This is a genomic window from Streptomyces sp. NPDC079141 (assembly GCF_040686775.1).
Classification (GTDB): domain Bacteria; phylum Actinomycetota; class Actinomycetes; order Streptomycetales; family Streptomycetaceae; genus Streptomyces.
The window spans coordinates 1-44958 of the sequence record NZ_JBFBLP010000029.1; the positions used below are offsets into that span (position 1 = coordinate 1).

Sequence of the window (44958 nt, forward strand, 5' to 3'; positions counted from 1 at the left end):
CACAAACGTTCATGATCATGGTGGCCGTACCCATGCCCGCCCCCGCCCCCATAGCCGCTGACCAGCATGGACGCCAGAACTACAGCTGCCGTGTCTGACGACATAGTCTCGGATGTCCCTCCGTCAGCTTGTGCCACAGCAGGAATGTCAATTCCCTTACGAAACAAGGGGGGTTACGATCATCCGGCTCACGCGGCGAGAAATACTGGCGCGCCGCTCCATCCGTGTCTGACCAACACAGGAGTTCTGCCATGCGTTTGAGCCGAACGTTCGCTTCCCTCGGTGTGACCGCCACCGCCACGGCGGGGCTGGTGCTCGGAGTCGCCCCTCAGTCGAATGCCGACGCGGGGCTCACTTGTCCCGATTCCCAGACGTACTGCATGCGCTTCCACTACAACACCGGCTATGCCGGTTCCCGCACCGTATTCCGGGGCTTCGACCACTACAGCCTGAACGGCTACACGTTCCTCTCCGACGGTGCCGGAAAGGGCCAGCCCGTCAAGAACAATGCCGCCTCCGCGGTCAACATGGCCCCCTACAACCTGGTGATCTACTTCAACAGCAGCCTCCAGGGCGCCTGTGACGCCCTCCCGGAGTTCGGCTCGGCGTACCAGCTGAAGAACACGTACAACGAGAACGCCTCCTTCGGGTACGGCCGTTACGACGGCGACTGCTACAAGTTCTGATCCGCGTGCGACGCCTGGCACCCGCGTGCCTGGCCCTGGCCGCCGCCCTGCTCGGCTGCTCCTCCGGGAGCGGTTCGGGCGAGGGCGGCGGCCCGGCCGAGGCCGCCAAGACTCCCGCCCCATCGGGCAGCACCGCGGCAAAGCCGCAGGTCACCTTTGTCGACCGGCTGCCCATCGCCCGCTACAGCTACACCGCCGACGAGGCCGCCGCGATCGAGTCCGCGCAGCAGGTCCTGACCAAGCGCTGTCTGCGCACGTTCGGGATCGCGTACGAGCCCCCGAAGCAGGAGACCGAGACCTCCCTGCCCGCCGACCGCCGCTACGGGCTGTCGAGCGCGAGCGAGGCGGCACGCCTCGGCTACCACCCCGACATCGGCCCTCTGCCGGCCGGACCCGACCTGCCCGAGGACGCCTTGCGGGTGTTCTACGGAAACCGGGGCGCGGAGCCGGGCAGTACCGAAAAGGTCGTCTACAAAGGCAAAGAGGTGCCGGAGAACGGCTGCTTCGGCCAGTCGGTCGCGCAACTGGAGAAGAAGTACGACGCCCCGGAGGCGGCGCAGATCGCCCGCACCATCTCCACCCGGAGCTATGAGGATTCACTGACCGATCCGTCGGTCAAGGAAGGGTTCCGGAAATGGTCCGCCTGCATGCGGAGTTCCGGATTCCCTTACGCGTCTCCGCTCGAACCGGCGAACAACAAGGCATTCCAGGGCGAGGAGATCTCCGCGAAGGAGAAGGAGATCGCACGCACGGATGTGCGCTGCAAGGAGAAGACCGACCTGCTCGACATCTGGTTCAAGGCCGAATCCGCCCTCCAGAAAGCGGATATCGAAAAGAACTCCGACTCTCTGGAAAAGCTGCTCACGGCCCACCGGAAGAAGGTGGAGGCGGCTCGCCGTATCGTCGCCGAGGGCTAGGCCCTCCCCGCCGTCGTGGTGATGATCACACACACCCCCACCTCTGGACAAGCGCTGAGGTTAGGCTAACCTACCTTCGAATTGCCCGGCGGACGCTCCGCCCTGTTCGAAAGCAGCCACGCCATGTCCAACGCCAGCGCCACCCACCTCACCCGCCGCGGCGTGCTTGCCGCGGGCGGCGCCCTCGGCCTCGGTGCCGTGCTCGCAGCCTGCGGAGACGACGAAGCGAAAAGCGGTGGCTCGGGCGAGGAGACTGCCGCCGCGAAGTCCGGCCCGTGGACGTTCAAGGACGACCGCGGCACGACCGTGAAGCTCGACAAGGCGCCCGCGAACATCGTCGCGTTCACCGGCGTCGCGGCCGCCCTGTACGACTACGGCATCTCGGTCAAGGGCGTTTTCGGCCCGACCAAGACCACCGACGGCAAGGCCGACGTCCAGGCCGGCGACATGGACATCAGCAAGGTCACCATCCTCGGCAACGTGTGGGACCAGTTCAACGTCGAGAAGTACGCGGCCCTCGCGCCCGACGTCCTGCTCACCACCACCTTCGACGACGCCGGCACCCTCTGGTACGTCCCCGAGGCGTCCAAGGACAAGATCGCCAAGCTCGCCCCGAGCGCCGCGATCTCCGTCTTCGACCGCCAGATGGCCGAGCCGCTGCAGCGCATGTGGGAGCTGGCCGAGTCGCTCGGCGCCGACATGAAGGCCGACAAGGTCGTCCAGGCCAAGAAGAAGTTCGAGGAGGCCGCGGCCCGGCTGCGCGCCGCCGCCAAGGCCAAGCCCGAGATCAAGGTGATGGCCGGCTCCGCCAGCGCCGAGCTCTTCTACGTCTCCGGCACCAACTTCTCCATCGACCTTGAGTACTTCAAGGCCCTCGGCGTGAACTTCGTCGAGCCCTCGGAGAAGGCCAAGGAAGCGACCGGCGGCTGGTTCGAGAGCCTGAGCTGGGAGAACGTCGACAAGTACGACGCGGACATCATCATCATGGACGACCGCTCCTCGACCATCCAGCCGGCCGACATCACCGAGGCCACCTGGAAGAAGCTCCCCGCGGTGAAGGCCGGCCAGGTCATCGCCCGCTCGCCCGAGCCGATCCTGTCGTACGACAAGTGCACGCCGCTGCTGGAGAACCTGGCCGAGGCGATCGAGAACGCCAAGAAGGTCGGCTGACCCCCTGACCCCGGTCCCCTGAAGCTCACTCAGGAGCACTCATGACTACCGCCGTAGCCGTCGCGTTCCGTTTCTTCTCTCTCCAGGTCGTACGGACGAGGCGGCTCGGTCCGTCTCTGGTGCGGGTCACCTTCGGCGGGGACGAGCTGCGCGACTTCCACTCCGACGGGTGCGACCAGTCGCTGTCGCTGTTCCTGCCGCACCCGGGGCAGGAAGCGCCGGTCGTTCCGATCGAGCTCGGTGACGGCTGGTGGCAGGGCTGGCGGGATCTCCCGGAGGACGTACGGGCGGTGATGCGCTCGTACACCCTGCGTGCGCTGCGGCGCGACCCCGACGAGATCGACATCGACTTCGTCCTGCACGGGGTCGAGCCGGGTGCCGCCGTTCCGGCCGGTCCCGCCTCCCGGTGGGCGGCGGACGCCGCCGCCGGTGACCGGGTCCTGCTGATCGGGCCGGCCGTGGCGGACAACCGGGCGATCCGGTTCCGGCCGCCCGCGGACACCGATCTCGTGGTCGTCTGGGGCGACGAGACGGCCGTACCCGCGGCCTCCGCGATCGTCGAGCAGCTGCCGGCCGGCACCCGCGCCCGGGTGTGGCTGGAAGTGCACCACGCCGGGGACATCCAGGACCTGGTGACCGAGGCCGACGCCCAGATCAACTGGCTGGTCCGTGAGGACCGGGGCGACGAGGGGTCCCCCATGGCCCTCGAAGCCCTGCGCACGGCGGAACTGCCGCCCGCCGAGCGGCCGTACGTCTGGATCGCGGGCGAGTCCGGCTGTGTGAAGGAGCTGCGCCGTCACTTCGTGAACGAGCGCGGCATCGACCGCCGTCGGGTCACCTTCGTCGGCTACTGGCGCCAGGGGCTCACCGAGGAGCAACTGCGCGAGCAGGAGTAGCGCCCGCCCGCCGAAACCGCCGTCGTATGCACGGTCAACACCCGTGTGTACGGCGGCGATTGCTGTGCCGTCCGTGACAACTGCGGCCGGAGTGACGGTAGTCACGGTTGATGCCGCGTTTCACCCGCGTTACTTAGGTTAGGCTAACCTAAGTAACGGACGCGGCCCCCTCTCCCGTCCCTCACGGACCGTCCCCACCGGAGGACCCCCCATGCGCTCGCACCTGCTCAATGACACGACCGCGGAGCAGTACCGCCGCTCCGTGACCGAAGGAATAGAGCGGGTGGCCGCCAAACTCGCCACCACCGACAGCCCGTTCACCGGCGTCACGGTCGACGCCCTCGCCCCCACCATCGACGCGATCGACCTCGACAAGCCGCTGTACGACACCGCCGCGGTCCTCGACGAGCTGGAGGACGTCTACCTCCGGGACGCGATCTACTTCCACCACCCCCGCTACCTCGCCCACCTCAACTGCCCGGTCGTCATCCCGGCCGTGCTCGGCGAGGCGATCCTCTCCGCCGTCAACTCCTCCCTGGACACCTGGGACCAGTCGGCCGGCGGCACCCTCATCGAGCGCAAGCTCATCGACTGGACGACCGCGCGCATCGGCCTCGGCCCGGCCGCCGACGGTGTGTTCACCTCCGGGGGCAGCCAGTCCAACCTCCAGGCGCTGCTGCTGGCCCGTGAGGAGGCGAAGACCGACGACCTCGCCAAACTGCGTATCTTCGCCTCCGAGGTCAGCCACTTCAGCGTCAAGAAGTCCGCGAAACTGCTCGGTCTGAGCGCCGACGCCGTGGTCTCCCTCCCCGTCGACCACGACAAGCGCATGCAGACCGTCGCGCTCGCCCACGAGCTGGAGCGCTGCAAGCAGGACGGCCTCGTCCCCATGGCCGTCGTCGCCACCGCGGGCACCACCGACTTCGGCTCCATCGACCCGCTGCCCGAAATCGCCGAGCTGTGCGAGCAGTTCGGCGCCTGGATGCACGTGGACGCCGCCTACGGCTGCGGCCTGCTCGCCTCCGTGAAGTACCGCGGCCGGATCGACGGCATCGAGCGCGCCGACTCGGTCACCGTGGACTACCACAAGTCCTTCTTCCAGCCGGTGAGTTCCTCGGCCGTCCTGGTCCGCGATGCCGCCACCCTGCGGCACGCTACCTACCACGCGGAGTACCTCAACCCGCGCCGGATGGTGCAGGAACGTATCCCCAACCAGGTCGACAAGTCCCTCCAGACCACCCGCCGCTTCGACGCGCTGAAGCTGTGGATGACGCTGCGCGTGATGGGCGCCGACGGCATCGGACAGCTCTTCGACGAGGTCGTCGACCTGGCCGCCGAGGGCTGGAAGCTGCTCGCCGCCGACCCCCGCTTCGACGTCGTCGTCGAGCCGAGCCTGTCCACCCTGGTCTTCCGCTACATCCCGGCCGCCGTCACCGACCCGGCCGAGATCGACCGCGCCAACCTCTACGCCCGCAAGGCCCTGTTCGCCTCCGGCGACGCGGTGGTCGCCGGCACCAAGGTCGGCGCCCGCCACTACCTGAAGTTCACCCTGCTCAACCCCGAGACCACCACGGCCGACATGGCCGCCGTCCTCGACCTGATCGCCGGCCACGCCGAGCAGTACCTGGGAGAGTCCCTTGACCGCGCTTCCTGAATCCACGAGCAAGACCTACGACTTCGTGGGCATCGGGCTCGGCCCGTTCAACCTGGGCCTCGCCTGCCTCACCGAGCCGATCGCCGAACTCGACGGAGTCTTCCTGGAGTCGAAGCCGGACTTCGAGTGGCACGCCGGCATGTTCCTGGAAGGCGCCCACCTCCAGACCCCGTTCATGTCGGACCTGGTCACCCTCGCCGACCCGACCTCGCCGTACTCCTTCCTGAACTACCTGAAGGAGAAAGGCCGGCTCTACTCGTTCTACATCCGCGAGAACTTCTACCCGCTGCGGGTCGAGTACGACGACTACTGCCGCTGGGCCGCGAACAGACTGAGCAGCGTCCGCTTCAGTACGACGGTCAGCGAGGTGACGTACGAGGACGAGCTGTACGTCGTACGGACCGAGGCCGGCGAGGTCTACCGCGCCCGCCACCTGGTCCTCGGCACCGGCACCTCCCCGCACTACCCGAAGGCCGTCGAGGGCCTGGGCGGCGACTTCTTCCACAACTCCCGCTACATGCAGCACAAGGCGGAGCTCCAGAAGAAGGACTCGATCACGATCGTCGGCTCCGGCCAGTCCGCCGCCGAGATCTACTACGACCTCCTCGCCGAGATCGACGTCCACGGCTACCGGCTGAACTGGGTCACCCGCTCCCCGCGCTTCTTCCCGCTGGAGTACACCAAGCTCACGCTGGAGATGACCTCGCCGGAGTACGTCGACTACTACCGCGCCCTGCCGGAGGACACCCGCTACCGGCTGACCGCCCAGCAGAAGGGCCTGTTCAAGGGCATCGACGGCGACCTGATCAACGAGATCTTCGACCTGCTCTACCAGAAGAACCTCGGCGGCCCGGTCCCCACCCGTCTGCTCACCAACTCCTCCCTCAACAGCGCGCGGTACGAGAACGGCACGTACACGCTCTCCTTCCGCCAGGAGGAGCAGGAGAAGGACTACGAGATCGAGTCCCAGGGCCTGGTCCTGGCCACCGGCTACGCCTACGCCGAGCCCGAGTTCCTCGCCCCGGTCCAGGACCGCCTGGTGCGCGACGCCCACGGCAGCTTCGACGTCGCCCGCAACTACGCGATCGACGTGACCGGCCGCGGTGTGTTCCTCCAGAACGCCGGCGTGCACACGCACAGCATCACCAGCCCCGACCTGGGCATGGGCGCCTACCGCAACAGCTACATCATCCGCGAGCTGCTCGGCAGCGAGTACTACCCGGTCGAGAAGACCATCGCGTTCCAGGAGTTCGCCGTATGAGCACCACAGACATGGGCACCTTCACCTTCCGCCCCCTCGACCCCCTGAAGGACGCCGAGCTGCTGCACGCCTGGGTCACCCACCCCAAGGCCGCCTTCTGGATGATGCAGGACGCCAAACTGGAGGACGTCGAACGCGCCTACATGGAGATCGCGGCCGACGAGCACCACCACGCCCTGCTGGGCCTCGACGATCACGGCGCCCCCGCCTTCCTCATGGAGAAGTACGACCCCGCCCACCGCGAACTGGTCGGCCTGTACGAACCGCGGCCCGGTGACATCGGCATGCACTTCCTGACGCCGCCCACCGACCGGCCCGTGCGCGGCTTCACCCGGGCCGTCATCACGGCCGTGATGGCACACCTCTTCGAGGACCCGGCCGTCGAGCGCGTCGTCGTCGAACCGGACGTGTCCAACAAGGCCGTCCACGCCCTGAACGAAGCAGTCGGATTCGTGCCCGAGCGCGAGATCCAGAAGCCGGAGAAGATGGCGTTGCTGAGCTTCTGCACCCGAGAGCAGTTCTTTGCGGCCACGGCGGTGACCGCATGAGCCTCGCCGACTCCGTGGCCCACCTCTCCCCCGAGCGCTGGGAGAAGGCCAACCGCCTGCTCATCCGCAAGGCCCTCGCCGAGTTCGCGCACGAGCGGCTCATCACGCCGGAGGCTCTCGCCGACGGCCGCTTCGAGGTCCGCAGCGACGACGGTCTGACCCGCTACCGGTTCAGCGCCGTCCGCCGCGCCCTCGACCACTGGCAGGTCGACGCCGACTCGATCTCCCGTCACCGAGACGGCGTCGACCTCCCCCTCGCCGCCCTGGACTTCTTCATCGAGCTGAAGACGGCGCTGGGCCTGAGCGACGAGATCCTGCCGGTCTACCTGGAGGAGATCTCCTCCACCCTCTCCGGCACCTGCTACAAGCTCACCAAGCCGCAGACCCCGGTCGCCCAACTCGCCAGGAGCGGCTTCCAGGCCATCGAGACCGGCATGACCGAGGGCCACCCCTGCTTCGTCGCCAACAACGGCCGGCTCGGCTTCGGCATTCACGAGTACCTGTCGTACGCCCCGGAGACCGCGAGCCCGGTCCGACTGGTGTGGCTGGCCGCCCACCGCGACCGGGCGGCCTTCACGGCGGGCGTCGGCATCGAGTACGAGAGCTTCGTCCGCGACGAGCTGGGCGAGGCGACGGTCGAGCGCTTCCACGACATCCTGCGCGACCGGGGCCTCGACCCCGCCGACCACCTCCTCATCCCCGTCCACCCCTGGCAGTGGTGGAACAAGCTCACCGTCACCTTCGCCGCCGAGGTCGCCCGCGGCCACCTGATCTGCCTCGGCGAGGGCGACGACGAGTACCTGGCCCAGCAGTCCATCCGGACCTTCTTCAACACCTCCAGCCCCGAGAAGCACTATGTGAAGACGGCCCTGTCCGTCATCAACATGGGCTTCATGCGCGGCCTTTCGGCGGCGTACATGGAGGCCACCCCGGCCATCAACGACTGGCTCGCGCAACTCATCGACAACGACCCGGTGTTGAAGGACACGGGCCTGTCGATCATCCGCGAGCGGGCCGCCGTCGGCTACCGGCACCTGGAGTACGAGGCGGCGACCGACCGCTACTCGCCGTACCGCAAGATGCTGGCCGCGCTGTGGCGGGAGAGCCCGGTGGCCTCCCTCCAGGACGGCGAGTCACTGGCCACCATGGCCTCGCTCGTGCACGTCGACCACGAGGGCGCGAGCCTCGCGGGCGCGCTGATCGCCCAGTCGGGCCTGACCCCCACGGAGTGGCTGCGCCGCTACCTGAAGGCGTACTACACCCCCCTCCTGCACAGCTTCTACGCCTACGACCTCGTCTACATGCCGCACGGCGAGAACGTCATCCTCGTCCTGAAGGACGGCGTCGTGGAACGCGCGATCTACAAGGACATCGCCGAGGAGATCGCGGTCATGGACCCGGACGCGGTACTCCCGCCGACGGTCGAGCGCCTGCGCGTGGACGTCCCCGAGGACAAGAAGCTCCTCTCCATCTTCACGGACGTCTTCGACTGCTTCTTCCGCTTCCTCGCCGCGAACCTCGCCGCCGAGGAAGTCCTGACCGAGGACGACTTCTGGCGCACGGTCGCGGAGGTGACCCGCGACTACCAGCACTCGGTGCCCGAACTGGCCGACAAGTTCAAGCAGTACGACATGTTCGCCCCCGAGTTCGCCCTGTCCTGCCTCAACCGCCTCCAACTGCGCAACAACAAGCAGATGGTGGACCTCGCGGACCCGGCGGGGGCACTGCAACTGATCGGCACGCTGAAGAACCCGATCGCGGGCCTGTAGGCCCCGCACGGACTGACGGGCACCCGGGGTACGGTCCCCCGGGTGCCCGTCAGTGCAGCCGATTCACTGCCAGGGCACCTGCGGCGACCTGTAATACCCGATCCCCAGCGCCTCCCACCGCTCAGCCTGCGCGGCAAGCCGCACCTTGTACCCGTCCCAGCCGAGCGCGCCCGCCGGCGACCACCCCAGCTCGGCCACCCCCGCCACCCGCGGGAACGCCATGTACTCGATGTGCTCGGAGGTCACCACGGTCTCCGTCCACAGCGGCGCCTCGACCCCCCGGATCGCCGAAGCAGGCGCACCCGCAAGGTAGTTGCCGGGATCCCAGTCGTAGGACCGCCGCACCTCGACATACCCCGCCCAGGACAACCCCAGCGGAGTCCTCTCGTCGTACTTCATGTCGAGGTAGATCCGGTCGGCGGGCGAGAGAACGATCCCCGTCCCACCCCGCGCCGCCGCAACGACCTGCGCCTTCTCCTCCGCACTGGTCCCGTCGAGCCCCCAGTACTGCGCAACGGCCCCCCGCGAGGGGTTCGCCCCGGTCAGCTGATGCCAACCCACCACCGTCTTGCCGTACTTGGCGACGACCGGCTGCACCCGGTCCATGAACTTCACATAGTCCTCGTGCGCGGTGGAGTGCGCCTCGTCGCCGCCGATGTGGAGATACCGCCCGGGCGTGATCGCCGCGATCTCCCGCACCACGTCGTCCACGAAGTCGTACGTGATCTCCTTCGGCACGCACAGCGAGCTGAAGCCGACCTCGGTCCCGGTGTACAGCGGCGGCGCGACCCCGTCGCAGTTCAGCTCGGCGTACGAGGCGAGCGCTGCGTTGGTGTGGCCGGGCATGTCGATCTCGGGGACGACCTCCAGGTGGCGGGAGGCGGCGTAGCGGACGATCTCCTTGTAGTCGTCCTTGGTGTAGTAGCCGCCGGGACCGCCGCCGACCTGGGTCGAGCCCCCGTACGTCGCGAGCCGCGGCCAGGAGTCGATCGCGATCCGCCAGCCCTGGTCGTCGCTCAGATGCAGATGCAGCTTGTTGAGCTTGTAGAGCGCCAACTGGTCGACGTACCGCTTGACTTGGTCGACGGTGAAGAAGTGCCGGGAGACGTCGAGCATCGCGCCGCGCCAGCCGTAGCGCGGGGTGTCCTTGATCGTGCCGCCCGCGACCAGCCAGGGGCCGGGCTGCACCGAGTCCTTCTCGACGGCGGCCGGGAGGAGCTGGCGCAGGGTCTGGACGCCGTGGAAGAGCCCGGCAGGGGAGCCGGCGCTGATCGTGACGTTCCGGTGGTTGCTGTCCAGGCGGTAGCCCTCGTTCCCGAACTCCCCGCTGACCAAGCGGAGTTGAATGCCGCCCGGACCCCGCGTGGCGACCGGCAGCCGGTACCCGGTCGAGGGCCGCAGGATGTCCGCGAGGTACTCCCCGATCCGGCGGACGTCACGCGAGTCGTCGACGCGGATACGGGTGGCGTCGGTGATGCGGTACGGGGAGCCGCCCGGGGTGACGGAGGCCGGGGCGGGGATCACCCGGTCGAGCGGGATCGCGGCAGGCCCCGAACCGGCGGGTATCGCACCCGTGGTGGAGACGCCGGCCGCGGCGACGAGCAGCAGCGAACCGAGAAGGCGAAGCGTTCTGTGGCGCTGTCTCACAGTCGGTCCCTTCGGTGAGCTCCGATAGGTACAGACCACTCTCTCGCGTGACCGATGAAACAATCACCCTCATGGCGGAAATCATCCAGAAGGACGGCACCTGGGTCTTTGACGGGGACGCCCTGCGGCTGACACCGGGAAGGGACAAGAACGTCAGCCTCCTTCGCAAGACCCTCGGCGAACTCGTGGTCCCGCTGGGCGCGTTGGCGGGTGTCTCGTTCGAGCAGGGCAAGAAGACCGGGCGGCTCAGACTGCGGCTGCGCGACGGCGCCGACCCCCTGCTGCACGCCACCGGCGGCCGGCTCACCGAGCCCCACGACCCTTACCAGCTGATCGTGGAGTCCGACCGCTACGGCGTCGCCGAGTACTTCACGGACGAAGTCCGCAACTCCCTGCTCCTGGACCAGGTTCCGGCCGACCCGGTGGACGAGTATCTACTGCCGGGCCCGTCCGTGCCGCTCTCCGTCTCCGCCGGGGACGGCACCGCGACCTTCGACGGCGAGCACATCCGGCTGGAGTGGAACTGGAAGACGGAGGACGCCAAGGCCGCCGCGGGCCCGCGCACCCTCCGGATCCCCGATGTCGTCGCCGTGGAGTGGCATCCGGCGGCCGGCCTGGACAACGGCCACCTCCGCTTCACCGTGCGCAACGCCCCGACGAAGGCGCCGCCGAAGTACGACCCGAACGCCGTGGAGCTGTGGGGCTTCAAGAAGGACCCGCTGATGGCCCTGGTCGCGGCGGCCGTCCAGGCCCGCCTGCCGCATCCGGCCGCGGCCGCCGCCACCGACGTACAGCAGGCGCAGGACGCGCGCCCGCTGCCGCCCGCCCCCGAGGACGATCACGACGCGCTGCTGCGCCGGCTGCGCGAGCTCGGCGAACTGCTTCGCACGGGGGTGCTGACGGACGAGGAGTTCACGATGGCCAAGCGGGCGATTCTGAAGCGTATGTGACCCACCGGACACGCTCCTGCCCGGAATCGGGCAGGATTCTTGCAAAAGCCTCCCCCTTACTCCAGGATCTACCGGGTGCACGACGAACTTCTTGATCATCTGACGCGGTCCACGCCCCTGAGCCGGGGCGAGGCGCTGCGGGTGGTCCAGGACGTGCTCGCCTACTTCGACGAGACGACCGAGGAGTTCGTCCGTCGCCGCCACCGCGAGCTCCAGGCCCAGGGCCTGGTGAACGCGACGATCTTCGAACGGATCGAGGCGGACCTGAAATACCGGGCGGTGGCACCGCCGGAGCTCACGCTCAGGCAGCTGCGCCGGATCGTCTACGGCTAGGAATACCCCTATATGTGCGGAATCGTCGGATACATCGGCAAGCGTGACGTGGCCCCGCTGCTGCTCGAAGGCCTTCAGCGCCTGGAGTACCGCGGGTACGACTCGGCCGGCGTCGTGGTCAGCTCGCCGAAGGCGGCCGGCCTGAAGATGGTCAAGGCCAAGGGCCGGGTCCGCGACCTGGAGGCCAAGGTCCCGGCGCGCTTCAAGGGCACCACCGGCATCGCCCACACCCGCTGGGCCACCCACGGCGCCCCCTCCGACGTCAACGCCCACCCGCACATGTCGGCCGACCTCAAGGTCGCCGTCGTCCACAACGGCATCATCGACAACGCCTCCGACCTGCGCCGCAAGCTGGAGGCGGACGGCGTCGAGTTCCTCTCCGAGACCGACACCGAGGTCCTCGTCCACCTCATCGCCCGCTCCCAGGCGCCCAAGCTGGAGGACAAGGTCCGCGAGACCCTGCGCCTCATCGAGGGCACCTACGGCATCGCCGTGATGCACGCCGACTTCAACGACCGCATCGTCGTCGCCCGCAACGGCTCCCCGGTCGTCCTCGGCATCGGCGAGAAGGAGATGTTCGTCGCCTCGGACATCGCCGCCCTGGTCACCCACACGCGGCAGATAGTGACCCTCGACGACGGCGAGATGGCCACCCTCAAGGCCGACGACTTCCGCACGTACACGACGGAGGGCACCCGTACGACGTCGGAGCCCACCACCGTCGAGTGGGAGGCCGCCTCCTACGACATGGGCGGCCACGACACGTACATGCACAAGGAGATCCACGAGCAGGCCGAGGCCGTGGACCGCGTCCTGCGCGGCCGGATCGACGACCGCTTCTCCACCGTGCACCTCGGCGGCCTCAACCTGGACGCCCGCGAGGCCCGCCAGATCCGCCGCGTCAAGATCCTCGGCTGCGGCACCTCGTACCACGCGGGCATGATCGGCGCCCAGATGATCGAGGAGCTGGCCCGTATCCCGGCCGACGCCGAGCCGGCCTCGGAGTTCCGCTACCGCAACGCGGTCGTCGACCCCGACACCCTCTACGTGGCCGTCTCCCAGTCCGGTGAGACGTACGACGTCCTCGCCGCCGTGCAGGAGCTGAAGCGCAAGGGCGCGCGGGTCTTCGGCATCGTGAACGTGGTCGGCTCGGCGATCGCCCGCGAGGCGGACGCCGGCATCTACGTCCACGCGGGCCCGGAGGTCTGCGTCGTCTCGACGAAGTGCTTCACGAACACCACGGTGGCCTTCGCCCTCCTCGCCCTGCACCTGGGCCGCACCCGGGACCTGTCCGTCCGCGACGGCAAGCGGATCATCGAGGGTCTGCGGAAGCTGCCCGCCCAGATCGCCGAGATCATGGAGCAGGAGGCGGAGATCGAGAAGCTGGCCAAGCTGTACGCCGACGCCCGCTCGATGCTCTTCATCGGCCGCGTCCGGGGCTACCCGGTGGCCCGTGAGGCCTCCCTGAAGCTCAAGGAGGTCTCCTACATCCACGCCGAGGCCTACCCCGCCTCGGAGCTGAAGCACGGCCCGCTGGCCCTCATCGAGCCCGCGCTCCCGACGGTCGCCATCGTCCCCGACGACGACCTGCTGGAGAAGAACCGCGCCGCCATGGAGGAGATCAAGGCCCGCAGCGGCAAGATCCTCGCGGTGGCCCACCAGCCCCAGGAGAAGGCCGACCAGACCATCGTCGTCCCCAAGAACGAGGACGAGCTGGACCCGATCCTGATGGGCATCCCCCTCCAACTCCTCGCCTACCACACGGCTTTGGCCCTGGGCCGGGACATCGACAAGCCGAGGAACCTCGCCAAGTCGGTAACGGTCGAGTAGGTGCCCTTAGGGGCGCGGGGAACTGCGCGAGCAACCACGAACCACCCGCAGAGGCCCCTCATACAGGACGGCCCCCCACGTGATGCCACCAGTCACGCGGGGGGCCGTCTCTGTCGCCGGGGAGCCGCCCAACCCCCCAGCCCGCGCAGCTAACCGGTGGCCGTCACCCCCCGGCCCGCAGCACGCTTCGGAAGCACCGTCGGCCAGTGGGCCATCGCCGCGGTCGCCGCGTACCAGGCAACCGCGCCCGCCGCGACGGCGAACCAGCCGCCCACCTTCGCAAGCCCGTCGTTCTCGGCGAACATCGCGATCGCCAGGAGCACGAGGGAGACGAAGAACAGCCCGTACGCGCCCTGCCCGAGCTGGTCACCACCGGCGAGAGTCAGGGACAGCGCCACGAGGGCGAACAACAGCAGGAACAGTCCGGCCGCGTTGGCGGAGACCTGCACGTCGGCCGAGACGGCCCAGGTGAACCACAGCGCGCCGAGCGCCGTGAAGGCCGTACCGGAGGCGTTGTCGCGGTCCCTGAAGGCCATCAAGCCGGCGACGAAGAGGGCAACTCCACCCACGTACTGGGCGATTGATACGGCGTCAGCGGCCGAGACCCCGTCGATCACTTCGGTGTACCCCAGCCCGAAGGCCAACAGGGTGATGCCCAGGGCGAGTCGGCCGACCACGGTAGTGATTCCGCTTCCCGCAGAGACGTCGTTGTCCACGGCGGGCTCCCTTCATGCATGTGCAGTTGTGCGGTGAGCGATATATGCCCTTCACAAAGGCACAAACACCTCTACGCGCCAGTAGATTTATGCGCTGCACAAAGGGTGTCCGCGGTACCCACGGCGCATCTCACCAGGGAGAACGGCGAGTTACGGAATGACAACGACAGGCCGCTGCGCCCGCTTGGCGAGCCGCCCGGCGACGGAGCCGAAGATCCGCCCGACGATGCCGTGCGTGGAGCCGACGACGATCGCGTCCGCTTCGTACTCCCGCCCGACCTCTTCGAGCTCGTGGCAGATGTCGCCGCCGCGCTCGACGAGGATCCACGGCACCTCGGAGAGGTACTCCGCACAGGCGAGCTCAAGGCCCAGCACCTCGGTGCGGTGATCCGGTACGTCGACGAAGACCGGCGGCTCGCAGCCCGCCCACACCGTGGTGGGCAGCCGGTTGGCGACATGCACGATGATCAGGCCCGAGCCGGAGCGATGAGCCATGCCGATCGCGTAGGCGAGGGCGCGCTCACTGGAGGTGGAGCCGTCGAAGCCGACGACGACACCGTGCTTGAAGGCGGGATCGCAGGAGCGTCGTGGCTCTTCCGCCGCCAGGGGCTCGGCCGCCGTGGGGTCGGCGACGGGCCGCTTGCGGTCCGCGGGTTCGAAGAATTCGTGACCGGCCATGGCTGTCTCGGCGTTGTAATCCTTGTGTGGGGACGACAGGGTGCGGCGGAGCTGTGTCCGGGAATCATCTTCCCAACCCCATACCCCCAAGGGTACGGCGGCACGCCTCCTTAGCCCAGATCCCGCATTCGCTCTGCGGGGGTTCCAGGGAGCATGCACGAGGGGGCGCCCGTAACGCAATGGTTGCTGCGTTGTACAGGCGGTTCGCACAGGATTCACATACCGGTGGCGCTCGGTCCCCGCAGGCGAACGGCCGGACGGCACAGTGACCGACCGCTCGAACACGCGTTGATCCCGGTGAGCCACCGACACCGGGAGCACGCAATGTCCGGACAGCAGCCCCAGGACACCACCACCGACGTGGTCCGCTGGGCGGCCTTCAGCTGCGTCCTCGTCCCCGTCGTCCTCCTCTGGTACGGCACCTCGCTGGCCGGTGCCACCGGCACCGCGCTGGGGCTCGCCGCCGTCACCGCGGTGTGCCGCGTTCTGCTGCGCCGGTCCGAGCGCGGTGCGGCCCGCCTCCTCGCCGAGGAACACTCGGCGCACGCGCCCCATCGGGGCCGCCGGCACAGGACCGGAACGGGGTCTCACCGAGGGGGACGCCACTCCGGAGGAAATACACCGGTCGGTTGACCGGTTTCCATGCCCTCGGACGCTTCTTTTCAGCCAACTTCTGGCCACCGTGCATCCCGTGGCCGAACCACCCCCCAACCCCCGTTCCACCTGCACGGAAAGGGGTCGCAGAGCCCTGCGCACCCTACGTGGATTGGCCACTGCGACAAGGCGCACTTCCCTGCACGGCCCGTGAGTGCAACGCTTCGTGATCGAATGCTTCACGCCAAGTTGCCAAGTCGACAATGTGCCGGGTGCTGAACTGGTCATCCCGGCACCACGGGACACAGTAGATTCGATCTTGACTGTCTTACGGCGGGGGACTCGTGCAGGACCGAGGGGAAACGTGCAGGAGCGACACAACCGAGGAGCCGCGACCACCGAGGGGGGCTTAGCAGTATGAGCCACGACTCCACTGCCGCGCCGGAAGCCGCGGCCCGGAAGCTTTCCGGGCGACGTCGCAAGGAGATCGTCGCGGTGCTGCTGTTCAGCGGCGGCCCCATCTTCGAGAGTTCCATACCGTTGTCGGTGTTCGGCATCGACCGCCAGGACGCCGGCGTGCCGCGCTACCGCCTGCTGGTGTGCGGCGGCGAGGAAGGCCCGCTGCGGACCACGGGGGGCCTGGAACTCACCGCGCCACATGGCCTGGAGGCGATCTCACGGGCGGGCACGGTCGTCGTGCCGGCCTGGCGTTCGATCACCTCGCCACCGCCCGAGGAGGCGCTCGACGCACTGCGGCGGGCGCACGAGGAAGGCGCCCGCATCGTCGGGCTGTGCACCGGCGCCTTCGTCCTCGCCGCGGCGGGCCTGCTGGACGGCCGCCCCGCGACCACACACTGGATGTACGCGCCGACGCTGGCCAAGCGCTATCCGTCGGTGCACGTGGATCCGCGCGAACTCTTCGTGGACGACGGAGACGTACTGACGTCCGCGGGCACGGCGGCGGGCATCGACCTCTGCCTCCACATCGTGCGGACGGACCACGGCAACGAGGCGGCCGGCGCCCTGGCGCGCCGCCTGGTGGTGCCCCCGCGCCGATCGGGCGGTCAGGAGCGCTACCTCGATCGGTCTTTACCGGAGGAGATCGGCGCCGACCCGCTCGCCGAGGTCGTCGCCTGGGCGCTGGAGCACCTCCACGAGCAGTTCGACGTGGAGACGCTGGCCGCGCGCGCATACATGTCGCGCCGCACCTTCGACCGCCGCTTCCGCTCGCTGACGGGTTCGGCCCCGCTCCAGTGGCTGATCACGCAGCGGGTGCTGCAGGCACAGCGCCTGCTGGAGACGTCGGACTACTCGGTGGACGAGGTCGCGGGCCGCTGCGGCTTCCGTTCGCCGGTGGCGCTGCGCGGGCACTTCCGCCGCCAGCTGGGCTCGTCGCCCGCCGCCTACCGGGCGGCGTACCGGGCCCGCCGACCGCAGAGCGACCGGCCGACGGCGGACGCCGACACCGCCCCCGGCCCGACGCCCACGCTGCACCCCGAGGGTCCGGTCCCGCTCCAGACCCGCCGCACCGCGGCGGCCGGCGCGGTCGGCCCGTCGGCCACGTCGCTGGCGACGGCCGCGGAGCACGGCCGTGAGGCCTACGCCGGGAGCCGGGCGAGCCTGCCCGGCCAGCGCAGCGGAACGTGACCTGGTGACGCCGGGCGGGCCGACAGGCCCGCCCGGCGTTCCGGCGTCGACTCGGGGCACCACGGAAGGCGACGTCAGCCGTAGGGTGGTCGCATGAACGATCGCATGGTGTGGATCGACTGCGAGATGACCGGCCTCTCGCTGTCCGACGACGCGCTCATCGAGGTGGCCGCCCTCGTCACCGATTCCGAGCTGAACATCCTGGGCGAGGGCGTGGACATCGTCATCCGTCCGCCGGACTCCGCGCTGGAGACGATGCCGGAGGTGGTGCGCGAGATGCACACCGCGTCCGGCCTGCTCGACGAGCTCGCCTCCGGTACGACACTGGCGGACGCCGAGGCGCAGGTCCTCGCCTACGTCCGCGAGCACGTCAAGGAACCCGGCAAGGCCCCGCTGTGCGGCAACTCCGTCGGCACCGACCGCGGCTTCCTGCTGCGGGACATGCCGACCGTGGAGGACTACCTCCACTACCGGATCGTGGACGTGTCGAGCATCAAGGAGCTGGCCCGCCGCTGGTACCCGCGGGCGTACTTCAACAGCCCCGAGAAGAACGGCAACCACCGCGCCCTCGCCGACATCCGTGAGTCGATCGCCGAACTGCGGTACTACCGCGAGGCCGTCTTCGTGCCCCAGCCCGGCCCCGACTCCGAGACCGCCAAGGGCATCGCCGCGAAGTACGTCCTGCCTGCTCAGTAGCCGCGCGAGGGGCCCGGAACGGGGCCCCGGAAAAGGCGGGCGCGAGCACCCCTTCGGACCCTGTACACTTTTTCTCGGCCGGTCGGAAAACCACCAAGGCGAACCGCCGGTCATGGTGGGTGTAGCTCAGCTGGTAGAGCACCTGGTTGTGGTCCAGGATGCCGCGGGTTCGAGTCCCGTCACTCACCCTGAGTAATCAGCCGGTGACCTCGATGAGGTCACCGGCTGATTGCGTTACGGGGCCGCCGCGTACGCTCCGGGAAATGATCGAACCTCTGCACACCCCGCGCCTCGACCTCGAACCGCTGCGCGTCGAGCACGCCGAGGAGATGGCCGCCGTACTGGCCGACCCGGCGCTGCACACCTTCATCGGCGGCACCCCTGACACCCCCGAGGCCCTGCACGCCCGTTACGAGCGCCTTGTCGCCGGTTCCCCGGACCCGGCCGTCTCCTGGTGCAACTGGGTACTGCGGCTGCGGGCGGAGGCCTGCCTGGTGGGCTACGTCCAGGCCACCGTCACCACCGGCGCCGCCGAGATCGCCTGGGTCGTCGGCACCCCCTGGCAGGGGCGCGGACTGGCCTCGGAGGCGGCCCGCGCGCTCGTCGCCTGGCTCACCGGCCGGCCGGGCGCGCCCGCGGTGATCGCCCACATCCACCCCGACCACACGGCCTCGGCGGCAGTCGCACAGGCCGCCGGTCTGATACCGACCGAGGAGCGGCAGGACGGCGAGGTCCGCTGGCTGCTGGGGTCATAGCCCCAGGTGAGGCGTATCGTCGGCTTATGAGCCGGTCATGAGGCTGGGAGGCTCGTCATGGGGTCGCGGCGGATTCCTGGGTGGCGGCTGCTGACGTGGCTGGTCCTGGCGTTCAATCTGGCGATGCTGCTGTGGCTCGTGGTCGAGCTGGACGCGGCCGAGGACGACAGCGGGACCTGCGTCGGGGACCTGTGCCGGGAGGCCACCGACCCCGGCAGCACGACCGGCACCTGGCTGGTGGTCCTCGTCTGGCTGGCGGGCATCGTCCTGCTGGGCGCCGCCTGGCTGATCACCCACCACACGGAACGGCCGGGGCGGCGCCCCCGGCGCGGCTGGCACCGCTGACGAAGCTCAGGACGAGGCCCGCTCCGCCAGCTCGGTGGCCAGGACGACCTGGCGCCGCTCCAGGCCCCGGGACACCGCGGGACGCCGGTCGGCGATCTCCTCCAGCAGCAGGTCGATCATTCTGCGGCCCATCTCCTCGATGGGCTGGCGCACGCTGGTGAGCGGCGGGTCCATGTGGCGGGCGATGGCGGAGTCGTCGTAGCCGACGAGCGCCACGTCGTCGGGGATACGGCGGCCCTGTTCGCGCAGCACCTGGCGGGCGCCCGCCGCCATCACGTCCGAGCCGGCGAAGACCGCGTCCAGGCCGGGACGGCGCTCCAGCAGCGCGGTCATCGCGCGCCGGCCGCCCTCCTCGGTGAAGTCACCCGGCTCGATCAGCCGCTCGTCCACCGTCTGGCCCGCATCGCGCAGGGCGTCGCGGTAGCCGTCGACGCGGCGCGCGGCGCCGTACACGTCGAGGCGTCCGGTGATGTGGGCTATGGCGTGGCGGCCGCGGGAGAGCAGGTGCTCGACGGCCTGCCGGGCGCCGCCGTAGTTGTCGGAGTCGACCGAGGTGAGGGTCTCGGCGGCGGATCTCGGGCCGCTGATCACGGCCGGTATCTCCAGCTGGGCCAGCAGGTCGGGCAGCGGGTCGTCCGCGTGCACCGAGACCAGCAGGACGCCGTCCACGCGGTGCGCGGCCAGGTACTGGGCCAGGCGCTGCCGCTCCCGGTCGCTGCCCGCGAAGATCAGCAGCAACTGCATCTGGGTGTCGGACAGTTCGGCGCCGACGCCCTTGAGCATGTCCGAGAAGTACGGCTCGGAGAAGAATCGGGTCTCCGGCTCGGGAACGACCAGGGCGATCGCGTCGGTGCGGTTGGCGGCCAGCGCGCGGGCGGCCGTGTTCGGGACGTAGCCGAGCTCGGCGACCGCCGCCTCCACGGCGGCACGGGTGGCGTCGCTGACCCGGGGCGAGCCGTTGATCACCCGGGAGACGGTGCCCCGCCCGACACCGGCGCGCGCGGCGACCTCTTCGAGGGTGGGACGCCCACCGCTCCGGCCCCGCGCTCCGTGGCTTGCCATGGGCTCCGCCTTTCGCCGTTGTCCTGTCCCTGGCCTGGAATTTAACAGTCCCGTGCGGGAGTGTGACCTTTCCCCGGGTGCTGCTGCCGGCGTCACCACGGCCCCGCCCTCATCCAGTTAACAGCCCGATAACTGAACGCATCTCTCCGCTCCCATGCCCTTGACACCCCCGCCCGGACCGACGACTCTTCAACACATCACTTGTGGGAGCGCTCCCACGGTACCTGACACATACACATCCCGCACGTTCCCCGCCCGAGCCGCAGCGAGAACTAACGGGCCCAACAATGCAGTTGGCCGGGGGGTCGGCACGTCAGGGCAACAGGAGGACGCAATGCGAGCACGTACCCGAATCCGCCGCAAGGCGGTTGTCCTCGCGGCGGTGGCGTCGCTGGGCGCCGGGCTGCTGGCCGGCTGTGCCGACGACGGCAACGACGACGACAGCTCCACGTCGGACGGCGGTGGCGGCGGCAAGACCAAGATCACCCTTGGTCTGTTCGGCACGGCCGGTTTCGAGGAGTCCGGTCTCTACAAGGAGTACGAGAAGCTCCACCCGGAGATCGACATCCAGCAGACCGTCGTCGAGCGCAACGAGAACTACTACCCGGCCCTGCTCAACCACCTCACCACCAACAGCGGCCTCCAGGACATCCAGATGGTCGAGGTCGGCAATATCGCCGAGATCGTCCAGACCCAGTCCGACAAGCTGCTCGACCTGTCGAAGTACGGCAAGAAGAGCGACTACCTGGAGTGGAAGTGGGAGCAGGCCACCACTGAGGGCGGCCAGACGATCGGTGTCGGCACCGACGTCGGCCCGATGGCCATCTGCTACCGCAAGGACCTCTTCCAGAAGGCCGGGCTGCCCACCGACCGCGAGGAAGTCGGCAAGCTGTGGGCCGGCAGCTGGGAGAAGTTCGTCGAGGTCGGCAAGGACTACCAGGCGAAGGCCGGCAAGAGCACCACCTTCCTGGACTCCCCCGGCGGTCTGCTCCAGGCCATCCTCAGCGGTGAGAAGGACCGCTTCTACGACTCCTCCGGCGAGGTCATCTACAAGACGAACCCGGCCGTGAAGTCCGCGTTCGACCTCACCGCCGAGGCCGCCGAGGCCGGACTGATCGGCAACCAGACGCAGTTCCAGCCCGCCTGGGACACCACGATCGCCAACAGCAAGTTCGCCGCGATGTCCTGCCCGCCGTGGATGCTCGGCTACATCAAGGGCAAGTCGAAGCCCGAGGCGGCCGGCAAGTGGGACATCGCCCAGGCGCCGCAGTCCGGCAACTGGGGCGGCTCCTTCCTGACCGTGCCCAAGTCCGGCAAGAACGCGGAGGAGGCCGCGAAGCTGGCCGCCTGGCTGACCGCTCCCGAGCAGCAGGCCAAGCTCTTCGGTGTGCAGGGCAGCTTCCCGTCCACCCCGGCCGCGTACGAGTCGACCGAGGTGACCAGCGCCAAGAACGACATGACCGGTGACGCGCCGATCGGCACGATCTTCGCGCAGGCCGCCGAGAACATCCCGGTCCAGACGATCGGCCCGAAGGACCAGATCATCCAGCAGGGTCTGACCGACAACGGTGTGGTCCTGGTGACCCAGGGCAAGTCCGCCAAGGACGCCTGGGACAACGCCGTCAAGACCATCGACAACGCCCTGGACCAGTGACCCGGATGAGCACTGGGCACGACACCGCCGCCGCGTCCCCCGCAAAGGAGGGGGGCGCGGCCCCGGGCCGCCCGTCCGGCGGGGGTCCGGTCACCGAGCAGGAGCGGCGGCGCCGGTCGAGGCTGTCCCGCCGCTGGCAGCGGGACGTGCGCTGGAGTCCGTACGCCTTCGTCTCGCCGTTCTTCCTGCTGTTCCTGGCGTTCGGCCTGTTCCCGCTCGTCTACACGGGCTGGGCCTCGCTGCACCAGGTGGAGCTGACCGCGCCCACCGACATGGAGTGGGTGGGTCTGCGCAACTACACGCGGATCTTCGACGACGACTTCTACTGGAACGCGGCGCAGAACACGCTGACGATCGGCATCATCTCGACCGTTCCGCAGCTGATGATGGCGATGGGCATCGCGCACATCCTCAACTACAAGCTGCGCGCTTCGACCTTCTACCGGGTCGTCATGCTCGCTCCGTACGCGACCTCGATCGCCGCCGCCTCGCTGGTCTTCGTGCTGCTGTTCGGCCGCGACTACGGCATGATCAACTGGGCGCTGGGTGCCGTCGGGATCGACAACATCGACTGGCAGAACGACACATGGGCCTCCCAGATCGCGGTCTCCACGATCGTCATCTGGCGCTGGACCGGCTACAACGCGCTCATCTACCTGGCCGCGATGCAGGCGATCCCGCAGGACCTGTACGAGTCGGCGGCGCTCGACGGTGCCAGCCGCTGGCAGCAGTTCTTCCATGTCACGCTGCCCTCGCTGCGCCCGACGATCCTGTTCACGGTCGTCGTGTCGACCATCGGCGCCTCCCAGCTGTTCGGTGAGCCGCTGCTGTTCGACGCGAACAAGGGCGCCTCCGGGGGACCCGAGCACCAGTTCCAGACGCTCGGCCTGTACCTGTACGAGCAGGGCTGGGTCAACCAGCACCTGGGCCGCGCCTCCGCGATCGCCTGGACGATGTTCCTGATCCTCATCGTGATCGGGATCGTCAACTACGTCATCTCGCGCCGGCTGCGCGCCAGTAGTTAGGAGACCGGCCGTGACGACGACCTTGACGAAACCCGATTCCCCCGAGGACCGGCGGCCGCGCGTGCGGCGGCCCAGGTCGGCGCGGGCCGGCGGGCAGATGCACGCCGGGCCGATCGCGTACATCATCCTCGCGCTGTTCACCATCGGCTCGCTGTTCCCACTGGTGTGGACGGCGATCGCCGCCTCCCGTGACAACCAGCGGCTGGCCGAGGACCCGCCGCCGTTCTGGTTCGGCTCGGGCCTCTTCGACAAGCTGGAGATCGCCTGGAAGGACGCCAACCTGGGCGAGGCCTTCCTCAACACCACGATCGTGGCGGGCATTTCCGCGGTGACGATCGTCGTGCTGTCGACGGTCGCCGGGTTCGCCTTCGCCAAACTGCGCTTCAAGGGCCGCAACGCCATGATGCTGATCGTGATCGGCACCATGATGGTGCCGCCGCAGCTCAGCATCATCCCGCTGTACATGCTGGTCGCCGAGCTCGACTGGACCGACCAGCTCCAGGCGGTCATCTTCCCGTCGCTGGTCAGCGCGTTCGGGGTGTTCTTCATGCGGCAGTACCTGCTCCAGGCGCTGCCGGACGAGATCATCGAGGCGGCCCGGGTGGACGGCGCGAGCAGCTGGCGTGTGGTGTGGCACGTGGTGTTCCCGGCCGCCCGCCCCGCGATGGCCGTGCTGGGCATGCTGATGTTCGTGCAGACCTGGAACGACTTCCTGTGGCCGTTCCTGGTGCTGACGCAGACCGGCAACCCGACCGTGCAGGTGGCGGTCGCGGGCCTGGGCCGCGGCTACACGCCCGACCAGTCCCTGATCATGGCGGGCGCGCTGCTCGGCACGCTGCCGCTGCTGGTCGTCTTCGCGATCTTCGGCAAGCAGATCGTGGGCGGCATCATGCAGGGCGCGGTCAAGGGCTGACGCCCGCATTCCCCAAGGGGCCGGGTCACCGCCGCCTCGGCCCCTGTTCTTCCCCCCCATTCCCCCCCCAACCCGTCGGTCTTCACGACCTCCTATGGGAGCGCTTCCATGCCTGAGTCCGCACAGCCGGTGAACCCGGTGACCTTTCCTCCCGCCTTCCTCTGGGGCGCGGCGACCTCCGCGTACCAGATCGAGGGGGCGGTGCGGGAGGACGGCCGTACGCCCTCGATCTGGGACACCTTCAGCCATACGCCGGGCAAGACGGCCGGTGGCGAGACCGGTGACATCGCTGTCGACCACTACCACCGCTTCCGCGACGACGTGGCGCTCATGGCCGAGCTGGGGCTGACCGCGTACCGCTTCTCGATCTCCTGGTCCCGGGTGCAGCCGACCGGGCGCGGGCCCGCGGTCCAGCGGGGCCTGGACTTCTACCGCAATCTGGTGGACGAGCTGCTCGCGCACGGCATCAAGCCCGCGGTCACCCTCTACCACTGGGATCTGCCGCAGGAGCTGGAGGACGCGGGCGGCTGGCCGGAGCGGGACACTGCGTACCGGTTCGCCGAGTACGCGCAGATCGTCGGCGAGGCCCTCGGCGACCGCGTGGAGCAGTGGATCACGCTCAACGAGCCCTGGTGCAGCGCCTTTCTGGGCTACGCCTCGGGCGTGCACGCGCCCGGCCGTACGGACCCGGCCGCCTCCCTGCGCGCCGCGCACCACCTCAACCTGGCGCACGGCCTCGGCGCTTCGGCGCTGCGCTCGGTGATGCCGGCCCGCAACTCGGTGGCGGTGAGCCTCAACTCCTCGGTGGTCCGGCCGGTTTCCGACGACCCGGAGGACCTGGCGGCACGGCAGCGCATCGACGACCTGGCCAACGGCGTCTTCCACGGCCCGCTGCTGCACGGCGCCTACCCGGAGACGCTGCTGGCGGCGACCTCGGCGGTGACGGACTGGTCCTACGTCCAGGACGGCGATCTGGCCGCCATCAACCAGCCGTTGGACGCGCTGGGCCTCAACTACTACACGCCGACGCTGGTTTCGGCGGCCTCGTCGAAGCTGGCCGGCCCGCGCGCGGACGGCCACGGGGCGAGCGCCTACTCCCCCTGGCCGGGCGCGGACGACGTGGCGTTCCACCAGACGCCGGGCGAGCGCACGGAGATGGGCTGGACGATCGACCCGACGGGCCTGCACGAGCTGATCATGCGGTACACGCGGGAGGCACCGGGCCTGCCCCTGTACGTCACCGAGAACGGCGCGGCCTACGACGACAAGCCCGACCCGGACGGCCGGGTCCACGACCCCGAGCGGATCGCCTATCTGCACGGCCACCTCGCCGCGGTCCGCCGGGCCATAGAGGACGGCGCGGACGTCCGCGGCTACTACCTGTGGTCCCTGATGGACAACTTCGAGTGGGCCTACGGCTACGGCAAGCGCTTCGGCGCGGTGTACGTCGACTACGCGACGCTGGAGCGCACCCCGAAGTCGAGCGCCCTGTGGTACGGGCAGGCCGCCCGCACGGGGACGCTGCCGGCGGTGGAGACCATCTAGAACGGGGGGACGGGGCGCGGCACCCTAGGGGAGTGCCGCGCCCCGGCTTTTCCTGGGGCTACTTGTAGGCGGCGAACGCCTTCGAGAAGGCGTTGGCCTCCTGGACGATCGAGCTGCACGTGGCGTCGGCGTAGTTCTTGGCGCCGCCCGCGCACTGCTTGTCGCGCGTGCCGGACCACATCGACAGCCAGCCGATCCCCTTGGACTTGGCGAAGTTCACCAGCTGGGTGGCGTCGTCGACCTTGAAGATCTCGGTGGTGACGTCGTTGACGCCGATCATCGGGGTGACGGCGACGGCCTTCCAGGCGGCGCTGTCGCTCAGCCCGAGGACACCCTTGATCTGGGCCTGAGTGGCGGTGGCGGCCTGCTCGGCGTAGGTGCCCATGTCACCGCTGTACGCCGGGCCGTAGTCCATCGCCATGATGTTGACGGTGGCGATGTCGACGCCGTTCTTCCTGGCGTCGGCCAGCAGGTCGACGCCGGCCTGGGTCAGGCCCTCGGGCATGACCGGGAGGGTGAAGGAGACGTTCAGGCCGGGGTGCTGCTTCTGGAGCTTGGCGATGGCCTGGGCGCGGCGGGTGTTGGCCGCGGTGTCGGGCAGCGCGCCGCCCTCGACGTCGAAGTCGACCTTGGTGAGGTCGTAGGCGTCCACGACCTTGCCGTACGCCGTGGCCAGCGCGTCCGCCGAGGAGCAGGTCGTCGCCAGCTCGCTGCCGGCCGCTCCGCCGAAGGAGACCCGGACGTCGCCGCCCTTGGCGCGCAGTGCGCCGATCTGCCCGGCGACCGCGTCGCTCGCCAGGTCGCTCACGCCGCCCCACTTGGGTGTGCAGCCTCCGCCGTCGGTGACGAAGGCGAGGTTGTAGTCCTTCACGCCGGTGGCCGCGGCGGTGGCGACCAGGTCGAAGGCCGGGTAGAGCGAGGTGTCGACGTACGGGGCGAAGCCGGCGTTCGTCGTGGTGCCGCCGCCGGTGCTCTCCGAGGGGGAGGGCGAGGCAGTGGCCGTGGGTGTGGGGGTCGGGGTGGCGCTCTGGGTCGGCGTCGGGGTCGCCGTCTCGGTCGGGCGACCGGTGGGCTCCGGGGTGGCGCCGTCGTCCGCGGAGCACTTCGCGTCGTCGATGAGACAGCCGGTCGGGTCGCCGGAGCCGTTGACGACGAAGCCGACGGTGACGGACTCCCCGGCCGCCAGACCGTCCTTGTCCCAGGCCGCGGGCTTCACGGTGACGTGCGCGCCGCTGACGCTCGACTCGGCGTTCCACAGCGAGCTCAGCTTCGTGCCCGACGGCAGGTCGAACTCCAGGGTCCAGTCCGCCTTCGCCGCCCCGCTGTTGTTGGTGACGACGTACTGCGCGGTGTACCCGCTCGACCAGTCGCTGGTCTTCGTGTACGCCGCGCCCACGCCGGCCGCCTGCGCGGTGCCGGTGAGGAAGACGGCGCCGCCACCGACCACGGCCGCGGCGACGAGGCCGCCTATCGCCTTGTTCCTGCCACTGACCTTGCGCCGGTGGATGCTCATCGCCTGCCTGCTTTCGCTGCTCACGGGGGTGGGTGCGGCAGCACGCTAGCGATGCGAAATCGGGCAAACGGCCTGATCGGGACGGGGGTTGAGGATCTTAGGGTGCGCTTAAGGAAGGGATCGGGGACGGTTAATGGTTGAGACCAATCTGCCGGTACGGCGCCTGCGCACACGGTGTCCCCGGCGCTCGGGCGCCCGCCCGTCCAGCTGGATCCAGATCCGCACCTCGGTCCCGCCGAGCACCGACGCCCCGATCCGTACGTCCCCGCCCGTCGACTCCGCGAGCCGGCGCACGATGTCCAGACCGAGCCCGGTCGACCCGGCGCTGCCGGAGCCCCGCCCGCGGGCCATCGCCGCCTCCGGGTCGGGTATGCCGGGGCCGGCGTCGGAGACGAGCACGATCACCGCGTCCTCGCCGTTGTGCACGTCGACGGCGAAGGCCGTGCCCTCGCGCGTGTGCCGGAAGACATTGCCGAGCAGGGCGTCCAGGGCCGCCGCGAGGTCCGCCCGGGCCACGGGTATCCGCACCGGCCGGTCGACGCCGGCCACCCGCACCTTGCGGCCCTCGTCCTCGGCCAGCGCCGACCAGAACGCCATCCGCTCCCGGACCACCTCGGCCGCGTCGCATCCGGCGCCCGGACCGGCCGCCGCGGTCTGCGGCTTGGCCTCCCTCGCCGTGCGGATGATCGTGTCCACCTCGCGCTCCAACTGCGCGACGGCGGCCCGGGTCTGGTCGGCGGCCGGACCCTCGCCGAGCGAGGCCGCGTTCAGCCGCAGCACGGTGAGGGGTGTACGCAGCCGGTGGGACAGGTCGGCTGCCAGCTCCCGTTCGTTCGCCAGGAGTTGGACGACCTGGTCGGCCATCGAGTTGAACGCGACGGCGGCGAGCCGCAGTTCGTTCGGCCCCTCCTCGGGCACCCGGGAACCCAGCTTGCCCTCCCCCAGCTCGTGCGCGCCCTCGACCAGGCGCTGCGCGGGCCGCACCATGCGTACGCCGAGCCGGTCGGCGACCGCGACCGAGCCGACGATCAGCGCGACGCCCACCGCGGCGAGCACGGCCCAGGCGGTGGAGACGCCGTTGCTGACCTCGGCCTCGGGGACGTACACCTCCACGACGGCGATCTCGCCGGAGCTCAGCGCGACGGGCTGGAGCAGGGTGGATCCGCCGGACACCTCGGTGGTGGAGGCGCGGCCGAGCCGTCGTACGGTCGCGATGTCGTCGGCTGCGGCGCGCTGCCGTCCGATGTCGACGGCCGCGGACCGGCCGGCCGCCGGTATGTGCACGGCCATCTCGGCCTCGGCGCCGGCCGAGGCCACGACGCGTTCGAGCTGGTCGCGGTCGGAGGTGATGGACAGCGCCGGGGCGACCGCGGCGGCCTCCCGCTCGGCGTTGGAGAAGGCGCGGTCGCGGGCCATCTCCTTGATGACGAGTCCGAGCGGCACCGCGAAGGCGAGCACGACCATCGTGGTGACCGCCAGCGAGACCTTGACCAGTGCCCATCTCATCGCGGCGGCCCCGCTTCCGCGCCGGGCGGCTCCAGCTTCACGCCGACTCCGCGCAGGGTGTGCAGATAGCGCGGGCTGGCGGCGGTCTCGCCGAGCTTGCGGCGCAGCCACGACAGATGCACGTCGATGGTCTGGTCGTCGCCGTAGGACTGCTGCCATACCTCGGCGAGCAGTTCCTTGCGCGGTACGACGACTCCGGGCCGGCCGGCGAGGAAGGCGAGCAGGTCGAACTCGCGGCGGGTGAGGTCCAGCCGTACGCCGTCGAGTTCGGCCTGGCGGCGCAGCGGGTCGACGGTCAGGCCGCCGACGCGGAGCACGGACTCCGGCTGCGCCTCGCCCACGGCGGCCCGGGACCGTCGCAGGACCGCGGCCATCCGGGCGGAGAGGTGCTCGACGGAGAACGGCTTGGTCAGGTAGTCGTCCGCGCCCGCGTTCAGCAGGCGCACGATCTCCGCCTCGTCGTCGCGCGCGGTGGCGATGATCACAGGCACGTCCGTGATCCCGCGCAGCATCTTCAGGGCCTCGGACCCGTCCAGGTCGGGCAGACCGAGGTCGAGGACGACCACGTCGAAACGGAAATGGGCGACCTCGCGCAGCGCCTCAAGCGCGGTGCCGACACTGCGCACGGTGTGTGCGGCGTCGGTCAGATGCCGGATGAGGGCCGAGCGTACGAACTGGTCGTCCTCGACCACGAGCACACTTGCCATGCGCCGCACCGTACGCCATGCGGGCGAGTCCGGTCCGGGCCTGTGGACAACTCCGCCCCTGTGGACAGCCGGGCGACACGTGTGGGACGCGTGAGGCAGTATGGCCCGCGATGCGCAGAGGACTCGTACACGCACTTGCTTGGTCGCTCGCCACGGGCGCGGCGGTCACGCTGTCGTGGTGGGGTGTCCACACGGTGATGGCGGGCACGGCGTACGACCCGCCGCGCGCCCTGCCGATCACGGCGGGGGACGCGGATGCGACGACGCAGGATTCGCGGCCGGTGGTCTCTTCTACGAAGAGGTCTACTCCGCCTTCGGGGAGTGCCTCGCCCTCGCCGACGGGGGCGCCCCGGACCCCCGCACCGTCGAAGTCGCCGGCGGCGAGCCCCAGCCCCTCCCCCACCTCCTCCGGCCAGGTCAAGAGTTACGACACCGAGGGTGGGCGGGCGGTGTTCGATCTCGGGGAGACTTCCGCGACGCTGGTGTCGGCGACGCCGGGGGCCGGGTGGTCGATGCAGGTGTGGAAGACCGAGACGTGGATTCGGGTGGAGTTCAGCCAGGGGGCGGATCGGGTGTCGGTGTTCTGTACTTGGCATGACAGTGCGCCGCGGGTGGAGATCGGGACGTACTAGCGCTGCGGGCCGGTCAGCGGAAAATGGACTGTGGCGGGGCCGGTGAGGCCACCGCTGCCGCGTCCGTGACCGGGGTCGCGCCGCCGGTGAAGTCGGTCAGGGGCTTGCCGTGTTCCACTCGGCCGGGGTGGGGGTCCGAGGCGGCGCGGCGGGTCAGTTCGGTGATGGGGAGCGGGTGGTCGGAGGCGACCAGGACCGCGTTGCCGAAGCGCTTGCCGCGCAGCACGGTCGGGTCGGCGACCAGCGCGAGTTCACCGAAGCGGGCGGCGGCCGTGGCGATCTGGCCGCGCAGATGGGCCAGCGGCGGCCCGTCGGCGAGGTTGGCGGCGTACCAGCCCCCGGGCCTGAGGGCGCGGCGGACCTCGTCGAGGAACTCGGCCGAGGTCAGATGGGCCGGGGTGCGGGCGCCGCTGAACACATCGGCGATGACGAGGTCGGCCCAGCCGTCGGGCACCTTGGCGAGCCCCTCGCGCGCGTCCGCCGACCGCACCCGGATCCGGGCGCTGCGCTCCAACGGCAGTTCCCGGCGCACCAGTTGGACGAGCGCGGCGTCCCGCTCGACGACCTGCTGGGTGGAGCGGGGGCGGGTGGCGGCGACGTACCGGGCCAGGGTGAGCGCTCCGCCGCCGAGGTGCACGGCCTGCACGGGCCGGCCCGGCGGGGCGACGAGGTCGATCACATGGCCGAGGCGCCGCTGGTACTCGAAGGAGAGGTACGCCGGATCGTCGAGATCGACGTGCGACTGCGGCGCTCCGTCGATCAGCAGCGTCCACGCCCGCTGCCGGTCCCGATCGGGTATGAGCTCGGCAAGCCCACCGTCGACGGCTTCGACGACGGCGGCGGGGGCGCCGGAGCGCCGGGAATTCTTGGACTTGCCCATTCCGCCATTATGCGGAGCGGGGGGTGATCACGCCCCCGCGGCCCGTTCGGCCGGCCTCACTGACAGTTGTCCGCCGCCTCGATCAGCCGGGCCGCCTCCCCCAGGGCCCTGCGCAGCACGGCGGGATCCGTCGCGAGGTCCGCCTCCCCGGGCGGCAGCAGCCAGTCCGAGCCTTCTTCGTCGCCCTCCTGTCCCGGCGGCTCGGGATGCAGCCGCAGTCCCCGTCCGTCGGTCTCCGTGCAGGTGCTCCCCGGCATGTCCCAGGCCGCCGCCGTCCCGGCCGGCACCACGAACCCGAGCGTGTCGCACCCGCCGTCGTGGAGCACCGGCCCCACCGCGTCGACGGCCCCGCGCCGCAGGATGTCGACCGCCTCAAGACCCTGCCGTGCCGGCACGGTCACCAGGTCACAGGCGACGCCCGTGCACGGGGGTGCGCTGCACTCCGGTGTCGGCGGGTGTCCCGCCGTCGTCAACTGCGTAGAAGGATCGATGCTCTGGCTGGTCTCCATCCCGGCCTCCACCACGGAACCCCTCCTCGAACGAGTGGGTCGGGAGTCGGGCGGCTCCCGGTCCATGGAGTTCAACGCGTCGGCGCGTCAACGGCTACGGAGGAAGTCCGCTGCAAAGGATGGCAGTTCATGGCAGATCCCGGATGAGATATCCGGTTTGTAGCCAAACACCGCATGGCGGGTCCGGCGCAGCCGGTACGTTCTAGCCCGCCGGACCCCGGGTGAACGAAGCGAACACAACGTTCAATTCGCTCAACTCGCCCAGGATCCGGCATGGTTCGACGGTTCGCACGAGAGGACCCGGCCATGGCGTCGTCAGAGCTGACCTCGTCCCAGCCCACCAGGCCACCGCGGCCGAATCTCGCGTTCCGGCAGCTGCGCGGACAGCGCTCGCCGGCCGAGTTCGCCGCGGCGGTGCGACGGGCCGCGCGCGAGATCGGCGAGCGGGTGAGCTGTGACGCGCGCTACGTCGGCCGGGTCGAGGCGGGCGAGATCCGCTGCCCCAACTACGCGTACGAGCGGGTGTTCCTGCACATGTTCCCCGGTCGCACGCTCGCCGACCTCGGCTTCGCGCCCCGCTCGTCCGTACGCGGGCGCCGGGCGCACGTCGACGAGGACGCGCTCCCCTCGCACCTCACGAGCCCGGTGCACACCACGAGTGAGACGTGGGGGGTGCGCGAGCCGTATGACACGCCGGACCCGCAAGACCACGACACCACGCACGAGAACCCCGAGGAGAGCGACGTGCTGCGTCGCGCATTCATGACCGGCGGAGGCGCCACGGTGGCCGCCGCCTCGCTGAGCCCGTTCGGGCTCGTTGCCAGCGCCTCGGCCGCGGAGCCTGCCGTCCGGCGCGCCGGGACGGGCGAGGCGGAGGCCCTGGAGGAAGCCGTCCGCAGGATCCGGCTGCTGGACGACCGGCACGGGGCCGACGGCCTCTACCGGCGCGCGGCGGCTCCGCTGCGCGCCGCCTACGCGCTGCTCGACGCGGGCACGATGCGTCGGTCGGCCGGCGAACGGCTCCAGTCCGGCGCGGGCGAACTGGCCATCTCGGTCGGCTGGCTCGCGCACGACTCCGGCCGGTTCGACGACGCGCGCTCCCACTACGCGGAGGCGCTCGCGACGGCCCGGATGGCCGGGGACCCGGCGCTGGAGGCGCACGCCTTCTGCAACATGTCGTTCCTCGCGCGAGACGGGGGACGGCCGCGTGAGGCGGTGCGTGCCGCGCAGGCCGCGCAGCGCGTCGCGCGCGAACTGGGCTCGGCCCGGCTGATGTCGCTGCTCGCGCTGCGCGAGGCGGGCGGCTGGGCGGGGCTCGCCGACCCCACGGGCTGCGCGCAGGCGCTCGCCCGCGCCCAGGCCCTCTACGAGCGGGGCCGCTCGGACGCCGACCCCGAGTGGATGAGCTTCTACGGGGAGGCCGAGCTGGAGGGCCTTGAGGCGCAGTGCTGGTCGACGCTGGGCGACTGGCGACGGGCGGCGCGGCACGCGGGGCGGGCGGCGCAGCTCCAGGATCCGCACTTCACCCGCAACATCGCCCTGTACACGGCGGAGCTGGCGGACGACCTGGCCCGCGGCGGACGCCCGGACGAGGCGGCGGCCGCCGGAATGCGGGTCCTGGACCTGCTGGGCGAGGTCCAGTCCTCCCGCATCCAGACGATGCTGGCGGGCACGGCCCGGGTCCTCCTCCCCCACCGGCGCGCCTCGGAGGTGTCGACGTTCCTGGACCGGCACGCGAGCCTGCCGCGGGCGGTGTGAGGCGGGGCCCGAGCCCTCAGGGGCGCCAGGGCACGCGGTGCTCCAGAAGGTGCAAGTACGTGGTGAACATGGCGTCCCAGCCGTCCGGGAACTTCACCAGCGTGCCCAGCTGGACCGGTTCCGTGGACGGGTAGTCGTCGAGGAGGTCGGTCACCCCGGCCCGGCAGATGACGATGCAGGCGTGGCGGTGGCGGGAGGTCAGGACGCAGAGGCGGCCCGTCTCCAGGTGGAAGGCGGTGGCGTCGGGGCGGCCGGACAGCGGGTGCAGGACCACCGTCACGTCGTACTCCCGGCCCTGGAGCCGGTTCGCCGTGTCGACGGTGACGTCGGTGACGCCCAGCTCCGCCAGCGCCGCACGGACCGCGGCCGCCTGGTCGCGGTGGGCCGTGCCGACGGCGATCCGGTCGGCGGTCAGGGGGGTGGGGTCGGGCGAGCGCTCCGAGGTGGCCGCGCCGCCCCGGTCCAGCAGGCGTCGTACGACCGTCGCGACGGCCCGGACCGCCTCCGGGTCCGTGCGCGGGGTGTGCCGGGCGGGGAGTTCGAGCAGGCCCCAGCCCGCCTCGGCGGCTTCGTCGATCACCCGGTCGGGGCCGGAGCCGTCCGAGGGCGCGGCGAAGGACAGCCGACGGTCGCCGTGGTCCGTGCCGCTGCGGAACGGTGTGAACGGGTAGAACGCGTCGGAGACCAGGGGCGCGGCCGAGGCGGGCAGGCGCCAGGACACGGGCAGGCGGTGCTGGGGCAGCTCCGGGTTGTGCGCGAGCAGCGTGGTCACCGCCGAGGCCGAGGGGTCGTACGACAGCCCCGCCCACTGCTCGCTGCCGACGATCGCGAACGGGTCCAGCTGCCCCGGGTCGCCGACGAACAGCGCCCGCTCGAACAGCCCCGCCACGGCCAGCAGCGAGTCCGAGCGCATCTGGTACGCCTCGTCGACGATCGCGCGCCGCCACGGCTCGTCGACCTTCACATGCGCCCACTTGGCGGCCGTGGAGATGGTGACCGGAAGGCCGGTCAGGTCCGCCGCCTTCGCCGACTTCCGTACGTTCGGCAGCTCGTCCAGCGCCTTGTCGTACGGGTCGGCGTCGCTGCTGTGCAGCCGTCCCACCGGCAGCTCGGGGTTCTTCTCGGCGAGCCGCAGGACCAGGTCGTCGACCTGGGCGTTGGTCTGCGCGACGACCATCAGAGAGCGCCCGGTGTCGGCCAGTTCCAGCGCCGCCCGCACCACGAGCGTGGACTTGCCGGCGCCCGGCGGGGAGTCGACGACAACGCCGCGGTGCGTGCCGTGCAGTGTGTCGGCGAGGATCGCGTCGGTGGCCCGGGCGGCCGCGGCTCCGGGGTCGAAGACGGTGGTCACAGCACGTCCTCCGCGGTCAGCGGATCGGCGGCCTCGGGTGCGGCCTCGCCGGGCGGCCCGCCGTGCGTCCACGGGGTCTGCTCCGGATCCGGCAGCTTCGCCCCGCCGCGCTGCTCGTGCTCGAACAGCGTGAACAGCACCCGGTCGCCCTTCTCCGGCACCGACCCCTCCTCGGGTTCCTTGCCACGGCCCATCTTGTCCACGATCCGCAGGACCAGCACGGCACCGTCGTCCTCGCGCCCGACGACCTCCGCCGCCTGCGGTTTCCCGCCCAGCGAGCGGTACGCCTTGGCCCGCTCGCCCAGATGCGGCCGGTCGTCCGTACGAACGGTCACCAGCGGGCGCGGGCTCGGCCGCCTGCCCTCGCTGTACGCCATGACGACGTCCGTGACCTCGCCGGCGAACGCCTCCCCGTTCAGCCTCCGTGCGGCCATCACCAGCGGGTCGTCCAGCGCCTCCTGGGCCTCCAGCCGCGCCTGTTCTCGCTCACGGGAGGCGAGTTTGTTCGCGGCGGTCACGGCATCGTCCCGGCGCGGCTGCGGGGGTTCGCCGGCGAGGATCCGGTCGCGGTGCGCGGTGAACGACCAGCGGTCGCGCGTCCACCGCTCCTCGACATGCGCGCCGTCCGGCAGCGCCCGCAGCAGGTCCAGGCCCTGCCACACCGCGTCCCAGGCGGGCCGGGCGCAGCTCTCGACGAGCGCCCGGATCTCCCGCTCGGCCGCGGTCAGCGCCCCGAACCGGTCGTCCGCCTCCAGGCCGTCCTCGGCGGCGGCCAGCGCGGTGCGGGCACGGTCGTAGCGCTCGACGGCGGGCGCGAGCAGCTTGTTGTCGAACGCCGGGTCGGTGGCCGGGCCCGCGGGCGGGCACAGCAGCTGGCCGCGGTCGTCGCGCGCGAGCTCCGCGCGCAGCGCCGCCTCGGCACCGCTCGCACCCTCCGGCGGGTCGATCCAGGCGAGCAGCGCGCCCAGGTGCTGGTCCTCCAGGCTGGACTGCCCGGTCGCCCAGTGCCGGGCCAGGGCATCGGTCATGGCCAGCAGCAGCGACGACCCGGGCACCCGGGCCCGCTCGCCGTAGTGGGTCAGCCACCGGCCGAGCAACGGCACCCGGGGCGGCGCGGGGTGCGGAGTCTCCAGATCCTGCTCCGCCGTACGCCGGAACCGCATGGACCGCCCGAGCAGGCGTACGAACTCCAGACCGGTGCGGCTCGGCACGATCAGCTGCGGCGCGTCCGCGCACAGGTCCACCTCGACCTTGACGCGCTTGCCCGTCTCCGGATCCGTCTCGGTGCGCTCGGCCGCCTCCACGACGTCCGCGTAGGCCTCGACGTACGGCAGGACGACGTCGGCCAGCTCGGCCAGGAACGTGAACCTGAGGTCGCGGTCACGCGGCTGGGGTACGACCAGCAGGCGCGGCGCGTCCCGGTCGGTGCCCACCAGCGCGCCGAGCGGGGCGCCGGTCTCACCGTGGGTGGTGAGCGGCACGAAGACCAGGGGCCGCTCAGACAGATGCCGGTGCCGGACGGTCGCCGACGGCTGCGCGCGGCCCGTACTGACCGCTTCGAGACGCGCGAGGGTGGCAATCAGGGACACGGGACCGCCTCCCGCCCGCCGAGCGCCTCGGCCCGCAGCCGCGCCGCTCTGCGCAGCGCCGCCACCGCCGGATCGTCGGGATCCCCGGCCTCCCCGCGGGCCGCCGCCAGTACGTCCTCGACGGTGGTCAGTCCGCCCAGCTCGGCGCGGACCGAGCGGCCCAGGGAGGTGACCGCACCGGCGGTGCGGGAGCGGTCACGGCAGTGGAAGGCCAGCTCGCACGTGGACAGGCACTCGGGCGAGTAGGCCGCCGGAACGGCCTCCACGGCGGCCGTCAGCTCGTCGGCGGGCAGCTCGGGCGAGAAACACGTGCCCTCGGGCAGCGCGTCGGCGATGTCCTCGATACGGGTGAGCCGGGTCAGCTGACGGGCGGTCACCGCGCGCTGCTTGCGGACGTCGACGGCGGAGGCGGTGGGCAGGTTGGAGAAGTCCTTGGGGCAGACGAGAAGGATGTCGTGCCGCACGCGCGGGGCCGGGTCGAGCCGTGCCGCCACCTGCTCAAGCGCCAGTACGTACACCGCCGACTGCCGGGCCGCCGCACCCACCTTCGCCGGGTCCGCGGAGCCGTCCAGCATCGGGAACGACTTGATCTCCACCACAGTCCAGCTGCCGTCCGGGTGCACGACCACCGCGTCCGGCTCCAGGAACGCGGGCGAACCGGCCACGTCCAGCGCGAGCATCGGATGGTCCAGCAGCGTCCAGACGCCCGGCTCGGCTGCGGCCTCGCGCAACGCCAGCGCCGTACGGGCCGCGCGGCCCTCGGGGCCGGTCGCCGAGAGCTCCGGCACACGCGCGTGGGCGGGCGGTTCGGCGGACCGGTCGAGCTTCTCGTGCGCGAGCCGCAGCAGTTCCGCGCCGCCGTCCGCCTTGACCCGCGCCTCGAAGGCGTTCCCGCGCGTGAGGGCGAACTGCGACTGCCCGAAGGCCGACGGCGCGCCCAGCGCGCTCGCCAGCGCCGTCTTGTTCACCCCGGCGCCGTCAAGGATCGCGCGCCGCTTGCAGCCGGGGTTGGCGGCGAGGGCGGCCAGGGCGCGCGCGTCGAGCGCCTTGGCCGGTACGTCGGGGCCGCGCAGCTCAGCGAGCCGGTGCCGGAGCGCCGTCCCCCGCGTCCGAGGGAGAGGCGTCCGGCTCGGCCTCGGATCCGAACCGTGACTCGCGCTGGCGTGGAATTCGCTCACCCGCGGAAGTCTGGCATCCGGCACTGACAATTGAGGTCTCTGCGCCGGGAGAGGCAGTGGGAGCGCCCGTGCGAGCGGGGTCGGAGGACTGTGCCGCGATCAGCGATCCGCGTCCGGCGAACCTGGCCCTGATCCGGTCCGCGCAGCGCATCACATACGGCGTGAGCAGCAGTCCGACGCCCATGACGGCGGCGCCCGCGACCGCGTCGAGGAAGTAGTGGTTGGCGGTGCCCATCACCACGATGGTGGTCACCAGGGCATAGATGACGCCGGCCGCCTTCGCCGTACGCGTACCGCCGTAGCGCCAGAGCATCACTCCGCACCACAGGGCCCAGCCCACGTGCAGGCTGGGCATGGCCGCGTACTGGTTCGTCATGCCGCCGAGACCGCGCGGTGCGCTGGCCTCGCCGCCCCACCAGCCGTACGAGCTGTAGTGGGCCATCGTGTCCACGAAGCCGTGCGTCGGGGAGAGCAGCCGGGGCGGGCAGGTCGGCAGCAGGGTGAAGCCGATCAGGCCGATGAACGTGGACGTCATCAGCCAGGTGCGGGCCGCGCGGTAGCGCACGGCACGCCATCTGAAGACCCAGATCAGGAGGGCGGGCGTGACCACGTAGTGCAGCGAGGCGTACCAGAAGTCGGCCGGCACACCGAGCCAGGGCTCACGGGTGAAGAGGCGGTTGAGCGGGTGCTCTGCGTTCAGGTACAGCATCTTTTCGATGCGCAGGATCTCCAGGCCGTGGTCAACGGCCGAGGAGACGTCGCCACGGGCGAGCAGGCGGCCCGCCGAGTAGCAGGCGTACACCAGAACGATCAGCGGCAGTTCGGTCCACCAGCGCAGACGGAGCCTTGGAGCCGCCCCTTTGCCCGGTGTCTCGGCGTGCGGCATCCGATCGCCTCCCCCTTCTCTTCGCGCGGCGCCGGTTGCCCGGACCGGCCACTTTACGATGTTTGCGCGCGCCTGCGCAGGGCGCCCCCGGCCCTGATAGACGCTGAGATCGCCCGACGGGTTGCCCTGACACAGGGTGCGCGATGATGGGTGGGTTCCGCCTCGCATATTGCGGGTCCTCACCTCGCACCATCCTGGAAGGGCGCTCGATCCCATGGCACCGCGCATTCTGTTGGCCCGGCACGGACAGACGGAGTGGTCGCTGTCCGGCAAGCACACCGGGCGGACCGATGTGCCGCTGCTGGAGGAGGGCCGGCGGGGGGCGAAGCTGCTGGGCGAGCGTCTGCACAGGTCACCGCTGGACGGGCTGCCGGGAGTCGAGGTGCGGACCAGTCCGCTGGTACGCGCGCGTGAGACGTGCGAACTGGCCGGGTTCGGCGAGCGGGCAGGCGTCTGGGACACGCTCATGGAGTGGGACTACGGCGCGTACGAGGGCATGACGCCTGCGGAAATACAGGCTGTTCGCCCCGGTTGGCTCATCTGGCGGGACGGTGTTCCCGAGGGGGAGAGCCTCGCCTCGGTGACCGCGCGCGCGGACGAGGTGGTCGCGTGGGCGCGTGAAGCGGACCGCGACGTTCTGGTCTTCGCCCACGGCCACATCCTGCGCTCGATCGGCGCGCGCTGGCTGGGGCTGCCGCTGGACTTCGCCGCGCGGATCCGCCTGAACCCGACGTCGCTGTCGGTGCTGGGCTGGGCGTACGGCGAGCCGGCGATCGAGTCGTGGAACGACCTGGGGCACCTGGCGGGCTGACGCGCCGGTCGACGGCCTGCCCACCGCCGCACGCCTGCGACCTGCGCCCCCACGCGCTCTTGCGCGGTCGCGGGACAATGGACGGTGGCCCGGTTCGCAGGAGGGTCATTCGTGACGTACGAGGAGGAGAAGACATGGCGGAGCCCACGCCGCGTCGGAACGAACCGCGGCTACGCCCCGCGCCCCTGCTCTTCGAGCCGACCCAGGCAGCGGCCGACCCGGAGCACTTCTTCGACCTGGAGTCGATCGACGACCCCCGGCAGCTGCTGGAGCGGGCGACGGAGCTGACGCTGGCGTTCCGGGCGGCGGCCGACCGTGCCGTGGAGTTCCAGGCCGTCGCGGCGGCCCAGCTCGCCGATCCCCGCCGCTTCGACCGGCTGACGCCGGCGGACATCGCCGCGCGGGCGGAGTGGACCGAGGACTACGCCAAGAAGATGGTCGAGTTCGGCAGGGACCTGATGCGCGGGGCGGGCGAGAGCCGGGAGCACGTCGACCCCGTGTGAGCCCCCGTGCGGACCCGGCCGCGAGGCCGTGGTGGCATATGCCAGGCGGGCAAGATACCCCTTGCCACCCGCCCTTGTCCCGGTTTCCGGCAACCCTCAGAAACGGAACGCTCACGGCCGGTAAAACTGGTTGCCATGAGCAGCTTCCTCGGCGCCTCGGGCGTCACCCCGGACGGAGCCGCCTGGCTGGCCTCGGCAGGAACGTATCCCCGCACCACCCTGGACTTCCGGGAGGAGCGGCCGGACGCCCCGGTCGTGCTGCCCTGCGGGACGGTCTTCGACGTGGTCGGCGTTCCCGCGATCTTCGGCCGCCGGATGCTCGACCGGCTGTGGGACGAGGGCCCGGGCTCGGGCCCGGTGGCGGTGTTCCGGGGGCGGATGCTGCTGTTCGCCGCGCCGGGCACCGCCCAGCGGCTGCCCTCGCTGCTGCGCTGGGAGGAGTTCGGCCGCACCGGGGACATCCCGCCACTGCTGTGCCACGGCAACGGCGACGCGGTGACCGTCCCCGCCCCGGCCGCCGCCCCCTCCTTACCCCCGTCCGGCTCCCGCTGGCTCGTCGCCCCGGACACCCGCCACCCGTGGCTGCCCGGCCCGGAGATCCTGCTGTGGGCGGCCGTACGGGCGGCCCGCGCCGCCGTGCGTATATCGATTTTTCCTCCCGCCGATCAGGATGCTAAGGTCTACGACGTCAGCAGGCGCCGCTAGCTCAGTTGGTTAGAGCAGCTGACTCTTAATCAGCGGGTCCGGGGTTCGAGTCCCTGGCGGCGCACAGACGGTGAAGGCCCTTCGCGAAAGCGGGGGGCCTTCGCTTTTGACCAGGCTCGGCCCAGGCGCCGGGGCAGTCGGCTGGGGGTCTGGGGGTTATCCCCCAGAAGAAGCAGCATCAGCGGGTCCGGGGTTCGAGTCCCTGGCGGCGCACAGACAGTGAAGGCCCCTCGCAAGCGCGAGGGGCCTTTCACATGTGTCCGGAACCGGTCACCTCGTCGCGATCCGGACCGTCCACGCCCCCGACGGTGTCCGGCCCTCCACGTCCACGCGTACGTTCTCCCCCGGCACCGTGAAGCTCTCGCCGAGGGCGACGGGGGCGTCCGCGAGGGGTGGGTAGACCGACTCTTCCCAGCAGGCCTCGGTGCGTGGGTGGGCGTCGAGGACCTCGACCGGGCCGCGGCCGGACTCGGCGCCGCTGCGGATCCGGTAGACGAGGATTCCCTGCCGGCAGACCGCCGCGTCGTTGCCGACCGGGCCGCGGGCCTCGAAGGCGAGCGCGCTGTCGGGGCCGGTGCGCACGACCGCGAGCTTGGTGCCGTTGCCGAGCCCGAAGACCGGTGCCCCGGCCGCCCCCCGCACCGGGACCTCGGGCCCCGCCCCGAGCGGCTCCAGGGTGATCCGGGCGCCGCCCGCCCCCTGGACGCAGGCCACCTGGCGCGGCTGGAGCCAGCCGAGCTTCCACTTGTGCCAGCCGAACAGGTCCGGGGCCAGCCCGAACTGGCTGCCCATCAGGTCCCAGTCGCCGACGTGGGTGTCCCAGTCGCCCATGCCGTCCATCGGCCGGTGGTAAAGATCCGGCAGATCGAACACGTGCCCGGTCTCATGGGCGAGGACCAGCCGGTCCGGCGGGTGCTTCTCGAACACCGTGACGACCCGCCGGATGTCCGTGCCGTCGGCCCGCAGCGGAGTGTCCAGGTTGACGACCTTCGTGGCGTCGGAGTCCACGCCGGGCGCGTCCGGGTCGGCCACGAAGTACACGACGTCGTAGCGGGAGAAGTCGACCCGGCCGTCGGCCGCGGCGAGGGCGTCGCGCAGGTAGGCGGCCCGGTGCGGGGCGGTCCAGTCGCGCTGTATGGCGTACGCCGTCGACGGATGCGGCATACGGATCCAGTCCGCGAGCGGATGCGGGCGCAGGGTGAACCTGCCATAGGAAGCACGTTCGAAGAAGCGGGTGGTGGCCGGGAAGTGGTCGGCGGTCAGCTCGGCGGGGCTGGTCAGCGGGACCGAGTCGGGGAAGGACAGGAAGACCATCACCGCGTCCAGCGAGCGGGCCGGGCGCGGGTAGGCGGCGTTCCAGGTGTCGACGCCCTCCGAGTGGTGGGCCTCGGTGCGCTTCAGGGCACAGGGCTGCGCCGAGAACGGCTCGGCGACCGAGGGGGCGGAGACGAGGGAGGTCGCGGCGAGCGCCGACATGGTGGTGAACACGGCGGCGGTGCTGCGCAGTCGGGGCCATTCCCGCAGCCGGACCAGCCCCCTGGCGGTTCCTCGGCCGAGTCCCCGGAAGACCTCACGGGTGAGTCCCCTGAGCGGGAGCTGACGCGGCACGTGGACCTCCGGGAGCGGTTCGCGGGACACCGCACCCAGCCTGTGTTGATTTGTCACACAATGCCCTGTTTACCTGCACCGGACGAGTGAGGAGGCAAGAGAAAGGGCAAGGGACCGCTGGGGCGACACCCCGAAATCGCTCACGGACCGTCACAAGCGGTCGGTGGCCCGCAAAACCGGTTCAGACGCGGGCAGAAACGATCTGCCAGAAGGGCGGACCGTTCCGGGACACTGGAGAGTGGCTGGAAGGGCCCGGGACCAACCTCTATGATCGGCACACTTTCCTGACCCTTTGCTGTACTGTCCTGATCCCCTTTCCTGCACGGCCCCGGCCCGGCGGCCGCCCGGTCGGTCGGCCTCCCGACGAGACCCATCCGAAGAGCGAGTGCACTGCGGGAGCGAGCGGTGAGCGGAACCTCCGAAGGGCCGGCGCCCGCGGCAGATCTCATCGGGCCGGCCGTCACAGAGAGTAACAACGGGTCTGCTTCTCGTACCGGACCCGACGGCCGGCCGCTGCCGCTGCCTTTCCGGTCCGCCTTCCACGCCGCCCCCCTCGCGATGGCCGTCGTGGACCGCGAGGGCCTGGTCACCGGCGCCAACTCCGCACTGGGCGAGCTGCTCGGCACCACCGCGCAGGCGCTGGCCGGGACCGTGGCCGCCGATCTGGTGGACCTCACCTCGGACGCCCGGACCTGGCACGCGTACCGCGAGATGCTGCGCGGCCGGCAGGCCAGACTGCGCTGCACGCGCCGGCTCAAGCACCCCGACGGGCACTCCCTGTGGGTGCAGGTCTCGATCGCGCCGCTCGCCGCCGAGGAGCGGGGCGGCGTCCTGCTGTCCGTCGCCGACATCAGCGCCCGCCGTGAACTCCAGGCCCGGCTGCGCCACTTGCAGAACCACGACCCGGTCACCCGGCTGCCCAACCGCACCCTGTTCTTCGAACGCCTGTCGGCCGCGCTGGAGCCGGAGGCGTACGAGCTGAGCGGCACCGGACGGATCGGGCTGTGCTACCTCGACCTCGACGGGTTCAGCGCGGTCAACGACACCCTCGGGCACCGGGTGGGCGACCGGCTGCTGTCCGCCGTGGCGGAGCGGCTGACGCGGTGCGCGGACGAGGCCGGTTACGCCCGGGTGAGCGCGCCGCTGGTGGCCAGGCTCGGCGGCGACGAGTTCGCGCTGCTGGTCGAGGACTCCACCGGGACCGAGCAGTTGGCGGATCTGGCCGAGTCGGTCCTGACGGCGCTTCAGGCGCCCTTCGACATCTCCGGGCGCCGGCTGTCGGTGTCGGCGTCGATCGGTGTCGTGGAACGGCATGCGGCCGGGACGAGTCCCACCGCGCTGATGCAGGCCGCCGACACGACGCTGTACTGGGCGAAGGCCGACGGCAAGGACCGCTGGACGCTCTTCGACCCCGAGCGCAACGCGCACCGGATGACCCGTCAGGCCCTGGCCTCCACCCTCCGCCCGGCCATCGACCGCGGGGAGTTCGTGCTGGAGTACCAGCCGCTGGTGGGGATGGCGGACGGCCGGGTGCGCGGGGTGGAGGCGCTGGTGCGCTGGAACCATCCCCAGTTCGGCACGCTGACGCCGAATCGGTTCATCGGACTGGCCGAGGAGGACGGCTCGATCGTGCCGCTCGGGCGGTGGGTGCTGGCCGCGGCCTGTCGTCAGGCGCGCCGCTGGCAGCTGACGCATCCCGGCGAGCCGCCGATCTTCGTGAGCGTGAACGTGGCGGTTCGTCAGGTCTGGGACTCCGACCTGGTGGCGGACGTGGCGAAGACGCTCGCGGAGACCGGGCTCGCGCCGCATCTGCTCCAGCTGGAGCTGACCGAGTCGGCGGTGATGGGCTCGGGGGGCCGCCCGCTCCAGGCCCTCCAGGCGCTCAGCGACATGGGCGTGCGCATCGCCATCGACGACTTCGGGACCGGCTACTCCAACCTCGCCTACCTCAGCCGGCTGCCGGTGTCCGTCCTGAAGCTGGACGGCTCCTTCGTCAAGGGTTTCCAGTACGACGGTGAGGGCATCGCCCCCAACCCGGCCGACGAGGTCGTCGTGGAGGCGATGATCCAGCTCGCCCATCGGCTCGGGCTGACCGTCACCGCGGAGTGCGTGGAGACGTCGGCGCAGGCCGGGCGGCTGCGGCAGATCGGCTGCGACACCGGGCAGGGGTGGCTGTACTCCCGTCCGGTGCCGCCGGATCGTATCTCCGAGCTGCTGCGCTCGCCGGGGGTTCAGGCGGCGGTCGGCAACCCGTAGGCGTCCGCGACGAGTTCGTACGAGCGCAGGCGTACGGCTCCGCTGTGCGCGTGGGAGGTGAGCATCAGCTCGTCCGCGCCCGTGCGCTTCTGGAGGTCGTCGAGGCCGGTGCGGACCTCGTCCGCGGTGCCGTGGATGACGTTGGCGTTCCAGGAGTCGACGAAATCCCGTTCCATCGCGCTGAACGGGTGGGCCTCCGCCTCCTCCGGGGTGGGGACGAGTCCGGGGCGGCCGGTGCGCAGGCGGACCATGCTCAGGGCGGCGGACATGATCTGACGGCGGGCCTCCTTCTCCTCGTCGGTGGCGAGGGCGGAGACGCCGATGAGGGCGTAGGGAGCGTCGAGGACCGCCGACGGCTGGAAGGACTCCCGGTACAGGTCGAGGGCCGGGATCGTGTTCTGCGCCGAGAAGTGGTGCGCGAAGGCGAAGGGCAGGCCGAGGGCGCCGGCGAGACGGGCGCTGAAGCCGGAGGAGCCGAGCAGCCAGATGGGCGGGCGGTGCGGGGACTGGACGCCGCCGGGGGAGGTGGACTGAACGGGGCCCGGGACGGCGTGGATACGGCGGTAGGGGTGGCCGTCCGGGAAGTCGTCGTCGAGGAAGCGGGTGAGTTCGGCGAGCTGCTGGGGGAAGTCGTCGGCGCCCTCGTTGAGGCTGTCGGTGCGGCGGAGGGCGGCTGCGGTGGCGCCGTCCGTGCCGGGGGCGCGGCCGAGGCCGAGGTCGATGCGGCCGGGGGCCATGGCCTCCAGTGTGCCGAACTGCTCCGCGATGACGAGGGGGGCGTGGTTGGGGAGCATGACGCCGCCGGAGCCCAGGCGGATGCGGGTGGTGTGGGCGGCGAGGTGGGCGAGGATCACGGCGGGGGACGAGGAGGCTACGCCGGGCATGGAGTGGTGTTCCGCCACCCAGTAGCGGTGGAAGCCGCGGTCTTCTGCGAGGCGGGCTATGGCGACGCTGGTGCGGAGGGCTTCGGTGGCGGTGGTGCCGGAGCCTACGGTGGCCAGGTCCAGTACGGAGAGGGGGGTGGGGGCGGTGCCGTGTGTGGTGCCGCGGGTCTCGTCTGCCACCGTTTGCCTCCTGCTGGGTTTGCCGTGCGGTGTCCTGCCGGTGGCTAACAGGAGGGTGGCTCCGGTTTATTCCCGGGGGCGGGTGGGGTGGGGGTGTTTTTCTTCGCCCCCGCCGCCCCTACCCGTCCCGTCCTCCAGGGGCTCCGCCCCTTCGACCCCGGGGGGGGGGGGGGGGGCCGCGGCGCCCCCCCCCCGCGCCCGCAGGGGGCGC

The 44958-nt window shown here is 70.8% G+C and carries 41 protein-coding genes and 2 tRNA genes; 28 read left to right on the forward strand and 15 right to left on the reverse strand.

The genetic code is table 11. The features are described from left to right. Positions 1-251 precede the first annotated feature (251 nt). The 8 genes from AB0Q90_RS40805 to AB0Q90_RS40840 all read left to right on the forward strand — a co-directional run bounded on the left by AB0Q90_RS40805 (position 252) and on the right by AB0Q90_RS40840 (position 8901). Entirely contained in the window at positions 252-686 is a 435-nt protein-coding gene (locus tag AB0Q90_RS40805; protein ID WP_363165690.1) for a hypothetical protein, read from the forward strand. A 5-nt stretch (positions 687-691) separates the two neighbouring features. Continuing rightward, a complete protein-coding gene (locus tag AB0Q90_RS40810; protein ID WP_363165691.1) occupies positions 692-1603 on the forward strand; it encodes a hypothetical protein in 912 nt (303 codons plus the stop codon). A 123-nt stretch (positions 1604-1726) separates the two neighbouring features. Then, on the forward strand, positions 1727-2773 hold the full coding sequence (locus tag AB0Q90_RS40815; protein ID WP_363165692.1) for an ABC transporter substrate-binding protein: 1047 nt from the start codon (positions 1727-1729) through the stop codon (positions 2771-2773). Positions 2774-2814: 41 nt separating this feature from the next. Further along, positions 2815-3669: a siderophore-interacting protein gene (locus AB0Q90_RS40820; protein WP_363165693.1), complete on the forward strand. Its 855-nt coding sequence runs from the start codon at positions 2815-2817 to the stop codon at positions 3667-3669. A 211-nt stretch (positions 3670-3880) separates the two neighbouring features. Next, positions 3881-5323, forward strand: coding sequence for a lysine decarboxylase DesA (desA, locus tag AB0Q90_RS40825; RefSeq protein ID WP_363165694.1), 1443 nt, complete (start codon positions 3881-3883; stop codon positions 5321-5323). Next, on the forward strand, positions 5307-6584 hold the full coding sequence (locus AB0Q90_RS40830; RefSeq protein WP_363165695.1) for a SidA/IucD/PvdA family monooxygenase: 1278 nt from the start codon (positions 5307-5309) through the stop codon (positions 6582-6584). The genes desA and AB0Q90_RS40830 overlap by 17 nt, the downstream gene beginning before the upstream one ends. Then, positions 6581-7132: a GNAT family N-acetyltransferase gene (locus AB0Q90_RS40835; protein ID WP_363165696.1), complete on the forward strand. Its 552-nt coding sequence runs from the start codon at positions 6581-6583 to the stop codon at positions 7130-7132. The genes AB0Q90_RS40830 and AB0Q90_RS40835 overlap by 4 nt, the downstream gene beginning before the upstream one ends. After that, positions 7129-8901, forward strand: coding sequence for an IucA/IucC family siderophore biosynthesis protein (locus tag AB0Q90_RS40840; RefSeq protein WP_363165697.1), 1773 nt, complete (start codon positions 7129-7131; stop codon positions 8899-8901). Before AB0Q90_RS40835 ends, AB0Q90_RS40840 begins: the two co-directional genes overlap by 4 nt. 63 nt (positions 8902-8964) lie before the next feature. On the opposite strand, the gene AB0Q90_RS40845 is transcribed toward AB0Q90_RS40840, so the two are convergent. Beyond that, positions 8965-10548, reverse strand: a complete 1584-nt coding sequence (locus AB0Q90_RS40845; protein ID WP_363165698.1) for a beta-N-acetylhexosaminidase — start codon at positions 10546-10548, stop codon at positions 8965-8967. A gap of 71 nt (positions 10549-10619) precedes the next feature. Here AB0Q90_RS40845 and AB0Q90_RS40850 point away from each other — a divergent pair, with 71 nt between their 5' ends. From AB0Q90_RS40850 to glmS, 3 genes are all read left to right on the forward strand, one after another. Further along, positions 10620-11498 carry a DUF4429 domain-containing protein gene (locus tag AB0Q90_RS40850; RefSeq protein WP_363165699.1) on the forward strand — a complete coding sequence of 293 codons (879 nt, stop codon included), beginning with the start codon at positions 10620-10622 and terminating at the stop codon, positions 11496-11498. Between the two features lie 75 nt (positions 11499-11573). Further along, positions 11574-11831 carry a hypothetical protein gene (locus tag AB0Q90_RS40855; RefSeq protein WP_363165700.1) on the forward strand — a complete coding sequence of 86 codons (258 nt, stop codon included), beginning with the start codon at positions 11574-11576 and terminating at the stop codon, positions 11829-11831. A gap of 12 nt (positions 11832-11843) precedes the next feature. Continuing rightward, positions 11844-13661 carry a glutamine--fructose-6-phosphate transaminase (isomerizing) gene (gene glmS / locus AB0Q90_RS40860; protein WP_363165701.1) on the forward strand — a complete coding sequence of 606 codons (1818 nt, stop codon included), beginning with the start codon at positions 11844-11846 and terminating at the stop codon, positions 13659-13661. Positions 13662-13810: 149 nt separating this feature from the next. On the opposite strand, the gene AB0Q90_RS40865 is transcribed toward glmS, so the two are convergent. Beyond that, positions 13811-14377, reverse strand: coding sequence for a GPR1/FUN34/YaaH family transporter (locus tag AB0Q90_RS40865; RefSeq protein WP_363165702.1), 567 nt, complete (start codon positions 14375-14377; stop codon positions 13811-13813). Positions 14378-14527: 150 nt separating this feature from the next. Beyond that, positions 14528-15055, reverse strand: a complete 528-nt coding sequence (locus AB0Q90_RS40870) for a universal stress protein (protein WP_188293560.1) — start codon at positions 15053-15055, stop codon at positions 14528-14530. Between the two features lie 324 nt (positions 15056-15379). On the opposite strand from AB0Q90_RS40870, the gene AB0Q90_RS40875 reads away from it, so the two are divergent. The 6 genes from AB0Q90_RS40875 to AB0Q90_RS40900 all read left to right on the forward strand — a co-directional run bounded on the left by AB0Q90_RS40875 (position 15380) and on the right by AB0Q90_RS40900 (position 19092). Beyond that, the gene (locus tag AB0Q90_RS40875) at positions 15380-15688 is read left to right on the forward strand and encodes a hypothetical protein (RefSeq protein WP_363165703.1); all 309 of its coding nucleotides are present in this window, start codon (positions 15380-15382) and stop codon (positions 15686-15688) included. Positions 15689-16066: 378 nt separating this feature from the next. Further along, entirely contained in the window at positions 16067-17296 is a 1230-nt protein-coding gene (locus tag AB0Q90_RS40880) for a helix-turn-helix domain-containing protein (RefSeq protein WP_363165704.1), read from the forward strand. A 93-nt stretch (positions 17297-17389) separates the two neighbouring features. Next, complete coding sequence (gene orn, locus AB0Q90_RS40885; RefSeq protein WP_363165705.1) at positions 17390-17992, forward strand: oligoribonuclease; 603 nt, start codon at positions 17390-17392, stop codon at positions 17990-17992. A 115-nt stretch (positions 17993-18107) separates the two neighbouring features. Further along, positions 18108-18180, forward strand: a tRNA-His gene (locus tag AB0Q90_RS40890). A gap of 75 nt (positions 18181-18255) precedes the next feature. Continuing rightward, positions 18256-18747, forward strand: coding sequence for a GNAT family N-acetyltransferase (locus AB0Q90_RS40895; RefSeq protein ID WP_363165706.1), 492 nt, complete (start codon positions 18256-18258; stop codon positions 18745-18747). A gap of 57 nt (positions 18748-18804) precedes the next feature. Continuing rightward, a complete protein-coding gene (locus AB0Q90_RS40900) occupies positions 18805-19092 on the forward strand; it encodes a hypothetical protein (RefSeq protein ID WP_363165707.1) in 288 nt (95 codons plus the stop codon). Between the two features lie 6 nt (positions 19093-19098). On the opposite strand, the gene AB0Q90_RS40905 is transcribed toward AB0Q90_RS40900, so the two are convergent. Then, a complete protein-coding gene (locus AB0Q90_RS40905) occupies positions 19099-20154 on the reverse strand; it encodes a LacI family DNA-binding transcriptional regulator (protein ID WP_363165708.1) in 1056 nt (351 codons plus the stop codon). Positions 20155-20488: 334 nt separating this feature from the next. Here AB0Q90_RS40905 and AB0Q90_RS40910 point away from each other — a divergent pair, with 334 nt between their 5' ends. The 4 genes from AB0Q90_RS40910 to AB0Q90_RS40925 all read left to right on the forward strand — a co-directional run bounded on the left by AB0Q90_RS40910 (position 20489) and on the right by AB0Q90_RS40925 (position 25291). Further along, complete coding sequence (locus AB0Q90_RS40910; RefSeq protein ID WP_363165709.1) at positions 20489-21808, forward strand: extracellular solute-binding protein; 1320 nt, start codon at positions 20489-20491, stop codon at positions 21806-21808. Between the two features lie 5 nt (positions 21809-21813). Continuing rightward, complete coding sequence (locus tag AB0Q90_RS40915; protein WP_363165710.1) at positions 21814-22833, forward strand: sugar ABC transporter permease; 1020 nt, start codon at positions 21814-21816, stop codon at positions 22831-22833. Positions 22834-22843: 10 nt separating this feature from the next. Beyond that, positions 22844-23746: a carbohydrate ABC transporter permease gene (locus AB0Q90_RS40920; RefSeq protein WP_363165711.1), complete on the forward strand. Its 903-nt coding sequence runs from the start codon at positions 22844-22846 to the stop codon at positions 23744-23746. Between the two features lie 108 nt (positions 23747-23854). Then, a complete protein-coding gene (locus AB0Q90_RS40925; RefSeq protein ID WP_363165712.1) occupies positions 23855-25291 on the forward strand; it encodes a GH1 family beta-glucosidase in 1437 nt (478 codons plus the stop codon). 58 nt (positions 25292-25349) lie between these two features. On the opposite strand, the gene AB0Q90_RS40930 is transcribed toward AB0Q90_RS40925, so the two are convergent. The 3 genes from AB0Q90_RS40930 to AB0Q90_RS40940 form a co-directional block, all read right to left on the reverse strand. Next, complete coding sequence (locus AB0Q90_RS40930) at positions 25350-26804, reverse strand: cellulose binding domain-containing protein (RefSeq protein ID WP_363165713.1); 1455 nt, start codon at positions 26802-26804, stop codon at positions 25350-25352. A 108-nt stretch (positions 26805-26912) separates the two neighbouring features. Next, positions 26913-28310 carry a HAMP domain-containing sensor histidine kinase gene (locus tag AB0Q90_RS40935; RefSeq protein WP_363165714.1) on the reverse strand — a complete coding sequence of 466 codons (1398 nt, stop codon included), beginning with the start codon at positions 28308-28310 and terminating at the stop codon, positions 26913-26915. Beyond that, entirely contained in the window at positions 28307-29017 is a 711-nt protein-coding gene (locus tag AB0Q90_RS40940; protein WP_363165715.1) for a response regulator transcription factor, read from the reverse strand. Before AB0Q90_RS40940 ends, AB0Q90_RS40935 begins: the two co-directional genes overlap by 4 nt. Positions 29018-29127: 110 nt before the next feature. On the opposite strand from AB0Q90_RS40940, the gene AB0Q90_RS40945 reads away from it, so the two are divergent. Then, positions 29128-29649: a hypothetical protein gene (locus AB0Q90_RS40945; RefSeq protein WP_363165716.1), complete on the forward strand. Its 522-nt coding sequence runs from the start codon at positions 29128-29130 to the stop codon at positions 29647-29649. Positions 29650-29662: 13 nt separating this feature from the next. Here AB0Q90_RS40945 and AB0Q90_RS40950 read toward each other — a convergent pair whose 3' ends face one another. Beyond that, positions 29663-30529, reverse strand: coding sequence for a fused MFS/spermidine synthase (locus AB0Q90_RS40950; protein WP_363165717.1), 867 nt, complete (start codon positions 30527-30529; stop codon positions 29663-29665). 56 nt (positions 30530-30585) lie between these two features. After that, positions 30586-31038 (reverse strand): hypothetical protein, encoded by a 453-nt coding sequence (locus AB0Q90_RS40955; protein WP_363165728.1) that lies wholly within the window; start codon positions 31036-31038, stop codon positions 30586-30588. Positions 31039-31344: 306 nt separating this feature from the next. Here AB0Q90_RS40955 and AB0Q90_RS40960 point away from each other — a divergent pair, with 306 nt between their 5' ends. Continuing rightward, positions 31345-32796, forward strand: a complete 1452-nt coding sequence (locus tag AB0Q90_RS40960) for a hypothetical protein (RefSeq protein ID WP_363165718.1) — start codon at positions 31345-31347, stop codon at positions 32794-32796. Positions 32797-32812: 16 nt separating this feature from the next. Here AB0Q90_RS40960 and AB0Q90_RS40965 read toward each other — a convergent pair whose 3' ends face one another. From AB0Q90_RS40965 to AB0Q90_RS40980, 4 genes are read right to left on the reverse strand one after another with little or no spacing between them, the layout of a single operon-like run. Beyond that, a complete protein-coding gene (locus tag AB0Q90_RS40965; RefSeq protein WP_363165719.1) occupies positions 32813-34147 on the reverse strand; it encodes an AAA domain-containing protein in 1335 nt (444 codons plus the stop codon). After that, positions 34144-35736, reverse strand: coding sequence for a hypothetical protein (locus tag AB0Q90_RS40970; protein WP_363165720.1), 1593 nt, complete (start codon positions 35734-35736; stop codon positions 34144-34146). The genes AB0Q90_RS40965 and AB0Q90_RS40970 overlap by 4 nt, the downstream gene beginning before the upstream one ends. After that, positions 35727-36809 carry a hypothetical protein gene (locus tag AB0Q90_RS40975; protein ID WP_363165729.1) on the reverse strand — a complete coding sequence of 361 codons (1083 nt, stop codon included), beginning with the start codon at positions 36807-36809 and terminating at the stop codon, positions 35727-35729. Before AB0Q90_RS40975 ends, AB0Q90_RS40970 begins: the two co-directional genes overlap by 10 nt. Before the next feature lies 1 nt (position 36810). Continuing rightward, positions 36811-37800 carry a phosphatase PAP2 family protein gene (locus tag AB0Q90_RS40980; protein WP_363165721.1) on the reverse strand — a complete coding sequence of 330 codons (990 nt, stop codon included), beginning with the start codon at positions 37798-37800 and terminating at the stop codon, positions 36811-36813. Between the two features lie 214 nt (positions 37801-38014). On the opposite strand from AB0Q90_RS40980, the gene AB0Q90_RS40985 reads away from it, so the two are divergent. The 4 genes from AB0Q90_RS40985 (at position 38015) to AB0Q90_RS41000 (ending at position 39883) form a co-directional block, all read left to right on the forward strand. Further along, complete coding sequence (locus AB0Q90_RS40985; protein ID WP_363165722.1) at positions 38015-38611, forward strand: histidine phosphatase family protein; 597 nt, start codon at positions 38015-38017, stop codon at positions 38609-38611. Between the two features lie 134 nt (positions 38612-38745). After that, positions 38746-39114, forward strand: a complete 369-nt coding sequence (locus AB0Q90_RS40990) for a hypothetical protein (RefSeq protein ID WP_363165723.1) — start codon at positions 38746-38748, stop codon at positions 39112-39114. 135 nt (positions 39115-39249) lie between these two features. Next, positions 39250-39819 carry a bifunctional DNA primase/polymerase gene (locus tag AB0Q90_RS40995; RefSeq protein WP_363165724.1) on the forward strand — a complete coding sequence of 190 codons (570 nt, stop codon included), beginning with the start codon at positions 39250-39252 and terminating at the stop codon, positions 39817-39819. Next, positions 39810-39883, forward strand: a tRNA-Lys gene (locus AB0Q90_RS41000). Before AB0Q90_RS40995 ends, AB0Q90_RS41000 begins: the two co-directional genes overlap by 10 nt. A gap of 206 nt (positions 39884-40089) precedes the next feature. Here AB0Q90_RS41000 and AB0Q90_RS41005 read toward each other — a convergent pair. Further along, a complete protein-coding gene (locus AB0Q90_RS41005) occupies positions 40090-41457 on the reverse strand; it encodes a M6 family metalloprotease domain-containing protein (RefSeq protein WP_363165725.1) in 1368 nt (455 codons plus the stop codon). Positions 41458-41832: 375 nt separating this feature from the next. On the opposite strand from AB0Q90_RS41005, the gene AB0Q90_RS41010 reads away from it, so the two are divergent. Further along, entirely contained in the window at positions 41833-43683 is a 1851-nt protein-coding gene (locus AB0Q90_RS41010) for an EAL domain-containing protein (RefSeq protein WP_363165726.1), read from the forward strand. Here the strand turns inward: AB0Q90_RS41010 and AB0Q90_RS41015 are convergent. Continuing rightward, a complete protein-coding gene (locus tag AB0Q90_RS41015; RefSeq protein ID WP_363165727.1) occupies positions 43659-44747 on the reverse strand; it encodes an LLM class flavin-dependent oxidoreductase in 1089 nt (362 codons plus the stop codon). The two genes, AB0Q90_RS41010 and AB0Q90_RS41015, sit on opposite strands and share 25 nt — an antisense overlap. Positions 44748-44958 lie beyond the last annotated feature (211 nt).

What these genes read in the sequence shown, in the direction of transcription:
- AB0Q90_RS40910 (WP_363165709.1), top strand. Translation starts at nt 20,489, where the DNA reads ATGCGAGCACGTACCCGAATCCGCCGCAAGGCGGTTGTCCTCGCGGCG.
- AB0Q90_RS40805 (WP_363165690.1), top strand. Translation starts at nt 252, where the DNA reads ATGCGTTTGAGCCGAACGTTCGCTTCCCTCGGTGTGACCGCCACCGCC.
- AB0Q90_RS40835 (WP_363165696.1), top strand. Translation starts at nt 6,581, where the DNA reads ATGAGCACCACAGACATGGGCACCTTCACCTTCCGCCCCCTCGACCCC.
- AB0Q90_RS40850 (WP_363165699.1), top strand. Translation starts at nt 10,620, where the DNA reads ATGGCGGAAATCATCCAGAAGGACGGCACCTGGGTCTTTGACGGGGAC.
- AB0Q90_RS40985 (WP_363165722.1), top strand. Translation starts at nt 38,015, where the DNA reads ATGGCACCGCGCATTCTGTTGGCCCGGCACGGACAGACGGAGTGGTCG.
- AB0Q90_RS40950 (WP_363165717.1), bottom strand. Translation starts at nt 30,529, where the DNA reads ATGGGCAAGTCCAAGAATTCCCGGCGCTCCGGCGCCCCCGCCGCCGTC.
- AB0Q90_RS40870 (WP_188293560.1), bottom strand. Translation starts at nt 15,055, where the DNA reads ATGGCCGGTCACGAATTCTTCGAACCCGCGGACCGCAAGCGGCCCGTC.
- AB0Q90_RS40990 (WP_363165723.1), top strand. Translation starts at nt 38,746, where the DNA reads ATGGCGGAGCCCACGCCGCGTCGGAACGAACCGCGGCTACGCCCCGCG.
- AB0Q90_RS40915 (WP_363165710.1), top strand. Translation starts at nt 21,814, where the DNA reads ATGAGCACTGGGCACGACACCGCCGCCGCGTCCCCCGCAAAGGAGGGG.
- AB0Q90_RS40995 (WP_363165724.1), top strand. Translation starts at nt 39,250, where the DNA reads ATGAGCAGCTTCCTCGGCGCCTCGGGCGTCACCCCGGACGGAGCCGCC.
- AB0Q90_RS40895 (WP_363165706.1), top strand. Translation starts at nt 18,256, where the DNA reads ATGATCGAACCTCTGCACACCCCGCGCCTCGACCTCGAACCGCTGCGC.
- AB0Q90_RS40960 (WP_363165718.1), top strand. Translation starts at nt 31,345, where the DNA reads ATGGCGTCGTCAGAGCTGACCTCGTCCCAGCCCACCAGGCCACCGCGG.
- AB0Q90_RS40935 (WP_363165714.1), bottom strand. Translation starts at nt 28,310, where the DNA reads ATGAGATGGGCACTGGTCAAGGTCTCGCTGGCGGTCACCACGATGGTC.
- AB0Q90_RS40930 (WP_363165713.1), bottom strand. Translation starts at nt 26,804, where the DNA reads ATGAGCATCCACCGGCGCAAGGTCAGTGGCAGGAACAAGGCGATAGGC.
- AB0Q90_RS40820 (WP_363165693.1), top strand. Translation starts at nt 2,815, where the DNA reads ATGACTACCGCCGTAGCCGTCGCGTTCCGTTTCTTCTCTCTCCAGGTC.
- AB0Q90_RS40925 (WP_363165712.1), top strand. Translation starts at nt 23,855, where the DNA reads ATGCCTGAGTCCGCACAGCCGGTGAACCCGGTGACCTTTCCTCCCGCC.
- AB0Q90_RS40940 (WP_363165715.1), bottom strand. Translation starts at nt 29,017, where the DNA reads ATGGCAAGTGTGCTCGTGGTCGAGGACGACCAGTTCGTACGCTCGGCC.
- AB0Q90_RS40980 (WP_363165721.1), bottom strand. Translation starts at nt 37,800, where the DNA reads ATGCCGCACGCCGAGACACCGGGCAAAGGGGCGGCTCCAAGGCTCCGT.
- AB0Q90_RS40840 (WP_363165697.1), top strand. Translation starts at nt 7,129, where the DNA reads ATGAGCCTCGCCGACTCCGTGGCCCACCTCTCCCCCGAGCGCTGGGAG.
- orn (WP_363165705.1), top strand. Translation starts at nt 17,390, where the DNA reads ATGAACGATCGCATGGTGTGGATCGACTGCGAGATGACCGGCCTCTCG.
- desA (WP_363165694.1), top strand. Translation starts at nt 3,881, where the DNA reads ATGCGCTCGCACCTGCTCAATGACACGACCGCGGAGCAGTACCGCCGC.
- AB0Q90_RS40880 (WP_363165704.1), top strand. Translation starts at nt 16,067, where the DNA reads ATGAGCCACGACTCCACTGCCGCGCCGGAAGCCGCGGCCCGGAAGCTT.
- AB0Q90_RS40815 (WP_363165692.1), top strand. Translation starts at nt 1,727, where the DNA reads ATGTCCAACGCCAGCGCCACCCACCTCACCCGCCGCGGCGTGCTTGCC.
- glmS (WP_363165701.1), top strand. Translation starts at nt 11,844, where the DNA reads ATGTGCGGAATCGTCGGATACATCGGCAAGCGTGACGTGGCCCCGCTG.
- AB0Q90_RS40875 (WP_363165703.1), top strand. Translation starts at nt 15,380, where the DNA reads ATGTCCGGACAGCAGCCCCAGGACACCACCACCGACGTGGTCCGCTGG.
- AB0Q90_RS40905 (WP_363165708.1), bottom strand. Translation starts at nt 20,154, where the DNA reads ATGGCAAGCCACGGAGCGCGGGGCCGGAGCGGTGGGCGTCCCACCCTC.
- AB0Q90_RS40945 (WP_363165716.1), top strand. Translation starts at nt 29,128, where the DNA reads ATGCGCAGAGGACTCGTACACGCACTTGCTTGGTCGCTCGCCACGGGC.
- AB0Q90_RS40955 (WP_363165728.1), bottom strand. Translation starts at nt 31,038, where the DNA reads ATGGAGACCAGCCAGAGCATCGATCCTTCTACGCAGTTGACGACGGCG.
- AB0Q90_RS40900 (WP_363165707.1), top strand. Translation starts at nt 18,805, where the DNA reads ATGGGGTCGCGGCGGATTCCTGGGTGGCGGCTGCTGACGTGGCTGGTC.